36 protein-coding genes (2 of these 36 running past the window's edge) are annotated in these 57,671 nt (G+C 42.0%); 16 read left to right on the top strand and 20 right to left on the bottom strand.

Annotated features, from left to right (window positions below):
• The 11 genes from FNH22_RS08885 to FNH22_RS08835 all read right to left on the bottom strand — a co-directional run.
• Positions 1-1,357, bottom strand: partial view of a GH92 family glycosyl hydrolase gene (locus FNH22_RS08885; RefSeq protein ID WP_143398002.1) — the 5' portion only. The gene continues 914 nt to the left of window position 1, outside the view; only the first 1,357 of its 2,271 coding nucleotides appear in the window; it begins with the start codon at positions 1,355-1,357; the stop codon falls past the left edge of the window.
• Entirely contained in the window at positions 1,350-2,765 is a 1,416-nt protein-coding gene (locus tag FNH22_RS08880) for a sulfatase (protein WP_143398001.1), read from the bottom strand. The genes FNH22_RS08885 and FNH22_RS08880 overlap by 8 nt, the downstream gene beginning before the upstream one ends.
• An 87-nt stretch (positions 2,766-2,852) precedes the next feature.
• The gene (locus FNH22_RS08875; RefSeq protein ID WP_185154138.1) at positions 2,853-4,907 is read right to left on the bottom strand and encodes an RICIN domain-containing protein; all 2,055 of its coding nucleotides are present in this window, start codon (positions 4,905-4,907) and stop codon (positions 2,853-2,855) included.
• 112 nt (positions 4,908-5,019) lie between these two features.
• Positions 5,020-12,144 (bottom strand): DNRLRE domain-containing protein, encoded by a 7,125-nt coding sequence (locus tag FNH22_RS08870; RefSeq protein ID WP_185154137.1) that lies wholly within the window; start codon positions 12,142-12,144, stop codon positions 5,020-5,022.
• A gap of 199 nt (positions 12,145-12,343) precedes the next feature.
• On the bottom strand, positions 12,344-13,864 hold the full coding sequence (locus tag FNH22_RS08865) for a RagB/SusD family nutrient uptake outer membrane protein (protein ID WP_185154136.1): 1,521 nt from the start codon (positions 13,862-13,864) through the stop codon (positions 12,344-12,346).
• A 10-nt stretch (positions 13,865-13,874) separates the two neighbouring features.
• Positions 13,875-17,318 carry a TonB-dependent receptor gene (locus FNH22_RS08860; RefSeq protein WP_143397997.1) on the bottom strand — a complete coding sequence of 1,148 codons (3,444 nt, stop codon included), beginning with the start codon at positions 17,316-17,318 and terminating at the stop codon, positions 13,875-13,877.
• A 160-nt stretch (positions 17,319-17,478) separates the two neighbouring features.
• Positions 17,479-18,501 (bottom strand): FecR family protein, encoded by a 1,023-nt coding sequence (locus FNH22_RS08855; protein ID WP_143397996.1) that lies wholly within the window; start codon positions 18,499-18,501, stop codon positions 17,479-17,481.
• A 279-nt stretch (positions 18,502-18,780) separates the two neighbouring features.
• Positions 18,781-19,431, bottom strand: coding sequence for an RNA polymerase sigma factor (locus FNH22_RS08850; RefSeq protein WP_143397995.1), 651 nt, complete (start codon positions 19,429-19,431; stop codon positions 18,781-18,783).
• Positions 19,432-19,656: 225 nt separating this feature from the next.
• Positions 19,657-20,640, bottom strand: coding sequence for a glycosyltransferase family 2 protein (locus FNH22_RS08845; protein WP_143397994.1), 984 nt, complete (start codon positions 20,638-20,640; stop codon positions 19,657-19,659).
• A 32-nt stretch (positions 20,641-20,672) separates the two neighbouring features.
• On the bottom strand, positions 20,673-21,482 hold the full coding sequence (locus tag FNH22_RS08840) for a DUF3307 domain-containing protein (protein ID WP_143397993.1): 810 nt from the start codon (positions 21,480-21,482) through the stop codon (positions 20,673-20,675).
• Positions 21,464-22,129, bottom strand: a complete 666-nt coding sequence (locus FNH22_RS08835; RefSeq protein ID WP_143397992.1) for a hypothetical protein — start codon at positions 22,127-22,129, stop codon at positions 21,464-21,466. Before FNH22_RS08835 ends, FNH22_RS08840 begins: the two co-directional genes overlap by 19 nt.
• 479 nt (positions 22,130-22,608) lie before the next feature.
• Between FNH22_RS08835 and FNH22_RS08830 the strand changes: the two genes are divergently transcribed.
• Entirely contained in the window at positions 22,609-22,950 is a 342-nt protein-coding gene (locus FNH22_RS08830) for an AraC family ligand binding domain-containing protein (RefSeq protein ID WP_143397991.1), read from the top strand.
• A 26-nt stretch (positions 22,951-22,976) separates the two neighbouring features.
• On the opposite strand, the gene FNH22_RS08825 is transcribed toward FNH22_RS08830, so the two are convergent.
• A complete protein-coding gene (locus tag FNH22_RS08825; protein WP_143397990.1) occupies positions 22,977-23,831 on the bottom strand; it encodes an AraC family transcriptional regulator in 855 nt (284 codons plus the stop codon).
• A gap of 151 nt (positions 23,832-23,982) precedes the next feature.
• On the opposite strand from FNH22_RS08825, the gene FNH22_RS08820 reads away from it, so the two are divergent.
• The 4 genes from FNH22_RS08820 to FNH22_RS08805 all read left to right on the top strand — a co-directional run bounded on the left by FNH22_RS08820 (position 23,983) and on the right by FNH22_RS08805 (position 29,009).
• Complete coding sequence (locus tag FNH22_RS08820) at positions 23,983-24,900, top strand: carbohydrate kinase family protein (protein ID WP_143397989.1); 918 nt, start codon at positions 23,983-23,985, stop codon at positions 24,898-24,900.
• On the top strand, positions 24,891-26,408 hold the full coding sequence (locus FNH22_RS08815; protein WP_143397988.1) for an L-fucose/L-arabinose isomerase family protein: 1,518 nt from the start codon (positions 24,891-24,893) through the stop codon (positions 26,406-26,408). Before FNH22_RS08820 ends, FNH22_RS08815 begins: the two co-directional genes overlap by 10 nt.
• A 20-nt stretch (positions 26,409-26,428) precedes the next feature.
• Entirely contained in the window at positions 26,429-27,268 is an 840-nt protein-coding gene (locus FNH22_RS08810; protein ID WP_143397987.1) for a class II fructose-bisphosphate aldolase, read from the top strand.
• 277 nt (positions 27,269-27,545) lie between these two features.
• Positions 27,546-29,009 carry a T9SS type A sorting domain-containing protein gene (locus FNH22_RS08805; RefSeq protein ID WP_143397986.1) on the top strand — a complete coding sequence of 488 codons (1,464 nt, stop codon included), beginning with the start codon at positions 27,546-27,548 and terminating at the stop codon, positions 29,007-29,009.
• A 156-nt stretch (positions 29,010-29,165) separates the two neighbouring features.
• Here the strand turns inward: FNH22_RS08805 and FNH22_RS08800 are convergent, their stop codons facing one another.
• From FNH22_RS08800 to FNH22_RS08785, 4 genes are all read right to left on the bottom strand, one after another.
• A complete protein-coding gene (locus FNH22_RS08800; protein ID WP_143397985.1) occupies positions 29,166-29,354 on the bottom strand; it encodes a hypothetical protein in 189 nt (62 codons plus the stop codon).
• Position 29,355: 1 nt separating this feature from the next.
• The gene (locus tag FNH22_RS08795; protein ID WP_143397984.1) at positions 29,356-30,054 is read right to left on the bottom strand and encodes a NapC/NirT family cytochrome c; all 699 of its coding nucleotides are present in this window, start codon (positions 30,052-30,054) and stop codon (positions 29,356-29,358) included.
• A gap of 4 nt (positions 30,055-30,058) precedes the next feature.
• The gene (locus FNH22_RS08790; RefSeq protein ID WP_143397983.1) at positions 30,059-32,332 is read right to left on the bottom strand and encodes a molybdopterin oxidoreductase family protein; all 2,274 of its coding nucleotides are present in this window, start codon (positions 32,330-32,332) and stop codon (positions 30,059-30,061) included.
• Between the two features lie 277 nt (positions 32,333-32,609).
• A complete protein-coding gene (locus tag FNH22_RS08785) occupies positions 32,610-35,477 on the bottom strand; it encodes a CHAT domain-containing protein (protein WP_143397982.1) in 2,868 nt (955 codons plus the stop codon).
• A 1,019-nt stretch (positions 35,478-36,496) separates the two neighbouring features.
• On the opposite strand from FNH22_RS08785, the gene FNH22_RS08780 reads away from it, so the two are divergent.
• The 10 genes from FNH22_RS08780 to FNH22_RS08735 all read left to right on the top strand — a co-directional run bounded on the left by FNH22_RS08780 (position 36,497) and on the right by FNH22_RS08735 (position 51,010).
• A complete protein-coding gene (locus tag FNH22_RS08780; protein ID WP_143397981.1) occupies positions 36,497-36,892 on the top strand; it encodes a PleD family two-component system response regulator in 396 nt (131 codons plus the stop codon).
• Between the two features lie 4 nt (positions 36,893-36,896).
• Positions 36,897-38,048 carry a sugar transferase gene (locus FNH22_RS08775; protein WP_255518012.1) on the top strand — a complete coding sequence of 384 codons (1,152 nt, stop codon included), beginning with the start codon at positions 36,897-36,899 and terminating at the stop codon, positions 38,046-38,048.
• Positions 38,049-38,079: 31 nt separating this feature from the next.
• Complete coding sequence (locus FNH22_RS08770) at positions 38,080-39,255, top strand: glycosyltransferase family 2 protein (protein ID WP_185154135.1); 1,176 nt, start codon at positions 38,080-38,082, stop codon at positions 39,253-39,255.
• Positions 39,256-39,281: 26 nt separating this feature from the next.
• A complete protein-coding gene (locus FNH22_RS08765) occupies positions 39,282-40,184 on the top strand; it encodes a glycosyltransferase family 2 protein (RefSeq protein ID WP_143397979.1) in 903 nt (300 codons plus the stop codon).
• Between the two features lie 11 nt (positions 40,185-40,195).
• A complete protein-coding gene (locus FNH22_RS08760) occupies positions 40,196-41,182 on the top strand; it encodes an NAD(P)-dependent oxidoreductase (protein ID WP_143397978.1) in 987 nt (328 codons plus the stop codon).
• A gap of 13 nt (positions 41,183-41,195) precedes the next feature.
• A complete protein-coding gene (locus FNH22_RS08755; protein ID WP_143397977.1) occupies positions 41,196-42,329 on the top strand; it encodes a glycosyltransferase family 1 protein in 1,134 nt (377 codons plus the stop codon).
• 17 nt (positions 42,330-42,346) lie between these two features.
• Positions 42,347-43,120 carry a bifunctional 2-polyprenyl-6-hydroxyphenol methylase/3-demethylubiquinol 3-O-methyltransferase UbiG gene (locus tag FNH22_RS08750; protein ID WP_143397976.1) on the top strand — a complete coding sequence of 258 codons (774 nt, stop codon included), beginning with the start codon at positions 42,347-42,349 and terminating at the stop codon, positions 43,118-43,120.
• 46 nt (positions 43,121-43,166) lie between these two features.
• The gene (locus FNH22_RS08745; protein ID WP_143397975.1) at positions 43,167-44,009 is read left to right on the top strand and encodes a hypothetical protein; all 843 of its coding nucleotides are present in this window, start codon (positions 43,167-43,169) and stop codon (positions 44,007-44,009) included.
• A 240-nt stretch (positions 44,010-44,249) separates the two neighbouring features.
• Positions 44,250-49,574 (top strand): Ig-like domain-containing protein, encoded by a 5,325-nt coding sequence (locus tag FNH22_RS08740; protein WP_143397974.1) that lies wholly within the window; start codon positions 44,250-44,252, stop codon positions 49,572-49,574.
• Positions 49,575-49,579: 5 nt separating this feature from the next.
• Positions 49,580-51,010 carry a PorP/SprF family type IX secretion system membrane protein gene (locus FNH22_RS08735; protein ID WP_143397973.1) on the top strand — a complete coding sequence of 477 codons (1,431 nt, stop codon included), beginning with the start codon at positions 49,580-49,582 and terminating at the stop codon, positions 51,008-51,010.
• A gap of 4 nt (positions 51,011-51,014) precedes the next feature.
• On the opposite strand, the gene FNH22_RS08730 is transcribed toward FNH22_RS08735, so the two are convergent.
• From FNH22_RS08730 to FNH22_RS08715, 4 genes are read right to left on the bottom strand one after another with little or no spacing between them, the layout of a single operon-like run.
• On the bottom strand, positions 51,015-52,724 hold the full coding sequence (locus tag FNH22_RS08730) for a GMC oxidoreductase (RefSeq protein WP_143397972.1): 1,710 nt from the start codon (positions 52,722-52,724) through the stop codon (positions 51,015-51,017).
• A 33-nt stretch (positions 52,725-52,757) separates the two neighbouring features.
• Entirely contained in the window at positions 52,758-53,330 is a 573-nt protein-coding gene (locus tag FNH22_RS08725) for a gluconate 2-dehydrogenase subunit 3 family protein (RefSeq protein WP_185154134.1), read from the bottom strand.
• 2 nt (positions 53,331-53,332) lie between these two features.
• A complete protein-coding gene (locus FNH22_RS08720; protein ID WP_221420242.1) occupies positions 53,333-53,725 on the bottom strand; it encodes a c-type cytochrome in 393 nt (130 codons plus the stop codon).
• Positions 53,726-53,754: 29 nt separating this feature from the next.
• Positions 53,755-54,969, bottom strand: coding sequence for a glycosyltransferase (locus FNH22_RS08715; protein WP_143397969.1), 1,215 nt, complete (start codon positions 54,967-54,969; stop codon positions 53,755-53,757).
• Positions 54,970-55,235: 266 nt separating this feature from the next.
• Between FNH22_RS08715 and FNH22_RS08710 the strand changes: the two genes are divergently transcribed.
• Positions 55,236-57,671, top strand: partial view of a fibronectin type III domain-containing protein gene (locus FNH22_RS08710; protein WP_143397968.1) — the 5' portion only. 1,314 nt of this gene lie beyond the right edge of the window; only the first 2,436 of its 3,750 coding nucleotides appear in the window; the start codon lies at positions 55,236-55,238; its stop codon lies beyond the right edge, outside the window.

Below are 57,671 nucleotides of genomic sequence, written 5' to 3'. Positions count from 1 at the left end.
TGGCTTCATACGCTTTTTCAACCTCAAAATCCCGGATCCCTTTAAAGTAAGCATCTACAATTACAGGGACCGAGTGATAACCTATCATACAGTTGGTTTCACTGGCATGAAGAGACCATACGGGCAATAGTCCGTACTCTTCGTAGTGTGCCAACATCGCGTTGATAAAATCATTGACCCTTTCCGGTTCGATCAGTGTAAAAAGAGGATGTGAAGCTCTGAACGTATCCCAAAGAGAAAATACGGTGTAGTTATCAAACCCTCCGGCTTGTTGGACCTCTTTATCCGACCCACGATATCGTCCGTCTACGTCTGCATAGAGGTAAGGTGCGAGTTGAGCATGATACATGGCAGTATAGAATACCTCTTTTTGCTCAGGCCCGCCTTCCACGACGATAGCCTTCAAGTGTCTTTCCCATAGCTCCTCAGCTTCCTGTTTCACCCGGTCAAAGTTCCAATGTGGGATCTCAGCGTTCAGATTGTTGATGGCTCCTTCAATGCTCACTGCCGAAATAGCCACTTTCACCAAAATCACTTCTTTTTCCGTCGTGTTGAACCTCACAAATGCCTTTATCTTGTCTCCATCCCGAGTTGTACTTCTTTCGATAATTTGTTCGCTCTGTACTGTTCCCCAATCCTGGAAAGGTTTTGAGAAAGCAGCGGCAAAATAGACTTCCTGCTCAGCCCAATACTTCTCACCAGGTTCTCCCCATCCCTTAGATTTTCTCAGACCGGTGATCAGCGTGTCATTCACAATGTTTACCTGGGTAGTGATAACGGAATCCCCCTTACGGCCATGAAAAAGATCAATGAGTATATTGGCATTCTCAGATTGTGGAAAGGTGTACTTATGAAAGCCTACCCGCTTACTGGCCGTGAGCTCAGCTTCAATGTTGTAATCCTCCAAATGCACCGAATAGTACCCTGGCGAAGCGGATTCGTTCTCGTGGGTAAAACGTGAGCGATAACCGCTATCCGGATCTTTCTTAGTGCCAGGTTCCGTTTGTATTGCCCCTGTGGAAGGCATGAGTAAAATATCCAACAGGTCTCCTCTACCTGTACCGCTTAAATGGGTATGGCTAAACCCCATAATAGAGCTGTCTGAATAATGATAGCCTGAGCACCAGTCCCACCCCTCAATACCTGTATCCGGACTTAGCTGAACCATACTGAACGGTACAGCAGCACCGGGAAATGTATGGCCATGAGCTCCAGTGCCAATAAATGGGTTTACGTAGGAAGTCAAAAGCGCCTGTTCCAATGCCGCATGCTCTTCAACAGGCTCTTTCCTACCACAGGCCACGACCAAAACAGCCAATATGACCGTCACCGGTTTTATGATCTTTGCTTTATTCATTGGACGCATAAGTCTTTTTGAAGGTCTGGTACATTTTGGTTAGTTTCTTTACTATTCCGGGATTTTCACCGGCTACATTATGCTGTTCCCCCGGATCAGTTTCCAGGTTAAAAAGCATATTATCGTGTGGGCCATCACCCGAAAGAAGGCCGGGATAATCTGCAGGACGAGACTGCTCATATGGCCCCAAGATAGTGACCCCGTCAGGGCCGCGAGGATCAACCCAATCTTCCTCCATGTAGTCCGGAGTATCTGTTCGAGCTTTCATATGCAATTTCCACGGACCACTCCTTACCACATATACCTCTTTACCGAACATGCCATACAAGGCTTCATGCGGGGTTTTAGCCGATTCGGTAAGCACCGGCATCATGTCCTTGCCGTCCAACCTGATTTGATCGGAAACATTTATGCCGGCCACTTTCAGGAGTGTGGGGAAAATATCAATGGATCCCATTGGCTCATTGATCACTTGTGCGGATTTTATTTTACCAGACCAACGCACCATAAATGGGACCCGCAAGCCTCCTTCCCAGGTAAGCGCTTTCATACCCCGAAGCCCACCGGCGCTTCCTCCGAACCAGGGGCCGTTATCAGACATAAAGATCACTAGCGTGTTCTTTTCAAGGTCAAGCTCCTTAATTTTGTCCAGTATGCTTCCCACTGAAGTATCCAACTCACGAATTACGTCTGCGTACAGGTCTTCTTTTGTATCAGGTGTATAGAAATCCGTTGAAGGAGCCAGGGGTTTATGTGGCATGGCATGGGGTAGATATAGAAAAAATCGCTGGTCTTTATGCTTTTCAATAAACTTCAGCGCCCGTTCGGTGTAACGTTTGGTCAGCGTAGATTGTACTACCGGATATTCTACTACCTCTTCATTTTCCAGCATATGGACCGGACGCATGTCATTGGAATATGGAATACCATAATAACTGTCAAACCCTCTTTTTGTAGGTAAGAATTGAGGCTGATGCCCAAGATGCCATTTACCAATGCAGGTAGTGGCATACCCCTCTTTTTTAAGCAGCTGACTGATCAAAATTTCATTGAGGGGCAGGCCTGCGGTATCAAGGTGTCTCGTTGCATCCGGCGCCGGATTATCCATTAAGCCATGATTGAATGGATATTTACCTGTGAGTAATGTAGCCCTGGAAGGTGCACAATAAGGAGTAGGTACATAAAAGTTGATAAAGCGTGCTCCTTCGGATGCCAGTTCATCGATCCTGGGAGTATTCCATTTTTCCTGGTGGTAACATGACAGGTCACCATACCCCATGTCATCCGCCAAAATTAAAACGATGTTAGGTGGATCATTTACCCCCTTACCCAAAGCGCAATTCAGTGTAGTGAAACTATAAATTAAAATATTTAAAATACTGATTTTTAATATTTTATATATATTCATATAAAGTAATACTTATTTTTAAAATCTTTAAAAACAACGTTTGATCATGGTTTCAGATAGTCTCATATGTTGGCATTGGGCGGGTTATTACTTTGAAATAATGAACTTTTTTGTGTGCACTCCCTGGCTGGTCTCTACTGTAACCAAGTAAGATCCGATCGTTAGTGTGTTCGTATTCACCTCGAACTCGTTCATTCCCTGCACCAGTTTATCTGAAATTTGTGATTGGTCTTTTCCTGACAGATCTGAAACCCGGATCTTTATCACCCCTTCCATGTCAGATGAATAGTTTATCCAAAGGCTTGCAGATGCAGGATTCGGATAAATCTGCCACTTGTCTAAAGCTTCATTTTCAAGCGGCTCTACGGTGGTATTCAACGCTTGTTCAGCGCTCTTTCTGGCGTTGTCAGAAGACAAGCTGGTCAGTTTCCATTTTTGAGAGTTCCAGTTATTCCAGGAACGTTGTGCGATAGTAGCATTATTCCCTCCACTTAGATTTGCCTGGATGCATTTGCCATTGGCTTTATTCTCAATTCTGTAATATCCATCACCCACAAAAATCAGTTTCCATTTTTGCGGATTCCAATTGTTCCAGGTGCGCTGTGTTATTGGTGCACCATCCACGTTACTGTCATTAGCCTGCAATACCCTGTTATTCTGCTTGTTTTGGATTTTGTAATAGCTACCGCCTAAATGAATAAATGCCCACTTTTGACTGTCCCAACCTTTCCAATCGTACTGAAGTACAGCAGATCCGTTTGATCCGTTCACGTCAATTTTGATCACTTTTTTATTCGACTTGTTCTCGATTTTGCGATACCCCTGGCTGATCGGTACGGTAAGGCGGATCACTACTACGTTATCCGGCACATTGACATTTATGGCACCATTATTTATCGCCAATTCATTTTCCACAAAATTGAAATCAGCATCATAGCGAAACTGGGTAGCTGAGGCGAGGTTGCCATTTACTTTCACAGTGACTGCATCATTTCCAATGGTTTTATCTGTGCCATCGTCATTGCTGCGGTCCACATTTTGCCACAGCAACAGGAAGTAGCTTCCATTACTCTTTTGTAACAACAATTTATGCGTAGAGCCCTTAGCATTAAGCACTTCAAAATCCAGGCTTTTTGTAGTAAAATCAGGATAATTCCACTTCTTATTGACTTTATCGAATTTAGCCTCTCCCAGCAGGCTGATCAGATTCTTTAGTCCGTTAAATGCCGGCTTACGCACTCCACCTGTCCTAAGCAGCCCCCAACTGTTTTCTATCAATTCATGAATGTAAGACACCTTTATTCCGCGGTTGAAATATTCACAAAAGCCTGTCAGGATATTCTTAGCCTGTGTCCTCTCCGTGACCGAATTAGAGCCGCTTGTTTTCCATCCGAACTCGGACAAAAGCAAAGGTTTGGGCGTACCTCCCTGAGCGTAACCATGTGTCTGGTTGATGGTATTATTCAGATTAGTGGTGATCGTACTCCTATGTGTATAATGATGGAAAGATTCCAGGTCATGCGCAATAGGGACAATTTTTGATACATTGTTGCCAAAGGCCATGGGAGTAGTGGCGACAGGCAGATCTTTAGTGGCGGGGTCACTTTTCAAGTAATGGATCATGTCCTGATGCCAGGCCCTGCTCGCCCGATAGTCCGTGCTGGTATTCAAATGGTTATTGCCATTTCTATCCGTGTATTGCTGATAAGGCCAGCCGAACCCTTCCACCAGAAAAATATCCGGTTCATTTTGTCCTTCTACGGCATAAATGTAATCTGCTGCGGCCTTACTATGTCGACGTACATCTTGCGGGGTTTGGCCTCCTTCATAGGAACCGGTGACAAAAAGGGCGCGTGTTCCGTAATTCTCCCAAAGCTGCCTGTTTTGGGGACCGTAGGTGGAATGGGCAAAATGAGAGCTTCTTACATGACGAATACCTAAATCCTGAAGCGCTGGTTTTACCTTGGTATTAAAGCCATTATCACGTTTATACCTGTCTCGATCGAGTTTGATATTGATCCCTATAGACCCAACAAAGGCATCCGCCTTTTTAGCAGTGACCTGTGCAACGAGGGGAATGGATTGCAGCCATAACACTATTACAAACAAGACCGCTATTGATCTTTTTTTATTGGTTTTCATATTATGTTGGTTTAGCATTCTATAAAATAATTTGGAGTGAAGGGCTTTAGGTGTAACCGGAAGCAGATCTTGAAAAGACCCCCTTCCGGCAAACCAAATTTTACACCCGTGTTTACTTATCAATAAGCAGTTTTTGGATGCACCTATGAGCACCCTGCGATAGGTTGAATAAATACATTCCCGATTTCAGGTCCTTGATATCAATTTCAAGTGTCACGTTGCCTTTCTCCACCTGCCATACCTGTTCCTTTACCACTCTGGACTTCAGGTCAGTGATGGCTATTCTAACCTCTCCTGCCAACGCTGCCACATAGGTCATAGAAAATGAATTTGAGGCCGGGTTAGGATAAATGTGACCTGTCTTTTCAAATACATCTGTGGAATCCGTATCTGACGCTATCCTCGCATTTGCATGACAGGTGGCACCACCTGAAGCTTTTACTTTCGAACGTAATTGGCCTGAGGCATCATACCAATAGATCTTAGTAGTATTGGCCCCGCCCACGGTAGCTGTGGTGAAGAATACGTCCCCCGGTAGCGCTTCAACAACTCCGTTCTGAGAAGTACCGTATACCTCCCAGGTCACAGGTATTGAAAAGTTATTTGGATTTCTAACTCTCCATCGTCGGTCTATGGAAGGATCCTGGCTACACATAGATGTTAGATTTAATGGCGCCACATCAGGCAGTGAATCAAATACGAAAAGTGTTTCAGAGAAAGCATTGTTATTCTCGTCAGACTCGAATATTCTATTCTCTTCATCGGCCAGGGCGTCTACTCTTATCTGCCCGGAAGTCATCGCTTGCCAGAAAGGGGTTCCCTGTATACCTGATGTAGCTTCTATTTGAACAGATTCTCCGGGAAGTAAAATGCCGGAAAATACATTGCTCCAGGTCACCACTTCCTGTTCTACCTTAAACCTCACGGAAAGTATCGTAGCATCCGGACTCTTCGACACTCCCTGGTTTGCAACTACTGCTTTGAATCGTATACTATCATTGACCACCACATAATTTTGCTCCCAAAGAATATCTGTTATTACAAGGTCCGGATCACCGGCGGCTATCGTTACCGGCACTACCTCAGATTGCAATACGAAGCCTGATGCGGTAACAGCCTGGGCTGCCAGGGTATAGGTACCCGCTGTGGCCCCTGACCAGGTAAAGACATAAGGCGCTGATGAAAGAGCACTCAACGTTTCTCCATTCAATAATAGTACAACCCGGGTAACGTCAGGTCTGGAAACAGCTATTTCCACTGTAATGTCCTCCCCTTCATTAAAAATGCTGCCCGTACCAGGTTGTGTTATAGTGACCGCCTCAGATACTGCGGTGGACGGACGTAAAAAATCCAATTGTAAATTGCTCACAGTATCCGAAGTGACCCTGATCGTATTCACCCCTTTGTTCAGTACAAGAGGTATATCCTTTATCAACCATTCTGAAGTTCCGGTCGGGCCAAAAGTAAAGTCGGCTGCCACCACCAATCCATTAAGAAGGAGTTGGGTCACCACGGGACCTCCAGAGCTATTATTGTACCGGAAGGCTACTTCATAATCTGCCGAATCGGCTACATCAATATTCCACTCGACAAAACCTCCCTGAGACGAATACGCTGCATAGCCATTTCCCGAAAAACCTGTTGTCGTATTTTCGGCTGTCACGTCAGATAGCAGCGCATCTTCAGCTTCATAGACTGTTCCTGGGCTAGAGAAAAATGCAGCCTTACGGAATCTGTTATTACTACGGGATTGCTCATTGACACCGGATTGACCGTAGCGATTAATATCATCTACAAAAGCCAATAGTTCCACTACCTCATTTGCCTGCGAGATCCAGGGTGCACTTACCTGGGTAATATTTACTGTTTCCCCGGGCTGTATGACCGAATTAAAATTATCTGAAAAACCGACCACACCACCATTTACTCTGAAGGATACTCCTGTAATCACACCGGCGGGAGTTGGGAGCGTACCAATGTTCTTCACTTTAGCAACAAACCTGACGGCGTCACCACCTCTTGCATTTGCAGGTTCCGTCGTGATATCTTCCACGATCACATCAGGCCCCGGAGGTACCAGTATGTCCTTAATACCCAGGTATTGTAACTTTGTAACGGTGATGGTTGCGGAGCTAAGGCTTACGATTTTAATGGTATGCAGTTTGTCTTCCAGTCCCACCTCTTCAAAAACCAGCTTATCAGGTCCTTCAAAAGCAGCCGAAGGAATGTCCACCGTGTCAACGGCAACATCGTCTATAACAATTGCCGCCTCTCCATAATCAGCTACTACATTAGAGTACCATCGAATGCCGGTACCTTCAAATGTAAAAGTGGCACTCTCGCCTGAACTGCTGGCAGTGTGAAGGGTTCCATCCTGCTGAAAATTACTTGAGTAGAGTATCACTGCATTGTCATGATTAACCGTTTTCCATTCAGGAACAGGAGCAGGTAACGTCCCTGGCTCTACTATAAAGTAATCATACTCTACTTCCTGGTCCTGTCCAAAACGAGTGTAGATGGTGATGATGTTTTTCTCACCAGGTACCAGCTTGATCTGTTGTTGTACATCTTTAAAAACATTACCAGTCTTCGGTAAAGACACAGAAGTGTTAAACTTGGCTATGTTAAGTTCCTCATTGATACGAAAATCCCTGGCAGCATCTTTATTACGGGATTTGTAGCGCATGGTAATGATGTAATTTTCCTGCTGAGCTACCACACCAAAAATTTTACACTTTGTCTGGAAGAAATTTCTAAAGACTTTTTTACCTCCTGAAGCCGTTGCATCATTTTCAACGACAGGAAAATCAGCGCCGGGCGGAATACAGTCTTCAGCTTCATATTTCGGCCCTCCCGGTGTAGTAGGTATGGTATCCGAAGTGGCAATAGCCTGGTTACTCAATACGGAGTGATTTCCAGCGTCATCAAAAGCCTCCACTTCATATACATAGGTGGTATTTTCATCCACGCTGAGATCTGCAAAAAATGTGACACTGGAGGGAACTACATTCAGCAGGGCATCATCCCGATAGATGTTGTATCCTGACACACTTACATTATCTGTCGAGGGTTCCCAATCCAGGTCAATACGCTTAAAATCCTTCGTTAAGGCCATAAGCTGTGAAGGGGCTGTGGGAGGCTGGGATTCATTGACATTAAGAATGTATTGAACCGATTCTCCCGGACCTATTGTTTCCGTCAATACAATACTGTTGTCACCATCGGTACTGTAATCCACACGTGTATGTGAAGTTTCATAGGTCCTGCCTGCTCCAAAGCGATCACCAACGTATTGAGCTCCCTGAGGCATGACTACTTTGACACTCATGGTTAGGATCTCATTACCGAAATTGGTGAAGTTGAGCAACACTTTATCAGATTGGGCTCCTGTAGTCAGCCTGCCCAAAGCAGCTGTATTAACTGCTCTGAAATAGCCCTTCTTACCCGCTAGCTCTTCCCGGTTGATATATTCAAAAGACAATGGGCTGCCATGGGTTGCATAAGCCAGCGCCAGTCTTCTGTAGGTCTTGAGACGAGGGTTTTGCGGCTCGTTGTTATTGGGATGAGCAATAGCGTTTAACGGATTAAACTTATTGATATCTCCCGGGTAATTAAACAAAGCAAAACTGCCCGGGCTATAATCGGCATGGTATATTATATCATCCACATAACCAATATTACCTCGCATTTCCCTGTCAAAAACAGCGGCAAATCTATTTTCAGAGGTGCCATAAGCGTCGTTATCGGCTGCATTGTCATTCCCTCCCGTTTCACTCATCACCATCGGCTTCGGAAAAGCATCGCCATTGTAGCTATCGTATACTCTGAGCGTTTCGGCAAGGGACCCTCCTATTCCCTGTGTCCCGGATGTGGTATAACTATGTCCATTGGTATAGTCTGAGAGCAATTCTATAGGTCTTCTTTGCTCAGGGCTACGTGCCCAACCATTTGGTGTGCCATTAGTAGGCCAGTAGGCCCAGCCCGGGGCAACTATTTTAAGGTGTGGCCCATAGGTCGGAAGTAGTTCTGCGGCCAGTTGAGTTAAGGCCAGATTTCCTGATTGAGGTGTGTTAAAAAGGCCCGGTTCATTGGAAATTTCAATGGCGGTCAATAAGTCGCTGAAGTTGCTCAAATACTTTTCGAACTGTTTTCGACCCGAAGTGGTGACCACACCCTGTCCGGCTTGTTTATTAATAAAATTAGTGGTGAACAATAAAGGCATCACATTAAAATTCATTTGCTTTAGCGCTTCCAGGTAGGCCCTGCGATCTTCTTCCAGGCCACTTTCCTCAATAGTGATCCCAACCCTCATCCAATTTCCACTGTAGGTGATGCCACACCATTTGGCCAGTAAAAATGCTGTTCGTGCTTTGATGGCCTCACTTTTGGCCCTAAAATCATTGCCTATGGTCACATACCGTCCATGAATGGGCTCATTGGCAGGGGCTCCAAGGGCCTCAAGGGCCAGGTAATCCCATACGAAGCGGTGAAACCTATCTCCCTGATCCGTGGCAAACAGACCGTTATCCAATGATAGCCGAAGCACATTCTCACCTTCTTGCAAAAATTCCTTAGGAATATACAGTCGATAAGTCTCTTTGAATTTGAGGTCTACATTGCTCCCTTCCAGTCCGGCAATTTGAATCAGACCGGCCAATGTTTCATTTGAGAAGACATTTAACTGCGGGATTACCCGATGCGCATCCAGTATTCTCAAGCGTAACTCAACACCATGTTCGGGCACCTGGCTTAGCGAATAGTTCACTACCAATGTGCCATTTTGATCTAATTTCAGGCCTTTTCTCAAAACGCTCCAGTCATTCCGGGTGGCCCAATCTTCGGGAACGAGCAGTGAATCAGAAGAAACCGCAGCGCCATAGTCAGGGTTAAACTCGCTGGCCGTCTGGTCGTCCTTACCCAGTCTCCAAATCAGGGAACCAGGCACTACCGAAAGAGATGAAACATCAATGCTGTAGGCTTTATCAGATAGTAAAGGAAAGCCTGCAGGGCGCCCCGTCAGAGGATCAGATTTTACCCGTACCTGGACCTGCCCTACGGCATAGATCATATCTCCGACCGGCTGAGGATTAGACGTCACGTCTTGCCAGCTCGACCCTCTATCTAATGAATATTCGTATAACGTAGTATCCTGGTAGTTACCCGCAAAATTCCAGCCGAAGCTGTCATTAACATCGTCTACCATCGGGGTATTGGGAATCTCATCACTACCCTTCTCCAAAACAAAAAAGTCATAATCTCCTCCTTGCGTATCTCCGTCGTCGGTAAGCAGTTTCAAGCTATTGAAGAGGTCGGGATCGAGCTGTAAGAAAAACTGGGTGGCAGCAAATTGGTTATTGCTGTTAGGCAGCGTGATGAATTGCTTGTCACCATTTACCACCAGAGTTTTACGCTGGTCCTCGGTATTCCGGTATCCTACTCTCAGTACAAAAGCGCCATCATCAAATCCATAGATATCCGGAAAGTCTATAAAGGTGGACGTAAAATTGTTCGCCACTACTTTTCCCCCTGATGCATTGGTGTTATTAAATATTTTTGGGAATTCAGAGGCTGCATCCACCAGGCTTTCTGCTTCCAGCAAGGGACCTGGCGCCTGATCAGGGGTGGTGATGAACCGGACAATATTACTGATGTCAGACTTGTTCCCATCCCCATCCAATGCTCTCACTCCTATATCATTATACACCTGCCCTGGTTCCAGGTTAGCTATAGTCAATGTAGTATCAGCGGCAGGTGTAGTATTAAGCCCCGTAGCCTCTAAAAGCATCAAATACGGCCTCATATCTATACTGGAAGACTCTTTACTTACATAAGAGATGAACCGGGAGCCCCGGCTCTGGATCTGCACGGAAAACAGCTTGTCTTCTGTCATTTCATTTCTGACCAACTCTGTGAGATCTACGAATACTATATTACCGATCCCCGGCGTGATCCACGAAGCGATGACTTCACCATTAGTAGAAGGCTGGTTATTCCATTTAATCCCATTTTCAGTCCAGCTGTTACTGGGTACCAAGCGCATATCGTGTGTATCCACCCCGGAACCTAATACATGGAGTCGTAGAATTGCCTTATCTACGGGAGTGGAAATATTTGAGAGGTTAAATTTCATATAAGTCCTGCGGGTGAGGTTCTGGTTATTGTCTTTTTTTACCGTAAGCTTAGCGTCCTGTCCGAAATTCTTGTTGGCATCATTTCCTCCTTTGACAAATGCATCTGCCTGAGGAAGTAAGGAATCAACGGCACTGAGTCTTACTGCTTCATATCCGGTTACCGCCACATTATCCGTGGAAGCGTTCCATACCAGGTCTGCCGTGGTTTCCGTTACACTTGTTACTGTAAGGTTGGTGGGTGCCGATGGCTCTTCTACGGGAATAAGAGTAGTCACTGAAACAAGGTTGCTTAATTCAGATCGGTTACCATCTCCGTCCATCGCTTTGACAGCAACGTCATAGGTCTGACCCGGTGTCAGGTTGGCTACGGTGAGTGTAGTATCGCCAGGTGTAGTTCCAAGCGTGGCACTTTCATTAAAAAGTATCAGGTTCGGACGTAAAGAAGTATTGCCGGATTCTTTGCTGACATAGGAAATAAACCGATTCCCCTGACTTCTGATTTGCAGAGAAAATAGTTTATCTTCCGCCATCTCTGTCTTCACGAGGTCTGTAAGGTCAATATCTACCATATTTCCTACACCAGGTGTAATCCAGGAAGCAATGACCGGCGCATTAGCAGAAGGTTGGTTGTTCCATTTAATTCCGTTTTCCGTCCAACTGTTGTCCGGTACCAAACGCATGTCATGTTTATTCACACCTGAACCGATGACATGCAGCCTCAGGATTGCCTTTCCGAAAGATACGGGAAGGGTGGAGATATCAAATTTGAGGTAGGTTCTACGGATAAAGCTTAGATTACCGTCTTTTTTTACGGTAAGCAACTCATCTTGTCCGTAGTTCTTACCAGCATCACTCCCTCCTCTGACAAATGCATCTGCTTGTGGCAGTATGGAAGTAATTACACCTAGTTGTACTGCTTCATATCCTGTGACGGCAATATCATCCGTCGCAGCCTTCCAGGTCAGGTCGACCGAGGTTTCAGTGATGTTGGCAGAACTCAAATGCGTTGGAGCTGTTGGAGTTTGCCCGTAGCCATGTACGCCGCCTGCCAGCAAGACAAAAGTGACGACATAAGTCTTGACAAGTTTTTTATATCTGTGATACATGTTTTTCATGAGGTGTCATTATTTATTAGATGGGCATATTGCTTGAGACAAGCAGTTTGTCCGTCTGATTTACAAATTGAAATAGGAAGTGTACTTACACTTACAGGGAATGATTATGACGTAATGCGGTATTTCAATAAATGGGGACAGTAGCTGCTTTTTCTTAATGAAAGAAAAAGCAGCTACTCCCGTCTGTTACTTAATATCCATCATTCTGTCTGATCACAGTGTTCAGTTGAATTTCGTCAATTGGAATAGGCATAGCTTCATGGGTACCCGTAATGAAACCTCTGCTACCTAAAACGTCGTCAGCCAATTCCCATCGTAGCAAGTCGAACCATCTGTGACATTCTCCAAAAAGTTCGATATACCGCTCCTCTTGAATTGCGGTAAGCAAAGGTGCACCTCCGGCAACGGCTATATCGGCTATCACTGACGGAACATCAATGGGCTCACCGTAAGCGCGACGTCTCACTTTATTTACATATTCAAGCGCTACCGTTGTGCCGCCATTTTCATTCTGGGCCTCCGCATACATTAAATACACATCTGCCAGTCTCATTATGGGCATATTGATGAACCCATTAAAGGTCTGACCGAAAGTAGTATTCTGCTGACTTGAATTTATATCGACAAATTTTCTCGGCCGATAATCCTCAGCGCCTGTACCTACATATACTGCATCAATGAAAGGGATGAAGTCACCAGGCCTGATAAGAGTGGCACCTACCCTGGGGTCGTCTTTTAACCTATCGAAAGACGACAAGGGCACGGATACATTACCGAAACCTTCGAGATCAGATGGGGCATGACGTGTAGCATATACATGCCCGGGTCCTCCATTAAACGCACCCAATGGCGATTCCTTAGAAAATTGTAGCTCGAAGATAGATTCACTTCCATTTTCAGCTTCACCATTGAAGTTATCTGCAAAATTGTCCAAAAGCCGGTAAGAAGCATTGTTAATGATCTTCTCAAAGTACTCGATAGCCTTAGGCCATTCCTCCTGATAAAGGTAAACTTTACCCAGGTAAGCTGAAGCGGCACCTTTTGTGGCCCGTCCCAGATCATTTCCTGTCCAGGATTCAGGAAGCAAGGTTTCTGCCACCTCAAAATCCAGTATGATCTGTTGATAGACTGAATCGACGGAAGCTCTTGAAACAAGTGTAGCTTCACGGTTACTCGGCACAGAAGTTATCAAAGGAAAACCTCTCACTGAACCATCTACTGAAACAGGCTGTTCGCCAAACATACGCACCCCCAGAAAGAATGCAAACCCCCTTAGAAAATATGCCTGTCCTACCAATTCATTTTTTTGTTCTTCTGTAAAATCTCCTGAAGTTTCCAGGCCTTCCAATCCTTCGATTACGCTGTTTGATCGTAATATTATTTTACCCAGGCCATTCCAGGCCGCATCTAATGTCTGGTTGATCGGCGTAAGCGCAAAAGTTTTCATTTGGTTCCAACCGTCATCTCCCTGAAAAAGCAGGTCATATTCATGTGTGATCTGATGGAAGAAAAAGTGAATTTGATCTCCGTACAGGTCCACTTCTTTTAAAGGTGTGTAAGCAGCATTGATCGCTTCGACTGATGTTCCATAATTTTCAAACACAGATACCGTTACCAGGCTGTTTTCATCGGTTACCTCTAAAAAATCATCGCCACAGCCAGACACTAAAAACAAGCATGAACTTAGTATGATTAGTAGTATATTTTTCATGATACGCATGTTAAAAGTCTAATTGTAATCCCAATGTGTATATCCTGGATTGAGGGTACCCTCCCCTGTCAATCCCTTTGTCAGCGTTTCCGCCTCTGTCAAACTCAGGGTCAAACCCTTCGTATCCTGTGATCGTCAAAAGGTTCTGAATACTTCCGTATAATCGCAGGCTGGTCAGTCCCTGGACCAACGTGTTAGGAAGTGTATAGCCCAGCTGCACATTTTTCAACCTGAGGTAGGAGCCGTCTTCTACGTAATAAGAAGATACCCGCGCACGGTTTCCGTTAGGATCATTCAGAATGATCCTGGGTTGCTCATTGTTTGGACTTTCTGCTGTCCATCTGTTTAATGCATCTGTAGTCATGCTATAATCTGACTCAAGGTTATGTGTGATAGATTTGAAGCTATTAAAACGATCCACTCCCTGAACTCCCTGAAAAAAGAGCGCCAGATCAAAGTTTTTGAATTTTGCACCTGCATTAAGTCCATATACCCATTTCGGCCAGGGGTTTCCGATAAAAGTTCTATCCGCACCGGTAATCTCTCCATCCGGTTCGGCAACAAAATCGCCGTTCTCATCAAATCGACCAATATCCCGATATCTAAAGTCTCCAGGCCCTGTATTACGATTGATATAAGCCCCGTCAGGAGCTCCATTGTTTAAAGCTGCCAGTTCTGCATCACTTTGAATGATACCATCTACGATAAAGCCATAAAACGATCCAAGGGGCCTGCCCACTTCCGTGACCGAAACATTACCGTTTCCGCCATCCCAGCGCCCACTTACTATTCTTTCGTCTTCATTTAATTTTGTTACCTCATTCTCGTTATAAGAAGCGTTGGCCGAAACATTAAAAGAGAAATTATCATTGACACGTTCTCTGAATGACAGCGCCATTTCTAAACCTTTATTTTGGATCTGGCCTACATTAACAATGGGGTTTAATGGTCGGTTGTACCATGCCTGCTGTAAGTATCCTGCCGACGGTGGCAGGCCAACACTGAGTAGGAGATCATTGGTGTTTTTAACATAATAATCAACCGTAAAATTAAGTTTGCTTTCCAGTAATGCTATGTCAAGCCCCAGATTATATGTTTCGATCTCTTCCCATTTTATCGCCTGATTTGCAAATCGGGAAGGCCTTAAACCCGTCGCAATGTTTTGACCATCTCCGAAAGTATAGAGTGTCCCGCTGTTCGTGTAGGATGCCTCATAGAGGTACCTGTCCAGCCCTGAACTGTTGCCTAAAATACCATAGCTTGCACGTAACTTCAGGTCTGATAAAAAGGCGAACTGATCCATAAAGGATTCATTGATAATCCTCCAACCTACTGATGCGGAAGGAAATACACCATATCGTTCTTCTTCACCAAAAAAACTGCTTCCATCTCTTCTGATATTTACGGTGAAAAGGTATGTATCATTATAACTATAGTTAATGCGTCCAAATTGGGATAAGATCCTGTCTGTAAAGTTTCTGCCTGTGGCATTTCTGGAATCAGGATCCGAACCGTCGATTACGTCCAGCCCTCCGGTAAAGTTGGCCCCGGAAGCCGAATATCTTTCTATATTGGTTTTGATGGCTTCGTATCCGGCCAGAATTTTGAATTGATGTTTGTTAATTTGCTTATCATAACTGATGACTGAATTACCCAAAAGCCGGATATTCTCGTCATATTCCTGTAAAACGGACGCAGAAGTTATTAATACCCCGCCACCTCCCAAATAGGTATTGGTAAAGGTCCTGTCATTCTTAAAGCTAAAATTGGCCCCTAAATTTGTCCGGACACTTAAACCATCAATAATCTCGATGTCCAGGTATACATTCCCACCCACGCGATAATTCTTGTTACTTTCTTCCGTTCTGAGTTCACTGGCTAATGGGTTACCTCCTTCATATTGGTATTCCAGACGGTCTACCGTACCAAAGCCGCCAAATCGATTATCCGGATTAAATACAGGAAGCGCAGGAGTAGCCCGGATCCAATCCCGACTACTACTATTCATAGGATCTCTATCGGAATAGTTTAAAAACAGAGACTCTCCGACTTTTATTCGTTTCCCTATCTTAAAATCAGAATTGGCCCGTAAAGAATAGCGTTCGAAATCAGTCCCCACGTACGTACCTTCTTCTTTAAAATAGCTTCCCGAAATAAAGAAATTGGAAGTGACGCTTCCACCGGTAACGGACAGGTCGTAATTCTGTATAGTACCATTTCCATACAGTTCGTCTATCCAATCGGTCGAAACCGTCGGTAAGTTATCAGGATCGGCGTAGGCCGGAATACGTGGCTCTCCTGCAAGGTCATATGCCTCATTCTTTATTTCAGCATATTGTTCTGTGTTCAATGGGTCAGGAAGACCTAATGGTGAAGAGACACCTGCGTACGAATTAAAGCTTACTTTTGTCGTACCTTCCTCTCCTCTTTTCGTGGTAACGATAATGACCCCGTTTGCAGCGGCAGAGCCATAAATAGCGGCAGCAGAGGCATCCTTAAGTATCTCAATGGTCTTAACATCATTCATATTAAAATTGACGCCAGGCGCAGTACGTACACCGTCAATGATCCAAAGTGGGTCTGTTCCCTGAATGGAACCCGCCCCTCTGATAAATATTTCTGCTCCCGAACCCGGCGCTCCGTTATTGCGGCTTACGAAAACACCTGCAGCTCTTCCCTGTATTGCCTGATCAAGCGATGGCACTGCCAGGTCTTGTATTTCTTCCGGTTTTACTGAGGAAACAGACCCGGTAAGATCTGATTTTTTTTGTGTTCCATAGCCCACAACCACAATTTCCTGGAGAGAGGCTATGTCCGGCACCATGCTTATATTGATCCTGGACCTACCGCTAACCGCTACTTCCTTTTCTTCATATCCTACAAAAGAAATGAACAGTGTAGCATTCTCATTGGAAACTGATAGTATAAAGTTACCTCCGGAGTCTGTGACCGTTCCATTCGTTGTGCCTTTTTCCAGTACTGTCGCTCCCGGAAGTCCATCACCATTTTCATCCAAAATCTGACCGGACACCTCAAATTCCAGCGCACGTTTTATGCGCTCTTCCACAGGCTTTTCTTCACCCGTCTTTTTATAAACATGTATATTTTCGTCGACGCGCTTGAATTTCAGATTGGATTGCCTGGAAATATCTTCAAGTAATTTCCCCAGATTGGTTTTGCCTCCAACAAAGATCTTTTGATCTTTATTTACAATTTCGGAGTTATAAGAAAAGTTAAATCCTGTAATCACTTCTATTTGATTGAAAGTCTCAGGTATAGAAGCTCTCACCAAACTTATGTCAACGTCGATCTCATAGAGGCTTTTAGCCTGCGCTTTGGATTCCGCAGCTATCAGTAACGATGCCGTAAACGTTTGCATAAAAATGACACAAAAAAGGATACGTGACATTTTGATTACCTCCCTTAAAAGTCCATTAGGTAGATGATTTTTCATTAATTTTGAGTGTTTTATTAAACATTTTCTAATTACAGAATCATTCAGATGGAGTCGCCAAACTTATTTTGAATGATTCTGACGAAATACCAGGATCCTTGTCCTGGTATTTTTTTAGCTGGTATCGAAGGGCATTTTAACAGTCATTATGGCCTTATTTTTAGTAGATGGTTACTTCTTTTTCTTGTAAAGAGAATTCGAACCCTGTAGTGTAGCTGACACCTTTCATCACTTTTTCCAATGAAGCATTCTTGTAGGTCCCTGTATATTTACCGAAAAGGAGCGAACGGTCCTTAACAATAAAACTGACCCCATACCATCGCTCCAGTGTAGCAATGACCTGCGGTAGCGGAGTGTCTTCGAAATGGATCACACCATCCTTCCACCCTATTTCCTTATTAACCGAGAACGGCTCTATCAACAGTTGATTATCTTCCAGAGTAAATACACCACGCACATTGGGGACCAGGAGAGCCTGATTGCCTTGCTTATCGGAAACCTCAACCTTACCAGTGACGACGGCAATTGAGTTTTCAGTGTCTTCGGGATAGGACCTTACGTTGAAGGAGGTACCTAACACTTTCGTCATTATATCTCCTGAATGAACTGTGAACGGGCTGTTTTTATCTTTTGTGACCTCAAAAAAAGCTTCTCCTTTCAATGTAACTGATCTTTTGGTCTTGAAATGAGTTGAATAGGTCAGTTCGCTTTCAGCATTGAGCATTACTTTTGATCCGTCAGGCAATTGGACTACCATCTTTTGCCCTTTTAAGGTGGTCTTTGTAATCATCTCCGAAGACGCAACTTCATGCCGGATGTTTTTACTGACATTAAAACGCATAGCCATAAAACCTGCCAAAAGCACTAATACCACCGCAGCGGCAATACCGGCCATTTTCCAGTAGTTTGGGTTCCACTGAATTTCTTTGTTGCCTTTTTTCTGGCTGTAGTTCACAATATTTTCCAACACCAGGTTATAATCTTCTTCAGGCATTTTGTAATCCTTACTATACTGGGCAGAAAGAATTATCTGACGCGCTATTTCTACGTCCTTTTTTCTATCCGGGTGTGTTAGCATCCATTTAGACCAGTAGTGTGTCGATTCTTCCGAAGGGGTTACGATCCACTGGACGAAATGCTCGTTTTTAATTAATTCCAGAATTTGATGATTGGCTTTTTGCATTAGTGGTCGAATTAATACGGACTACCTGGTTATATAGAGACACTAACCGCCAAAATGTACATAGCCAAATATGATTTTTTTTAAAAACCATGAAAAATGGCAGCAATTAATACCATTTTAATACTAACCGGATGATATTATGGAAGATCATCAAAAAAATGACTGAAGACTTTCATACATAAGCAGGTATGGTGTTCTGCTTTTCATACCTTCAAATTACCAGCAATCATCGAGATATGTTTGTAAAAGCAACAGGACAAAGAGACGATGGGTTGAAGGTCAGTATTGGGCAAAATGAATGAGTAGCATGAACAACGAACCTTTAAAGGGAGACAGTTCTTTTTCCAGAGAATCTAATGCACGATAGGTCAACGCACGCGCAGACCTGACTTTTATATTCATAATATCGGCAATTTCAGCATAACTCAAGCCTTCATAAAAGTGGAGTAATATTACCTCACGCTGACTTACTGGAAGTCCATTTAGTTTTTTTTGTATAATAGCATAGTCGGCTATATCCAGCCCCGGATTAATAGAAAGGCTGCTTTCTACCAATGAGAAGCTAAAGCCGTCTTCTTCAAACTGTAATCGTTCTTCCTTTTTTATATCCCTGAGTATCATCCTTTTAAGTGCGGCAAAAAGATACCCTTTGATCGAACGTGCTGAGGAGAGCTTAGACCTTCGGTCTATAAGATCATAAAATAGCTCCTGGATACAATCACGAATAAATTCAGACCTCCCGGTGAATTGGCGTCCATATCGATAAAGTATATCTGCATACTTTCTATAGATGTAAATAAGACTCTGGTTGTCTCCTTTAATGAAACGCTCCCAAACATAGTGCTCATCTTTCTCGGAAAACTGGTCAAACCCGACTGGTTCCAGTTTTTTGATCTTGGGAGAATTATGTATGACTTTTTGAGATTTCATTCTGTCTTACAGAAGTGATGACCCATGAATATAGAAAATTATAGGAAATTGAACCGGATAACTCGGGAAATCATGAGTTTAAAGTTCCATTGGTTCTTGAAATTGAGATTTTTTCAATTTATTACATGTAAATACGAATACTACAGGTTAAGCCAGGTCTTGTTCTATTCAACTCTTGCTAAACAATAAATAGTGGCCAATATCATTGAATACTAACTATTTCGATCAGGCAAAAAACCAATAATCGATGACAGGTTGCTTATCCCAGGATTGAAGCAATTGGCTTATTGCCAACCTGCCATCAGGTGAGGTAACCACAATCATGATCTGAGGATTATCAAGGTCTTTAATGTCCTTGAAGTGCTGCATTTGTATGCCGTAGATGTCCTTACCGATCTTTTTTTGATTATCACATACCCAATGAAAGGTTGCTTCATAACCCAGTAAGAGCTTAGCCATATCCTTCCCATTTCTACCTGCGCCCCAAAGTACCAAAGGTCTGGACCTATCCCGGTCGATCTCATAAAAAAATCTGAGCTTAAGATCGAAATAACGATTGTCCTTATATTCCTTCCATGTACGTGAAATGCGATTGGACCGGTCTCTCCAATAATGGAGTATTTTATCCACTCCCACTACGTTGAGGCCCTGCCGGTAAAAGCGGAAAGTCAGATCGTAGTCTTCCGGGTATACTAGCGGGTCAAATGCACGTACGGCATCAAAATCGTCTTTATGAATGATCCAGCAATGGGACGGTATAACACACTCTTTATATATCTGCTGATAATGCGTACTGGTACGCGCCACTTCATTAAGCCATTCTTCATATTTGACAAATCCATCTCCCACCTCCCCCTCGTCTACAAAGTGCCTGGTCCCTCCTGCTATTATGGTTCCTTTTCCATGTTTATTCCACTCCTCCACCAATACCTGTAATTTGTAATCGGGCATTTTGTCATCCGAATCCATTCTATTGATCAGCATGCCCCTGGCCTGGGCATAGCCTACTTGTAATGTTGGTATAAGTCTTGGTTGCTCACTGTTGAAAAACCTAACCCTTGGATATCGACCGGCATATTCGCGTAATATGTCCGGGCTGCGGTCGGAAGAATGGTCGTTGACAGCCATCAGTTCCCAGTGTTGATACGTTTGAGCCAGTATAGAATCCAGGCATTGTTCCAGATAGGGCTCAGTATCTTTTACCGCCATAATTATTGATACGAGAGGGTCGGAACTATCCACTAGAATTTCAGAATTAAGAATTGAGTAAGTACACCGATCAGGATGGACAGAATAAAGCTGATCAACGTACCAATAAGGATGTATTCGGTACGCTTTCGTTGACCGGACTCTTTTAGATCACCAAACCGGAATACAGATTTAGCAGCTATTAAAAATCCGATCGCTTGATATTGCTGCATAAGTACAAAGGTCAAAACCAACGATCTTTCGATCATACCGATGGTTTTGCCGGCATCTTTCAAACTTTCTTGTTCCGGAAAGTCGCCATCCGGATCTTTCTCTCTCTTTTCACGGTCATCCTCCGCTATTTCATCCTGCCATTTTTTGGTTATGAATCCAATCAAAATTCCTACCGGCATAGTGATCACCAGGTAAGCGATCGTTACTATCAAAACATCTGTATTGTTAAACAACCGGGTATTTAATGTTTGTTGAAAGATTGACCAGTCTTTAATGGCTTTGGTGTAAATGATCCAATAAATGAGCAAGGTGAGTACATGAAGAAATTGATCTATGATAAAGAGCCATTTCCCTCTGTCTGCTTTCCACCAGTGTTTTGATTCAATACGGGCTTTTATTGCATCAATAGCACCATGTATGACCATGATAATCAAAGGCCCCTGCCAATTGGTCCATTTTCCAAGCAACAAATAAGTGGTAACGCCCACCGTAAGGACATGCAGATAATAATATCCGGATGCAGGGCCGTTCTTCTTTTCGACCGCCATCCTGTTACTTTGAAACATAAAATCTGCCAGCAAGTGAGCAATCAGAAGTCGAAAAAATATATCTACTTGCGAAATGTCCATTTTATTTGTTCTTCAAATCTCTTCAAATAAGGTTTGATGGCCTCAATCTTACTCACATCCAAACGCTTGCTGACGGCCCTTTGTGATTTACCTATTCTTTTACCAATAGCATCTTGAGTAATAGTATTAAAAAGAAGTAATGGATAGACCGCATCCGCCTGGGCGGTACTCCACTTATCTGTAATCACCTCTATCATGGGTAGTACTGAGGCTATTTCCGCATCTAATTGTTCTTCACCAGTAGTGACTTGGATCAAACGTCCTTTTTCTTTCATTTGATCTAATGAACGTCCCGATCTGGTAAATGGACCTCCTGTGAGTTCTGTTAAGTCATTGGTATGAGGGTATTCTTCCAAAAAACCTATGCCCAGAGACATTCGCGCATCCCATTGCAGCTCTTCGCTTCTTATTTTACTGCTATGTCTTTTTAAACCTGCTTTAATAAGCAATAAAATTAATAATCCTTTTCCCGGTCTATTGGAAATGCATTGAAAGCTGTCCCCTCTGTATATGTCTATGATAAATCTATCATCCTGATGCTGCTTAATATCATCACCTATCTTGTGAAGTACGTCTTTGTAGCCGCCCGGAATCCTTGTAGACCCAATTATATCGCCTGTGATCACTGCTCCCGTTATACCTTTCATAGCCTCTAATTTAGAACCTTCTGGCGTTCTAAACAATGATTAGAACCTTAGAAGGTTCTAATTAGCTAAGGTGGCCATTCTATATGACATTTCAAGTATCTGTGACGCGGCAATTTCAGGCTTAATCTATTTAGAACCCTCTAAGGTTCTAAACGCACTTTAGTACCTCCAAAGGTTCTAATGCAAGATGCCCGGCCTCCTTCCGGAAATCAAGCTTACCTGTAACTGGCTTACCGGTTTCTCACATTTTGATACCCCTTTATTTTTTATACAGGCTTTGACTACAAAAAATAAGTTAAGAAAAAGATAGAAAAGTATTTACGGGATACTGCAAAATGATCAGTCTGATCATTTCAATATACCCATATGCCAATACGTAATGATATGATCCAAATCATAAGGGTGAACGAATAAAAGATATAGTTTTGAATTATTCTAAATAATATTCAGCCTTAATAGTGCTCCAAACCTAAATCAATATGAAAACAGCAGCTATTTATGAAAACTTAACCTACAAGGAAAACATCCCTTCCATAACGGTACTCCTTGAAACCCAATTCACCAAAGAAATTAGAATAGCCATGAAACAAGGGCAAGTGATGAAGGAACATAAAACTCCTCATCCTATCGTTATAGAGATAGTAGAAGGGGCCATAGATTTTGGAGTTGAAGGTACTATTCATTCCCTGGAAAAAGGAGGGTTAATTACACTGAATGGAGGCATTCCTCATGATCTTAAAGCTGTAAAAGACAGTATCATTCGCCTGACATTATCCTTGTCAGATAATGCGGACAGAGTAAAAGCCGTAGCTAAGGACTGAAAATAAATATCCCTGTTACAACCTTATCATTGTACCGTGTCAAAATGCTTTCTGTATTCCGCCGGTGATCTACGGGTGATGGCCTTAAACTGCCGGTGGAAAAATGAAAGGTTCTGATAACCCGATTGATAAGCAATGGATTCTACGGAGATGTCACTCCTTTTCAATAGTTCACAAGCTTTACTGACGCGATACTCATTCAGATAGACTGTAAAGGTCTTGTTAAATGTCCTCTTGAAAAACTTTGAAAAGGACACAGGCGTTAAAAACACCAATTCTGCCAATTGATCTGAAGTGATCTTAGTTCTGTAATGCTCAGCAACAAATGAAATAATTGATCCGATCCGTTTTGAAACCACCTCATTTGTATCGAAATGCGCTCCCAGACTCAGCAACTCGTACTTTGTTACAGATAATTCATACAAGAGCTCTACTACCTTAAGCAGCCGGTGCATTGGCGTTAGCAACTTCATACCTTCCAGCACCGAACCTGCCCTACGAGCAGTATCCCGGTCAAATAGCAGGCCATATTTACTCTCCAGCAACATTTGGCGGATGGTCGAAAATTCTTCTTTTTGCATCCAATGATCTCCTAATAATTGTTCATCGAATTGGATAAAAATGGACCTGGCCCTTTCATTCTCCGATTCATTGCTCTTCCAGCAATGTGGCAGCTTCTGACCTAACAATACCAATTCCCCAGTCTGATAGGATCGTATTGAATTACCTACACTTCGAATACCACTACTATTGACAATATAGGTCAACTCCCATTGAGGGTGGAAATGCCATGGGGACTCAAAACTACTTTCGTCATAGATACCAAAGTGAAATGATTGATTAGGATCATGGGATACAGGTTCTAAAACTGCCTTTATCATATATCAATTTTCCTTAAAAAAATTAACATTTAATACTTTAGGGCAAAATAGTATACTTTTTAACAAAACTTGTGCTTAACAAATGGTTTATGCGAACCTTATTTTTACATCCATAACCGTTCGTATTTGAAAGTTACAAAAGTGTTTGATCATGAAGTATGATGTGCTGGTTTCAGGGATGATGGTAGTAGATCTGCTCATCGAGCTGCCCGCCCAATATACAAAAGGTTCTAAACAGGAAGTCAGGCAAATCAGTGTACAGGGAGGCGCTCCGGCCGGTAATGCAGCTTGCGTAATTGCATCATCAGGAATAAGTACGGCCTTTCTCGGTTACAAAAGTGACACAGTGTTGAGCCACATTGCCATTCAGGAATTTGAAAGGTGTAATGTAGATACTTCACTCCTTTTAGAAAAGGACAAATTCCAACCCGCTATCGCTGCTGTAGAGGTTGACCCTGTTAATGGCGAACGGACTGTTTTCTATTCACTGAATGGCTATATGCCTCTGGCTCCTGAGGACATTTATGAAGTTTCGGTAAAGAACTGTCGTTTGATATTGGTAGATGGATACGACGTAGCCGGGAACCTGGCTTTGTTGAAACTGGCTAAAAAACACAAGATAACATCTGTATTAGACCTTGAAGCTGGAAATAGTACAGACCTGCTTCAAATGATACAGCTTGGCGGGCATATCATACTACCACTGGAAGGCGCTCAGTTCATTTCAGGGCAACAGACAGTGGAAGACTGTTTGTTTGCTCTTGCTAAAGAAACCAAAGGTCAGTTGGTCGTTACGGACGGCGTCAACGGTAGCTGGGCGCTTGAGAACGGAAACATCATACATCAACCCGCATTTCCAACCAACGCTATAGATACAACCGGTTGTGGTGATGCATTTCACGGGGCATATGCCATAGCTCTGCTTTCCGGCAAAACACTACGCCAACGACTGCAGTATGCCACAGCTTATGCCTCCATCATCGCTACATTTTTTGGAGGCCGAAGTTATTATCCCTCTCAAAGTGAAGTAGAAAGCTTAATCATAAAATACCAGGAATTATGCCAGTAGATTATTTGACAAGGATTGGAATTGCGGAGCAGGAAATGAGGAAATTGATCACGCCTTCCCCGAAACCTAAAAATGTGTCTATTGCATTGATCGGTATTGGGCTTGAGCAACATTTTGATTGGGAATTGGCCAAAAAATCTTATACGGCGGCACTTCAACAAACAAAAGACGTGTTTTCCGATGAAAACATTTTATTGGCCCATCCCACCCCCGTACAAACAAAAAAGGAGCTGCTGGAGATGCTCAATGATTATTTTGCACAGGGCATGAGTGGATTAATAGTTTACCAGGCTTCATTCATATCAGGCGATCTGGCGCTGACACTGGCCAACTGGCTCCGTGACCAGAACATGCCTATTTTGAGTTGGTCTCATGCTGAAGTAATGGGCGGCAGGCTTACTGCCAACAGGCTGTGCGGGCAGAACTTTTTACTTAACAGCTTGAATTCAATGGGTGTAAAATACTCATGGGTATTTGATGAGCCTGAATCATCAGAATTAACCCTGGTCCTGGACCGGTTCGTACGTGTGGTAACTACCAAAGCCAGGCTTAAACATGCAGAACTACTTATGATCGGTGGTATGCGTGTACCTGGTTTTTTTGATTGCGAACTCAACGAAATATCTATTGCCAAACACTTCGAACTGGGAATAGAACGAGTAGATATCGAAACGGTCTGGAAGCACGGAGAAAAATTCAATAGAGAAGATATACACCATATTGTCGACCAGCTTGTATCCGACAGCCGATGTAACATGCAAAATGTATCCGCACAAGAACTATTCTTATCCGTAAGATTTAGTCTAGCCATTGCCGATTATGTCAACGCAGGGGGGTATTTAGGGGTTGCTTTGAAAAACTGGCCGGAACTATTCGACAACTACCAAATTGCAGGTGACGGGGCCGGCGCGCTGGTACAGGACCTGGGTATACCTGTAGCAGATGAATCTGACATGGGAGGATTGCTGACCATGGTTACCATGAATGGGTTAAGTAACGGAAAGGCGCTACCGACACTAATGGACCTATCCGTACTGAATACAAAAGAGGATAAAATAGGCGCCTGGCATTGTGGGGGCTCTCCTACCCGACTTTTACGTGACGGCACAAGCTATCAAATAAGAAATCACAGTATCCTGGACAATTTCGATAAAGAGAAATCATACGGTATGCTACTGGAATTTTTACAGGAAACCGGCCCGGTGACCATAGCCAAATACCAATACCCTCATGCTTCATACATGCTTTCTTTTGAAGGGAACATTGTTGATTCTCCCTTACGGTTCAGAGGAAGTTACGGAGAGATCCACCCTACTACGGCATCGGCAACCGACATTATAGGATCAATACTTAGTCAAGGGTTAGATCACCATTGGATCATTGGCAGAGGACATATCCGGGAAGACCTGCATGAGTTTAATCATTGGATAGATGTAAAAGAATTACCCTTTACTTCGAGTGGCATATCGGGCAGAAGTCAACAGAAAGAAATGAATTATCAATCCTAATAACATCAACCATTAGAATTATGGACCGAAGTGAACTTCAGCAATTGGTAACATCTTATCATGAACAACATAGATGTCTGATCGGCTTTAATATCAATGATGTATATGACCTTCATGCCGTTTCGCTGGCTGCAAATGAAATAGATAAGCCCGTAATGGTCATGACTTACCCTCCTGTGGTAGAGCTAAATACAAGCTATCTCTGTCGTAAAATGGTTGATGGTTTTTTACCACTGTCACAAAACCCGATCTACCTTCACCTGGACCATAGTACTTCTGTCGATATGTGCAAACAAGCTATTGATGACGGATATGATTCGGTCATGATTGATGGCTCCCAAAAAAGTCTAACAGAGAATATTACTATGACCAGGGAAGTGGTAAAATATGCTGCGCCCGCCGGTGTATTGGTAGAGGCCGAAATCGGTAAAATTAAAGGAAGGGACGTGGTGGTAAAATCCGAAGATGATTACCTGGCCAGTGTTTCTGATGCCAAAGCCATCTACGAAGAGGCCGGACCTGATATTTTAGCGGTCGGGATAGGCACCGCACATGGCTTTACACCTACAACACCTAAGATCCACTTTAACCGACTGGAAGAGATTGCCGCTGCTATCCGTATTCCATTGGTCCTGCATGGTGGTACCGGCATTCCGGACGCTGATATACTGCGAGCTATCCAAACCGGTGTGGTAAAACTCAATGTCGGAACCATAGTCCACACCACTTACATGAAAGAACTTTATACCGAAATTGGTAAGGACGTTGACACCGCATATCCACCCTTTTTGATGAAAGAGGTTATCCCACGAATAAAAGACGTGGTATTAGATCGATTGAAAGCGGTACAAGCAACTTGAAAGACCATTCTTTGAGATTGGATATGACACACCTACATATTTGGCAACGGGGATAATCATTATCAGGCTGGTGTGTCATTAACAAATTCCTGTGATATTGATCTTATGATCTTGCCACAATAATAAAACAGATCGTTCCAACACTAACTGCCCTAGAGGTGTCTTTATGTCTGAAGGTTAACAAAACCTTATTTACATTTTCGGAGTAATGACGTCCAATCGAGTGAGGTGTGATGTTAGTCTCTGATGCTTTCTATAATAATAACAGGCACCGATCATGATCAAAAATAGTCTTTTCCCAATAGCAATTTTACTCTTTCTTTCATGGCAGGACTCCAGCGCTCAATCCGGCATTTGTAACCCTGATATAATCATCCCCGATGAGTTTGAAAGTAATGAATTTGATCATGATGGAGTGACCATTCCATATCGCCTGTTAACACCTGAAATACCAGATAGCAACCAGAAACTGCCTTTGATCGTTGCCCTACATGGCGCTGAGAATTTTGGATCTCCAAGAGACCGATTTCTGATGTGTGCCGGTTCATACGCATTAGGATGGTTGGCTCCATCGCTCCAGAAGAAGTACCCAAGTTACGTAATTGCTCCACACCTCTATGACGATTTGTTTTTTGATGGCTATGATGGTTGGGATGAAGAAAAGCCTTTGGATTTTCTAAAACGACTCATTGATCAATTATTAGCTACAGAAAAAATTGACCCTAACCGAATTTATCTGACAGGACATTCCATGGGAGGCATCGGTACCTTTACGGTACCCGTGAAACTAAAAGATTACTTTGCTGCATTAATGCCCATGAATACTGCCGGGGGTTGTCCTGAGGTTTGTGAGATAATTAACAACAAAGTATACGATAACTTATCCATTTGGGCCATACATCATCGGAATGATGCCGCCAATTCAAATGTCAGAGATGTTTTTGACCAACTCAAATCCCAGGGTAAAGAGGTATATTCCACACATTCTTTTGGCGATGAGATCATTAATCTGAAAACGTCAAGGATCGAGGAATTGATTGAGGAGCATCAACGGTATTTCCACACTGAATATCGTTACTCTTGCCATAGCAACGGCATATTTTTTTGTCATACGAGTTCTATGGATACCATACTCCGGGATCCTTTATTTCAAAAATGGGTATTCCGGCAACATAAAGTTGATGCCGATGCTATTCAGATCACATCCGCCGATAGCACGAACAATTACGCTATTCACTGGAAAGCTAAAAACCCTTTGGATAGCCTGGAAGTATGGTTTAGAACGAGCGCTGCTACGAAATGGTCAATGCTCGATAAGATCCCAGCGGGAAAAGGATCGTTTGAACTCGTTCCGGCAGTAATGGAAAGTGATATAGGCCAGGACTCAAAAGTCAAACTTGTCCTGTTAAATGATACTGGTTTTACGTATGGTTTTGCCGAATCCGATATTAAAAAGGTCGTCACGGGAATACCGGAAAAGCATAAAAAGCGCAAGATATTCTTCTATCCCAACCCTGCCAGCAAAGTCATTCACTTTAAACTACCCGATGACATTTCAGGGACAGGCTTAAAATATAAGTATAAGGTTATGTCAACCGGGGGAGCTATTATGCAACAAGGTGAAGTCCAAGAAAACAGGTTGGATGTCACTGAATTGCCCATTGGAATTTACCTATTGGTTTTGGAGTCAAATACACAACTCTTTAAACAAAGGTTAGTGCTGGTGGATCCGGCAGAGTAAAAGCCTAAACTCTTTTTACAACATAAAAAGTGTAAGACGAATCTATATAAATCTCACGGCACTACAAACTTCAAAGAATTGCCAATGAAAAGATGTTGCTATCTAAACACTCCAATTATTCACAGAACAACATGTGCTCTTAAACCAGGTTGCTATTTATAGCACTTTTTTCCTTTTCAGATCTTTATAGATCATCCATAGTCCGCTGGCTATGGCAAAGAGGAAAAGAGGTTGAGCAATGAAAGCAAAAGCAAACATCAATCCCGGAGTAGGGCTAAAAATAAACAGTATGCTGATGATCGTACCTAGCAAAACAAATATTCCTTCAACTAAAAAGTGTCTCATATTATTTAGTGTTAGTCAGCCAAGCTTTTATAGAAGATACATCTTCATCTGTGATCTGTTCAAATTCGGCCCCTTCTCCCATTAGCTGATCATAATCCGAATGGCCGGGAGTACGTTGGGCCCTTGTTGGGTGCGCTTTTCCATGGCAATTAGTACAACTAATCGTACTTGTTTCCTTTTCCAAATTCAATACAACAGGTTCATGAGCTTTCAGGTTTTCAAAGGACGGTGTACCCTGATGACAATTCAAACAATTTTGACTGTCAAACTCACCTCTGAAGACAATAGGTTCTGAATAGGTACCTGTTACATAGCGCATAAGGTGCCTATAACCATCGGTTTTTGCTTTCAATGTACCATTAAGGCCATAATCCTTATGACAACCATAGCATTGGTCTTCTTTGATCCAGTTATTGGTCATATGCCGCGCCGCCAGGGTCTGACTTTCGTGATTCAGCATATCATTTCCCATAGGCTTCATAACATGACAACTCATACAAGCCTGTACGGTTTTACTTGTCTCAAAAACATGATAATTCGCCGTAAAGATAGTGATGATCGGAATGGTGATGATGGCAAAAAATGCCAGCCATTTAGACCGGGCCTTAATAGTACCTTTATTACTTAGTAGTTTGAAAAGTAGGATGAGCTCTATGAGCACCAATATCAGCCCTACGATTTTAATGATTTCTATATTCATGACTTTATAAAGCTGTTGGTTGATGCCTTTTTATTGAAACCGCTGTAACCTTGTAATCAGGCTCCTTAGAAACGGGGTCATATTGATCAGAAACCACCGCATTCACCAGGAACTTGGGATCAAAAAATGAAGCAAAAATTACTCCGGGGCTTTCATTTTCTGATATTTCCACTTTACCGACCATTTTACCATACCTGCTTTCTACTTCAATTTCATCCCCATTATTCAGATTAGCCTCGAACGCATCTTGCGGATTAATGAAAAACCTACCTCTTCCGGAACTTGTATTAAGCTCAGAAACTTTATCGGTCATAGTACCCGTATGCCATTGATCAATAACACGACCTGTGGTCAAATACAACGGATATGCCTCAGTCGTCTTTTCTTTTGAAGGAATGTAAGGCCTTAAAAAAACCACTGCCTTATTATCTGGTTTTCCATAGAATTGGACTTTTCTTCCTTCCTGAACAAATGGGTCTCCGGTGGAATACCTACGAACAGTTCCCGGATGATCTTCCGTAGGACAGGGCCATTGCAAGCCTCTTTCTTTTTCTAATCTTTCATAGGTAATGCCTTCAAAGTTATATACGCTATGCGCTGATACTTTTCGCCACTCATCCCATACATCTTTAGGAGTTTTACTACTAATAAAATCTCCATGCCCAAGTCTTTCGGCCAGATCAACCAGGATATCAAGGTCACTGCGTGCCTCTCCGGGAGGGTCAACAAGCTTTTCTATGAGTTGATATCTGCGTTCGGTTTGTCCATAAACCCCTGTCTTTTCTATATAGAAAGCAGCGGGTAAGATTACATCTGCATATTGGGCCGTTTCCGTATCTTCAAATATATCAGCCATCACCAGGAAACATTTCTCCATCGCCTCTCTATACCTGCTGGCATTAGGCAGGGACTGAGCGGGATTCGTACACATCACCAGACAGGCTTTCACTTTCTCTTCTCCCATAGCCCTGAATAAATTCACCGCATCATACCCGGGCTTTGGAGCTATGGTACCTTCGGGCACACCCCATATCTTTTCCATTTCCCTACGATGTTCCGGCTTTTTCACTAATCTTCCTCCAGGCAGGATATGGGCGAGTGACCCCGTATCCCTTACGCCTCCACAGGCATTGGATTGGCCTGTGAGTGATAAAGGAGTTGCCCCGGGTCTACAGATCTGTGCAGTAATGAGATGCAGGGAACTGATACAATTATTCAGGAATACACCTTGTACACGCTGATTGATGCCCATGGTCCATAGCGACATGGTGGCTTTGGATGCTCCAAAAAGAAAAGCCGCTTCTTCAATTTGTGTTGGGGTCAAACCTAGTTCAGAGGCAACTTTTTCAGGTGCATAGTCCTGAAGAAAGGCTACATAATCCTCCCATGAAACGGTGTTACCGCCGTCGTTAAAATTGACATGTTCTTCTATAAAACCTGGATCATAAAGACCCTTCGCTACGATCACCTGTGCCATTGCATTGAGTAACATCAGGTCAGTGCCAGGCACCACAGGTAAATACATATCTGCACGTTGGGCAGTCTCAGTTTTCCTGGGATCCACAACGATGATCTTTACATTTGGATTTGACTTTTTACGTATCATTATTCGTTCCCAGAGCGGTGGATGACTCTCGTACGTATTGGAACCAATAATAAAGAAACAGGTGGCGTGGTCCAGATCGTCATAAGCCCCTGCAGGCTCGTCTTTGCCAAAGGTCTGGGCATAACCTACCGCCGCAGATGCCATACATAACCTTGGATTACCGTCTACGTTGTTAGTACCTATACCTGCTTTAAAAAGTTTATTTGCCGTATAAGACTCCTCTGTTAATAATTGACCCGAGCCATAAAATGCTACACTATCTGGTCCGTTAGTTTTAATTGACTCAGAGAATTTCTCGGCAACTAAGGCCATGGCTTCGTCCCATGAAGCCGCTTTCAGCTGTCCGTTTACTCTGATTTTAGGAGTGGTAGCTCTTCCTTCCAGTTGCGACACTTCTGCCAACATGGATCCTTTAACACAGATCACTCCTCTGTTATGAGCTTCTTTATCGCCTCGAACCCGCACAATTTTTCCTGCTTTCTTTCCAAGCATCACACCACAGCCCGTGCCGCAAAAACGACACGCTGATTTGTGCCAGCTATCAACAGGCCCCTCATCCACAAGCAGTTCAGTAACACCCCAGCCGCCGAAAGCCATTGAACTTACGGCCACTACTCCGGAAGACAATTTTACAAAATGCCGACGGGTAAGTTTTTCGGAAGTTTCTTTCATAGATTATATAGCTAAGAGGTTGAAAATGACTTATAAGGTGCAAAAGACCTTATACAATTGTAAATAAATAGTTGATATGCGCAACCTAAATATCCATTACAATAGTCAGGTGTCAGGATGAGTTTTGTCATTTTCATTCGGATAAGATCGGCTCAAACTTGTCACAGGCAACACCCTTTGAGTATATTCAATGATCTTATCTATGATATAGTCAGATACCTCACACGGATACTACAAGTGCAGTCGATAAGATCAGTGGCACACCTGGGTATTGATTCTAAACAGCCCTACTGTAATAGAACACACCAATTAATAAAGCTGTAATACCTATCGACAAAATAATGATAAGCCGTGCGTTCCAGGTCCATGAAGTGTCCGATGGATGCTCTCCTATCAATACAAAACCTGCCCAGTAATAAGGAGATGAAGTATTTGCATCTGCCTGAGCTAAATAATCGAGCTTGGCACTTTTCAAAGCTTCCGCCTTGTCAGCTCCATTGTCCAGGTGGTGATAAAAGCGCTGCATAATTATCGAAGTAGATTCGTCCGGAACCGACCAAAGACTTGTCATAACCGTTGATGCGCCGGAATACATAAATGCCCGCGCCAGACTCATTACTCCCTCTCCTTCATAATATTGCCCTATTCCAGTGTTACATGCGCTAAGACCTACCAGATCTGCGTTGATCTTCAAATTATAAAGTTCATGGGCATGTAATGAACCGTCATGGAGCGTATCTTTCGCTGAGGATAAAATTAACTTAGAAAATTCCGGATCTTTATCATCGATAATCGCATGTGTAGCCAGGTGAATAATATTGGCATTCATCGCCTTACTTCTGAATTGAGATTCCGTAGCCCTGTCTCTCAAATAAGGCTTTGTATTATATATATCAGCCACTGTTTTCGCCTCTTGCTCCGCATAAGGCAGAGCAGCTAAAGACCTACCTTCTCCGGACCTGGTAGCCAACTGTTCGAATGTTGCTGAAAAACCAGGAGCAAAGACTGAAGCATATACATCCGTCTCTTTCCTGGGCCGGTCAGTTTCAAAAAAATGGATGGATGGACTATAGGTTATGGAATAGTTTTGAATGAGGTAAGATGGCCGATCAATCGTTGAAGATAATGCTTCAAAAGATAGATAATTCAGTTTTCTATCGGGTATTATTATCAATTGATCAGGTAGCTCTGCCTGTAATTTATTCTCTAATAAAAGCTGATAAAGAGCATGTCCCTTTGCAATATGGTCACTTGTTCTTTGCTGAAGACTTGTATTAAAATCTTCTAATAATTGTGGAAGCAACTCGGTTTTGGCTATTTGATCAAAACTCACACTACTACCACTTACGGAAATCAGGTAAGTACTATCCTGTCCCATAAAAAAGGATAATATTCCTGCCTCATAAGAAAGTAATTTACGTTGCAATTGATCCAGGATGATTTCCTTACCCCCATATTTGGCATTGTAGTATTCCGGATGCTTTGCTTTTAGCCGATTAATGGTTTTTTCTAATGCCCGTCTTTTAGTTAAGAGTCGTTCGGCATTGATATCATTACTGGCAGGATCATCGCTCTTCGTCGTTCTCTCCAAAAAAGAAATTTCAGCTCTTAACCTTGATTCAAGGTCAAACAATGAATCCTGTTTGGCTGTCTGAAGTGTTGAAAGTGTCACTGCCAGATAGAGTTCATTCCCTCGACTATTTTCCATCCAGTTTAGTGCCTGTTCAAGATATACAGGGTCCTGATCTATGCTATACAGACGATAAGCGATGGTTATAGCATTAGAAATAACCATGTTAAAACCCGGGCCAAAGAGTCTTCTTGAATTGACCTCATTTAAATTCGCTCTAAACTTTTTGATCAGTTCTGTGGCTAAGGCACATACTTCATAGGCTCTTTTCAATTGTTGTTCCTGGTTTTTAGTTGCCTTTGCCAGTACCGATGCAAAATGACTCAACAGGTCTATTCCTTCCCTGGCGTTGATGCATTTGGCATCAGCACCCGGCATATCATAAAGAGAAGTACTCTTATATCCGGTAAAAACATGTTCAAGTGCGCGTTGGTAGAAGAATAGTATACTATCCGGTTGGTCTGTTTTCATTCTGGCAATGGTTTCCAGTGCAGATGAGGAATAGATATTCAGATTACCTCTGTATTTATCATTTTCTCTAACAGATCTCCTAAGGTTTTTTTCAGACTCGGAATAATCGCCCAATGCATATTGTATACGCCCCATATCCAGCAAAAATTCACTCGTAAAGGCGTGTCCTTCCGGGTAAATATCATTAACAACTTTCAGTGCTTTTTTAATATAAGCTAATGCACTGTCATAATCTTCCGATGCCTTGTAACCCTTGGCCAGGTCACTGTAGAGTATTGCTTCAGGCAAATCCGGAGGTCCTTTTTGAAGCTGTAGCAGGCTTAACGCCTCTTTGAGATGTATTTTCGCCTGATCAGGTCGTTTGGATTCCAGGTAACAGGCTCCAATATTGGTTTTAGCCGCTCTTAATAACGCCAGGTCCCCGGAGGCAATTTCATAAGCACGTTCGAAATAAGCGATAGCCAGGTCGTACTCTCCTTTAAACTGAAAGGCGTTACCACCATTCATTAAAAATTTAAATATGGAAAAGGGTATTTTAGTGGCCCTGGCTAATGAAAGACCTTCTTCGTTAATACCAATGGCTTTATTAATTTGTTCAGTACTTGAATACAAATGACTCAGAATGATCTTTCGCTTCATACGACTTAAAGTATCTTCAGGATTAACCCGGTCGGTTACTTCATTGGCTTTTTCGCAGTAAGGCAGCGCAAGAACGTAGTCCCCGGCATTCGTATGGGCCAAACCCAGGTAGTAGCTGACTTGACCATAAGCTGTTTCTGACAAAGTATCCGGTAAATCAGTATAGACCGATCCTATATATTTGATCACCAGGTCTCCACGGTTTTTAGCTATGGCCAACCCTGACCATTTGCTCAGATCAGGCAGTATCGATTGCCAATCTGTATGGGATCTATTAGATGTAATATTTTCAACGCAAGTTACGAGCTCTTTTTCAATGAAATCTTCTGTAACAACATCCTGCGCAAATACTCTTCCCATAAAAAGTACCGAACCAAACATCAATACTAAACCTAACTTGTTCATAGTTGATTTTCAGACATTTACAAACCTTAAATTTAATATAAAAGTTTTTATAGTCTCGTGAGATCGGAAAGCATTTATAGAGATCCGGAACACAGGGGTTGAAGAAATGCAGCAGTTATGCTAAGAAAATATTGCCAAATCCATTGGCCGGTTGAAATAAAGCGAGGTCTTATCACCGTACATTTTTTTATTTTTAAAACATATTCCAGCCATCTCTATAAAGATCTAACCTGGCAATACACAATTTTCCGCAAAAAGAATATGTCTTTAATTAAGAGGTTATAAATATCTTTTAATGCTTGTGTATTAAAATAATATTTTTTTAATTTTTTTTATCATTTCATTCCAACCTTTTATTTCTTTTAAATAACTCGCCATACCACTCAGGGATGTAGGTTAATTTCCAATATAAAATCTATTCACAACAAGTCATTATATCAAGCTCCTGAGCTTTCATCTTTATAATCTTAGCCACTCACATATTTGCTAAGATTTTGATTTACTGCATTATAAAATATAGTACTCTTCGTTTCTTTATGAAACATTTTTATGATACAATTTCAATGATGATATCTTTTTAAGGTCTCCTACTGATCGCTCTATTACTAACATTTCAATGTAAGCATTCCAGCCTCATTTGCCTCACTTCAGTTGTATCTTATTAAGAATCAAAAGTTTTTAGTCTTTAACATGGTTACCTTTTGTTTCCCTGCCGTACAAATGACATGTAAGAATGTTGACTATTTTTGTAGATAAATACTTGGACAACGGTTACCTTACAAGGTGATTAACCTAGGATTAACTATAATTTAACATAGTTCAGTTTAAAATATTTTTACATTGGTTAATTTCACATACGCGAACAAACTTCGTATCTTTAATATAAATATGTAAGTTTATCGCTTTTTGTGAAGTATTTGTGGTTGGTTTTGAAGGTTGAGAAGATTCATCGTGTGTTGCTTTAATGATTGTCTCATCAACTTTACAGACCTTCTCTCATTTTTAATTGAAAGATAATAATGAAAAAGAGAGTTGTTGTCATTGATGACGATTACCCGATCAGACTTCTTTTACAGAAAGTACTGGAAAGCAGTTATAGTGTTCATGCATTCAGGAATGTGGCCCAGGCCGTTGAATATATGACTCACGAAGGGAATCCGGACGTAATCATTACAGATATAAAATTACCTGTGATAGATGGAAAAGACTTTTTGAGAAACATGAAAACCAATGCCAGGTTTAGTTCAATACCGGTGGTAGTTGTTTCATCATGGACAGATGAAGAGACCAAGAATGAATGTTTAACCAATGGGGCAGATGCCTATATTAAAAAGCCCTTTGATCCACAGGTTGTGGTTAAAATAATTAATGAAGTAGTTAATAGAACAGATAAACGCGAATTTTTAGTTGGCTAAATTTATGGAGATTTATCAAACAGATTATAACTCGGTGTTACAGTTCAATACTTCTTTACCTAAAGACCTTCGATTTACAACATTAGGTCACACTTCACCGGATTATAAGGTGTTATTTATAGGGAGCAGTCCTTGTTCATTTAATGAGGAGTTCCGGAACTCCGTTCCGAGTGTAAGAATGGAAGATTTTGAAGAAGCTGTTACATGGCTTGTTTCTATGCAGCACAGCGGGAGAGAAATACCCGGGGTGATCATTTGTGATTCCAAAATAAACGAAAAATCGACTTTAACCGAAATTCGACAATTAAAAGAATTAAACGCTTGTTCGCAGTCTAAAATAATATTTTTGACGAAACAATATGATGAGGCTGAAATGCACGAAGCGATAAAAGCAGGGGCAAATGACTATTTCTCATCAGACTTGAACTGTTCCGACCTGTTGATGCGGGTTAATTTTCTTATAAAATTAGGCGAATTAAGTAACAGCGAAGTAGAAGAAGATGAAATTATCAACGAAAACCTTAAACCTAAGTTTTGGAGGTTAAAAAGGACTGTTGATATCGTTATATCCTCCATTTCACTTCTAATGCTCTCCCCTGTCTTAATTTTGATCGCCATCGCAATAAAACTGGATTCCAAGGGTGCTGTTTTTTATATCTCAAAAAGAGCAGGTAAAGGTTATCAGATCTTCAACTTTTATAAGTTTCGCACCATGAGAGAAGATGCTGACACTTTGGTTCAAAATATGAAGCATCTTAATCAATATGGCGGAGACGATGAAAATACAGATTCTGTCTTTTTCAAAGTGAAGGATGACCCAAGGATCACAAAATTAGGAAGCTTTCTCAGAAAGACGAGTCTGGATGAAATACCACAATTATTCAACGTACTGAAAGGTGATATGTCTCTTGTGGGGAACCGACCTCTACCATTATATGAAGCTGAAAAATTGACACAGGACCAGTGGGCCATGCGCTTTCTAGCACCTGCCGGAATTACAGGCCTTTGGCAAGTTTCTAAGCGTGGCAAAGACGAAATGTCAGAAGAAGAGCGGGTGTCACTTGATATGGAATATGCAGAAAAAAGTTCTTTCTGGTACGATATGAAGATAATGCTCAAAACTCCTACTGCTTTATTGCAGAAAGAGCAGGTTTAAGTATTATCATTGCATAAATATCCTTGATTTCGTGTTTCTTATAATTTCAATATTAGAAATTTTATTCATTTCCTACTTTGGATACCTGGTGGTGTACAACCTGACCTTGTCAGTTTCTGGTCATTTCTATAGATCAAAGCTCAAAGGATCATCTCAGCCATCAAAATTTCATAAAATACTGGTATTAATACCGGCTTACAAAGAGGATTCTGTGATACTTGAGGTAGCAAAAAAAGCACTCGATCAGATATATCCAAGTCAGCATTATGAAGTAGCTGTTATAGCGGACCAACTTAAACCGGAAACTGTCAAGCGTCTTAAAGAGCTACCCATTCTCACAGAAGAAGTACATTTTGAGAAAAGCACCAAAGTAAGGTCCCTGAAAAGTGTATTGAATAAATATAATGAATACGATATTGCCGTCGTATTAGACGCTGATAATATCATGGATAAAGATTTTCTCACGCTGATCAATGCCGGTTTCAATTTGGATATGAAGGTAATCCAGGGTCGAAGGGTTGCTAAAAATGATAATAACTCAGTGGCAATTTTGGATGGCCTTAGTGAAATAATTAACAATTTTATTTTCAGACAAGGCTCTGCGGCGCTGGGCCTGTCCAGTCCGGTTATTGGCTCCGGGATGGCTTTCGAATATCGACTGCTTAGAGATAAGCTTAACAACATCGATTCTATTGGTGGTTTTGACAAGGAACTACAAGCCAGTATTATATCTGATGGTTTTAAGATAGAATACTGTAATGAAGCCATAGTATATGATGAAAAAGTAGATGATCCTCAGGTATTTGAAAATCAAAGAAAGAGATGGGTCTCCAGCCAGTATATTTATTTCAAAAGACATTTCATTTCATCATTAAAGTCTGTATTTAAGGGCAATCTATCTCTCTTTAATATTTCAGTTTTAATGCATGCTCAACTACCCAGGTTAATCAGCCTGGTTTGTCTTTTGGGATTAACAGTGACCTACTTGTTTATTGAAGATTATTTATTTCTTAGTTATTACCATTGGCTGTCAGCATTTTTGATATACATAACCAGTATTTTTCTTGCCATTCCAGCCCGTTTCTACACGAAAGACTTTTTTATTGCACTGCTCAAAGTGCCTCAGTTGTTCAAGAAAATGGTTATGATCCATTTTAAGCTTAAAGGCGCAAATAAGAGTTTCATCCATACTCCTCATAAACATTAACATATAACCTATTATTCATATTAATCATGGCTGCCGGCAAACCTCTTATTTCAATTATTATACTCAACTATAATCAAATTGATGTCACCTGCGAATTCTTAGATTCCACTAAGTCGCTGACTTATCCCAACTATGAGATAATAATGGTAGATAACGCCTCAAAGGCTGACCCAACGGAAAGGATCAATAATGAATACCCTGAAGTTCGCCTGATAAAAAGTGATGTAAACTTAGGTTTTACGGGAGGTAATAATCTGGGGATAGAAAAGGCCAATGGCGAATATTTCTTTATAGTGAATAATGATACGGAAGTCACTCCTGATCTTCTCGAAGCCTTGCTGGAGCCGTTTGAGGTAGACGAGACGGTTGGAATGGTAAGTCCAAAAATCAAATTTCACGCCCATCCGGATACGATCCAGTATGCAGGTTTCACTAAGATCAACCCATTTACCGGCAGAAATCGGGCGATAGGGAACAAGGAAAAAGATGAGGGACAGCATGATAGTCCTTGCTATACAAATTACGCCCATGGTGCGGCTATGTTAGTAAAAAAAGAAGTGATCGAAAAAGTGGGAATGTTTCCTGACAACTTTTTCATTTATTATGAAGAGCTGGATTGGTCAGCCCATACTAAAAGGGCCGGCTTTGAAATATATTACCAACCCAAGGGTGTGATATATCACAAGGAATCCATCACCATGGGGAAAGAAAGTGCTATCAAAGCATATTATCATAATAGAAATAGAATACTTTTCATGCGGCGCAATACCCATGGATTACATTTCTTTGTATTCTCTTTGTTCCTGACTTTTTTCATCATCCCAAAAAGCATTTTAAAATATATCATTAAAGGGCAAGGGCAACACTTAAAAAACTTCTTAAGGGCCATTGCCTGGAATCTTAAGACACCAAAGTATATTACAAATTAAATCATTAAATAATGGCAAATTCTTTAGTTACCGGAGGAGCAGGTTTTATAGGTTCTCATGTCACAAAACACTGTTTGAATATGGGGCATCAAGTGGTTGTTTTGGACGATCTTAGCGGAGGCTTCGAGGATCACATTCCATCCGGCGCTATTTTTGTTAAAGGTTCCATCACTGATCACGTTTTGCTAAAAGAGCTTTTTGACAAATATCAATTCGATTATGTGTATCATCTGGCAGCTTATGCAGCAGAAGGTTTATCTCACTTCATCAGAAGGTTCAACTATACAAACAACTTAATTGGCAGTGTCAACCTGATCAATGAATCTGTCAAGAATAAAGTTAAATGCTTTGTTTTCACCTCTTCCATAGCTGTATATGGTCCTGGCCAGCTTCCTATGACAGAGGATATGACTCCAACACCTGAGGACCCATATGGTGTAGCCAAATATTCTGTCGAATTGGATTTAAAGGCGGCCCACGAAATGTTTGGGCTCAACTATACCATATTCCGACCACATAATGTATATGGTGAAAACCAAAACATTGGTGATAAATACAGGAATGTGATTGGGATATTTATGAATCAGATCATGCAAAACAAGCCGCTTACTGTCTTTGGTGACGGTGAACAAACAAGGGCTTTTAGCTACATAGACGATGTAGCCATACCTATCAGTGATTGTGTCAATCGACCTAATACCTATAATGAAGTTTTCAATATAGGGGCTGATAAACCTTACACAGTCAATGAACTTGTAAAAGTAGTATGTGAGCACTTCGAGGTCGAGCCAAATGTCAACTATTTACAGGCACGAAAAGAGGTAGTCCATGCCTATTCAGACCATTCAAAGGCACATAAATTTTTCGGAACGGACAGCGCTGTTGATCTGCATGCAGGAATTGGAAAAATGGTGGAATGGGCAAAGGCCGTGGGCTCAAGAAAAAGTAAAGAATTTGAAAATATTGAAATAAGGGAAAACCTGCCTGAAGGTTGGTAGCTCCTTAATCAAAATGAGAGTAGGAATAGAGGCACAAAGACTATTTCGTGTTAAAAAACATGGAATGGAGGTAGTAGCTCTGGAAATGATCAAGGCTCTTCAGAAGCTGGATAAATCAAATGAGTATGTGGTTTTTGTTAAAGAAGATGAGGATAACCTCTGCTTGAAAGAGACCTCAAATTTTGAGATTAAAGTACTCAAGAGTCAGCCCTATCCTATTTGGGAGCAAATTTCACTTCCTAAAGAAGCAAAAAAACACGGCATCGATTTTCTACATTGCACTGCTAATACAGGTCCCATTTATTTTAATGGGCCTGTTATTTTAACATTGCACGACATCATTTATTTAGAGTCCATATCATTTTCGGGGTCATCTTATCAGAACTTCGGTAATTTATACAGGAGATTTGTTGTGCCTAAATTGGTTAAGAAGTCTAAATACATCATTACTGTATCTCAATTTGAGCAACAAAGAATTTCTGAACACCTGAAGTTGGATAAAAATAAAACCACCGCGGTCTATAACGGGAAAAGTGAGGTGTTTCGAGTTTGCGAGGACAACGCCAAAAAAAATGAGATAAAAGCCAAATATAATTTACCTGATAATTTCATTTTGTTCTTCGGAAACACAGCGCCTAAGAAGAATACATCAGGCGTGCTGGCTGCTTATATTGAATATTGCAGCAAAATGTCAGATCCGCTCGAGCTGGTCATTACCGATTGTACTCCTCAGCTTATAGAAACTCTGGTAAAGAAGGTTGATCCAAAAAGTGCTAATGTATTACACAAAATCAGGATATTGGATTACGTGAATTTCACTGATGTTCCCATTCTGTACAATTTGTCTGACTTATTCCTTTACCCTTCATTCAGAGAAAGTTTCGGTTTACCTATTATCGAAGCGATGGCTTGCGGAACACCCGTCATCACCTCAGATACATCTTCAATGCCGGAAGTTTCGGGAGAAGCAGCAGTGCTGGTTGACCCTAAAAAACCGTCTGAAATAGCGAAGTCTATGGTCGATGTTCTCAGTAATAGTAACTTGCGCAATGAATTGGTGGAAAAGGGATTAGATCGAGCTAAAGCATTCAACTGGGAAAGCACCGCACAACAGACGCAAGAACTTTATAAATCAATGATCAATTAATTGTTATACTTCAATAGATGAAAACTGAAACGCCCAATTTCACAAGATATACCCGTATCGTTGATATCAAAAGACTTAAGTTCATTACAGAAAACCTGAAATGGATCCAACCTGAAAATGCCAAAATACTGGATGTAGGTTGTGGAAACGGTAATATGAGTATTCAACTGGGTATGCTTGGATACAATGTACTGGGAGTAGATATCAGCGAAAAAGCCATCAAAAAGGCGAAGGAAACCAATACACAACCTAATGTTGATTTTAAAGTAATCAGCGCTGAAGACCTGGTAGCAGAAGGGACAAAATACGATGCGATAATCTGTAGTGAGGTATTAGAGCACCTGGACAATCCCTCTGCCCTGCTGCATACTATCAATGAGATATTAAAAGACAACGGCAGTTTGGTGGTAACCGTACCGAATGGTAACGGGCCAAGAGAAACACTGATGACAAAGCCTATGCAGTGGATGCAAAGAAATGACAATTGGTTATGGAAATTTACCAAGTCATTCAAGCGGGCCTTAGGGTATGATGGTAAAACAATTCAATCAGATGCCGATGATCTGGAACACGTACAATTCTTTACCAAAGCACAATTAACCGACCTTAGTAAGAACACCAAATTTCGTATAGAGGTCTTCGAAAATGCTGATTTTCTTGAAGATGTATTTCCAGTTTCCCTGTTGACTAAAAAAATAGTTTTTCTACAAAGGCTGGACTGTAAAATTGCAGATCTTTTGCCACACCAACTGACCGGCGGGTTTCATACTATTTGGAAAAAAGCTTCTTAGAATGTTGAAGGCACCGATCATAGTTTGCATCCATTTACTATGTAGTGTGAATTTTCTACAAGCTCAGCATGCTGGTTTAGAACTGAGAGCTGCGCTTCCAAAGAGCCTAAAAGAAAGTTCCGGGTTAGCTGTAACCGGTATAAATAGTTTATGGACACATAATGATGACTCCTACCCTATTCTTTACAATTTTGATACTCTGGGGAAAGTAACCGGCACTGTCCACTTAAATCATCCAAACATAGGCTGGGAAGATCTTGCGAGAGATAAAGAGGGTAATGTTTACATCGGGGCTTTCGGCAATAATAAAAATAATCGTAACAACCTTAAGATTTACAAACTGGGAACACCTGATAGCATAACTCAAAAGGTGGTAAATGCTGAGGTAATCAGATATACTTATCAAGACCAGAAGAGTTATCCTCCGGAAAAAGACAGGCTGAACTATGACATGGATGCTATGACCATCATTGATGATTCGTTGTACCTGTTTAGTAAAAATCGAACCGTGCCATTTGACGGTTATACAAAGATCTATAAGTTACCTCTAACTCCCGGAGATCACACAGCCATGCTTGTAGATAGTGTTTATCTCTGTTCGGATTCTATGCTTACTTGTTGGGTAACGTCAGCAGATGTTACTCCGGACCAAAATCACCTGGTGCTGTTGGGACATGATAAGATCTGGTTATTTGCCTTGCATGAAAAAAATCAATTCTCAAAAAGCAAGTTTGTTCAAATTGAGTTAAATCATTTTAGCCACAAAGCTGCCATTTGTTTTTTTAACGACACCGAGGTTTATATCACAGATGAACTCGAAATGGGCATTTTAGGTGGTAAACTTTACAGTTTTAATTTATCCGACTGGATAAATTCCGGATGGGAGTAAATCAGAAGAATAGGTCAACCGTATTTTACGCCTATTCATTTATAGTGACCTATGAGATTAGTTTATGGGACTACAGATATTAGGTGGAAGTTATGATGCAAGTGTTAGTAGCTAAAAGAAAACTAAATCTGCTTTTTTAGTCAGGTAACTATATTCATTAATAAGCTTTTAGGTTCGAAATTCATTATAATTTCAAAAAAAAAGCTTTAAATTTGATTCTTAAATCAAATTTCTTCATCCGTGAATTCCTTACTGATTAAACAGTTGTTGGTCACCCCGAGATCCACTGCTGTCATATCTTGTCTTGTCCTGGCTTTTCTTTTTAATTTCTCACCACTGTTGGCACAGTTACAACAAACCGAAACGGCCACTTCCGGAGGAACGGGTTACCTGGAGTGGCTTCCGGTAGATTACAACACTACCACAAAGAAATATCCTCTGATCATTTGTCTCCATGGAACAGGTGAACGAGGCACCAATCTAAGCAGGGTAAAAAACACAGGAATAAGCAAACGGATAGAAGAACAAATAAGAGCAAATAATCCGAGCCCTATGACTTTCAAAGCCGGGGGTACAGGTCCTGAGTTCAGTTTTATAGTCATGACACCTCAAATCACAGGTAGTTGGAATGCAGGTATAACAAATGGTCTTATCAACCACGCTATCAACACCTACCGGGTAGATGAAACCAGGATCTACTTAACAGGCTTCAGTCTTGGGGGAAATGGAACGTGGATCTATGCAGTCAACGCCCGGAACGACCCTGCCCGGGTAGCAGCTATTGCACCTATTGCCGGATGGGGACCTTCTCACCTGGTTTGCTCAAATGGCAACTATAAAGATTATACCGTATGGGGTTTCCATGGTGATGCCGATCCTACGATCAGAATAAACCGTGGACAGGCCATCATCGATGCATATAATGCTTGTTCTCCTACACCAGCCCCCGAGGCATTATTTACCATTTATCCTGGTGTACGTCACAATTCGTGGGACAGATCTTATGCGACAGATAATTCCGTCAATACTCCGAATTTATATGAATGGTTCCTGACCCAACGATTGGGAGGAAACCCCACTGCCGATGCCGGAAACGACATAACCATCACGTTACCAACAAACTCCGTAGTACTAAATGGTTCAGGCAGTGATTCAGATGGCTCAATAACGTCCTACGCATGGTCAAGAACAGGTGGTCCATCGTCAGCTACCCTTAATAATATTAGTACACCAAACCTCACGGCAAGCGACTTAGTCGAAGGAGTTTATCAATTTGAGTTGACTGTCACTGATAACGACGGAAATACAGGACAGGACCAGGTTCAGGTAATTGTCAACCCGCAGGTGGTAAATCAGCCTCCAACACTTGAACTGGGAAGTAATATCAGCATTACATTACCGGTTAACAGTACAAATATTGTCGCTAATCCCAGTGATCCGGATGGCTCTGTTACAACTTATTTATGGAGTCAACAGAGTGGCCCGTCATCAGCCATGCTCAGCGGTACCAACACAAATACATTGACTTCTTCCAACCTGCTGGAAGGTACTTATACGTTCAGGCTGAGCGTTACTGACAATGACGGTGCCTCCGTCTTTGATGAAATCCAGGTTATTGTGAATTCTGCAGCGGCAAATGTACCGCCAAATGCCAATGCCGGTAGTAATCAAAATATTACGCTCCCCACTAATTCTACTACAGTCACTGGTAGCGGGGCTGATAGTGACGGTACCATTGCATCCTATTTATGGGAAAGAGTGAATGGACCGGCGGCAGTACTCACCAATGAAAACACACCTACCTTGTCCATCTCGTCACTGGTTGAAGGAGTGTATACCTTACGATTAACCGTGACAGATGATGACGGAGATTCAGATACCGACGAAATGCTTATTACTGTGGTGGCCGCTAACCAAAACCCTACGGCCAATGCCGGCAACAATATTACCATTACGTTACCCACCAATTCTACTAACCTCAATGGAACAGGAAATGATCCTGATGGTTCTATTGTTGGATATGCCTGGTCCCAGATAACCGGACCTTCTTCGGCATCAATAGGCAGCCCTGCCAACGCATCGACCAGCGTCTCAGGTTTGTCAGAAGGTACTTATGTATTTCAGCTCACCGTAACAGACAACGACGGTGCAGAGGACATTGATCGCATTGATGTAACGGTTTTAGCTGCCGCTGTAAATAATCCTCCCGTAGCTGATGCGGGAGAAGATATTTTTATCACATTGCCCACTAATTCGGTCACCATTATGGGAAGTGGAACAGACAGCGATGGCGTGATAGCAAGTTATCTCTGGGTCAAAACTTCCGGCCCATCCTCTTTTAGTCTGACTAACGAAACTACGGCTTCAGTGACTGTGAGTGACCTGGTGGCAGGCAGGTATGCTTTTAGGCTGAGAGTAAGAGATGACGATGGTGCACAGGATACTAATCTGGTATTCGTAGATGTTGCTCCTGCTACGGTCAACCAATCGCCCACAGCAGATGCCGGCGTGGATCAGACGATCACGTTGCCAACTAATAGTGTCGTGTTAAATGGCATGGGGTCAGATAATGATGGTACTATTGCGTCATATAGTTGGTCTAAACTATCGGGTCCTGCGGCTACGTTAAGCGGACAGTCTTCAACTACCCTGACAGCATCCGATTTATTGGAAGGAATGTATGAGTTCGAGCTTGAAGTTACAGACGACAACGGAGCGATCGGCACCGACCAGGTTAGAGTAATCGTAAGCGCCCAAAATCAACCCCCCACCGTGTCAGCCGGCCCTGACATAACCTTAACGCTACCTAATGATGCTGTTACTATAGATGGTATTTTTTCTGACTCGGACGGAACGGTAACATCAACGGTATGGACTCAGATATCCGGTACTACGGTTCCATTTACACCCAATGACAATACACTCAACCTGACCAACATACCACAAGGCAGTTATACTTTCCGCTTTTCGGCTACAGATAACAACGGAGATTCTTCCTTTGATGATGTAAATATCTTTGTCATTTTATCAAACCAGTTCCCAACGGTGGATGCCGGTTCAGATATTACTTTGAGATTACCTGTTAATAGTGTAAATATCACCGCGAATGCTAATGATCCCGATGGTTCTGTAACCACTTTCCTATGGGAAAAAGTATCCGGATCCACAGCTAATTTGGCCAATACCAATACCCGGACCGTTACTGTAAGCAACCTGGTAGAAGATATATATGAGTTCAGAATAACAGTAACAGATAATGATGGCGCATCTAATAACGATATTGTAAGAGTCACGGTCCAGCCAGCTGCTGTGAACATTCCTCCCGTTGCCAATGCCGGTAATAATATTAGCATAACCCTACCTACTAACAGTGTAAATATTACCGGCTCAGGAAGTGATAGTGATGGCAGTATAGCGAGTTATGTATGGACTAAACAAAGCGGCCCCACAGCAACGTTGAGCAATGCCAATAACCCTACATTAACAGTTAATAACCTGATTCAAGGCTCCTACCTGTTCAGGCTGACCGTTACGGACAATAATGGTGCAGCAGATTTTGATGACGTTCAGGTAACCGTTAACCCTGAAATCGTTAACCAGGTGCCAATAGCCAATGCAGGAGTTGATATCCAACTGACCTTACCCACCAATAGCACCAATATTAATGGAGGAGCAAGTGACCCGGATGGTACTGTAGTGAGTTATTTATGGTCACAAGTAAGTGGTCCGAACACAGCAACGCTTTCCTCCTTGAGTCTACCGACCATTACTGCCGGTAATCTCATAGAAGGGGTCTATGGATTCAATTTGGAAGTAACGGACGATGATGGCGCCGTGGATAACGATGAGATGATAATTACGGTGCTACCGGCAGCGGTTAACGTCCCTCCTGTAGCAAATGCCGGCTCTGACGTTACTATACGTCTACCTACAAACTCAGTTAATCTGATGGGGTCCGGGAGTGATCCGGACGGCTCAATAGCAAATTACCTTTGGACCAAGACCTCAGGGCCCTCAGCTACATTGGCGAATGCCAATACCACGACGCTATCTTTGAGTGGTTTAACAGAGGGTAACTACACCTTTGAATTACTAGTAACGGATAATGATGGCGCCAGTGGTACTGATGAAATGCGTCTGACCGTCCTGGCCGAATCGATAAATGCGGCGCCAATAGCAGATGCCGGTGAAGATGTTACACTCATACTGCCGGAGGACAACGTTGAAATAATCGGAAACGGGACAGATGGTGACGGCACCATTGTATCATATCGATGGACACAGGTCAGCGGAACTGTAGCCTCTGCATCCAATACGGACCAGGTAAACCTTCAATTAATAGACCTGACGGAAGGTATTTACAGATTTAGACTTACTGTGGAAGATGATGATGGAGCCACTGGCTCAGATGACGTAATTATTAATGTGCTGGCTCAGGACACCAATGCACCACCGGTCGCAAATGCAGGCAACGACGTTACTGTCAACCTCCCTTCAAATAGTCTGTTAATAACCGGCATGGGCACAGACTCTGACGGCACCATCAGTACCTATTTGTGGGAGAAAATTAGTGGTCCCACAGTGACCATGTTAAATACAGACCAACCTGGGGTACAACTCAATGATTTAACCGAAGGTAGCTATACCTTTAGACTGACCGTAACCGACGATGACGGAGAGAGTGATTTTGATGAGGTATCTGTCACCGTCCTGCCCGAAAGCATAAATCAAAGTCCGGTGGCTAACGCAGGTCCTGACATTATCATTCAAGAGCCGGAAACAAGCATTGTCGCCAATGGTTCGGGACAAGATGCCGATGGTACTGTAGAAACCTATTTATGGGTTCAGGTAAGCGGCCCGAATACAGCAAGTTTATCAGGGGCTGATTCTCCTGACCTAACCGCTGCGGGTTTAATTCCCGGCATATACATATTTCGCCTGACCGTAACGGATAATGACGGAGAAACTGCCGCTGACCAGGTAAGAGTTACCGTTGAACCGGAAGACCTTATAAGCACCGACCTTCCACCTACCGTGGACTTGGGTAATGATATTCGTTTGATTTTACCTGAGAATAGCGTAACCATTAATGCAGTAGCAGAAGACGACGGAATTATTACTTCATATTTATGGGAACAGCTATCAGGCCCTCCGGCCAGCTTATCACGTCAGGACAGTACGGTTCTTGAAGTAACGGACCTGCAAGAGGGAAACTACATACTTGCCTTAACCGTAACGGATGACTCCGGGTTCAGCACGTCAGATCAGGTGGCTCTGGAAATATTTGCGGAAGGTTCGATGTCATTCCCTATGCCTCTTTTTAGTCCCAACGGTGATTCTCAAAATGATAACTGGATCCTGGACCCGGACTTAACCAAGTTTGAGGGGTGCAGATTAATGGTGTATAACAGGTCGGGATTGATTGTGTATGAAGCACAACCTTATACGAATGACTGGGATGGTACTACAAACGGAGATGGCCTCCCTCAGGGTGTATACTACTATCGATTATCCTGCGAAGATAACAGCAATGTTAAATCTGGTAGTATCACTTTGATAAGATAATATCTATGAGAAAGTCTTTCATACTACTTACTGTAATCACTATGTCTTTCTCTTCTTTGTTAGCTCAAAGATCCATAGTTTATAATCAATTTTTTAACAACCCGGTTGTCTACAACCCTTCCTTCATAGGAAATTCAGGCTTTACAGAACTATATATTAATCATAGACAGCAATGGTTAGACGTTGACGGTGCGCCGGTTATGACTCATTTGAGCTTTCAACTTCCTTTAAACCGTAAACTTTCAGTTGGAGCCATTTTATCGAGTGACAAGAGAGGCTTAATCACTACGTATGAAGGACAAATCGGAGCGAGTTATTCAGTGAATTTTAATGATCAAACTAGTTTGACTTTTGGGTTGACTGCAGGTACAGGCAGAAACTCTATTGAATCTTCCATTAACGATCAGGCACTTAACAATAATAATAACAGTCTGTTCCCGGTCGGGCAATTTGGCATGAATTTCAAATTAAAAGCGCTTACTGTAAGCTTCGCCTTACCGCAACTTTTTGAAACGGAACTGTTTGCTGAAGAAATTTTTGAAGATGTGGGTATTGATATAACACAAACTACTTTCTCAAATATTTCCTATCGCTTTACCATAAGTCCTCAGTTTGATTTTGAACCAAACGTATTTTTCCAGACTTTCCGGTCTGAATTAAGTCAATATGGTGGCTTAGGCACATTATATTACAAGGATCTTTTCTGGATAGGCGGTGGTTACATGCAGGATGTTGGCCCTAGTGCTCATCTGGGTATGAATGTAAGTGATTTCCTTCGCTTTGGATATGCCTATGACTTTGCTCCGGATCTGGCGGCAAGTTTTGGCCAGGGTTCTCACGAATTCCAGATAGTACTGAGATTAGATAAGAAGAACAAAAGAAAAACCCAACCCATAACTGAACCAGCGATCATTGAAAATGAGACACTGATAATCACAGAAAAAGAAGAAAAGAAAGAAGAAACTCCGGAGCAGCCAGGCATCGAAGTTATTGACAAAACGGACACGAAAAAAACAGAAAAAAAGACCGCTCCGGTTGACAAACAAAGTCAGGTTGAGGTTCCGGAACAAGAAATTGAAGAGGAGGAAACCTATGAAGAAGCAGACCCTGCTGAATCAGAGACAGAACCGGAAGAATCCTCCGAAAGGATGGATAACATAGTCAAGGTGGATCTTCACCCTCAAAATGAAGGAATATCAAAAGGTTATTATATAGTGGTAGGAGCATTCGCTAAAAAAGAAAATGCCAGAAATCATTTGAGCAACATTAGTAATGCAGGTTATGAAGGGGCAATAGGTTATAGTCCTATAACGGGCTATAATTACGTATACCTGAGAAGAGCTGAAAAACTTGAGGACATCGTTAGCATAAGAGGTGAAATACGAAGTTTAGACATCTTTGACTTTAAGAATGCCTGGATCCTTCATATTGAATAGGCCACTATAAATTACGTTGTTTCATTTCTCTTGCAGCATAGTCGCAAGCACGTGCTGTAAGTGCCATATACGTAAGAGAAGGGTTTTGACACGCAGATGAAGTCATGCAACTCCCGTCCGTTATAAAGATGTTTTTAACATCGTGCATTTGATTAAAACCGTTCAATACTGAAGTTTTAGGGTCTCTCCCCATTCTCGCCGTACCCATCTCGTGAACAGCAGACCCCCCTGGCCTTTCATGATCAAACACCTCGATGTTTTTAAAACCCGTTTTCTCCAACATTTCATACGCACTGGATTTGATGTCATTGCGCATGTTTTCTTCATTAGAATGGTATTGGAAATCTATCTTAACCAATGGTAATCCCCATTTGTCTTTTTGAGTAGTGGACAGTGCGACTTTATTGTCATAATACGGTAAAGTCTCACCCCATGCTCCTATCCACAACCTCCACGGACCTGGAGTCATCAACTCTTTTTTATATTCTTCTCCAAAACCATCAAGAGTTTTGTATTTGTCTCTCCAGGACATTCGTTCCCCATAACCCTGAAAAGCATACCCTCTCGTAAAATCATTTCCCTTATCCGTATCATCAAGGTTCCTGAATCTGGGAATATAAATACATCCGGGATTTCTTCCATAATAGTATTGGTCTTCAAAACCATGGAATTCTCCTTCGGCACCTGCTATTACGAAATGGTCCATCAGGTTATGTCCTAATTGACCACTTGAATTTCCCAGGCCTTCAGGGAACTGATCAGTAGCTGAATTCAATAAAATTGCAGCAGTAGCAATGGTACTTGCATTCAAAAATATAATATCCGCATAATACACGGATTCTTCATTGGTGACCGCATCAATCACTCTTACCCCTTCAGCCCTGTTTTTATCTTTATCATATAACACTTCCATCACAATTGAATCAGTCTGAAGTGTGAGATTCCCGGTTTTAAGCGCTGCAGGTAAAGTGGCCGAGTTACTACTAAAATATCCACTAAACGGACAGCCACGGTCACACAAGTTCCTGAACTGGCAAGGTCCCCGCCCTTCGATGGATTCCGTGAGATTGGCAGACCGCCCCGGTGTAACGACCCTTCCCGGAAATTCTTTCCTTATCTCTTTTGAAAAATAGTCTTCCACACAATTCATTTCTATAGGGGGCTGAAACTTACCATCAGGTAAATAACTCAAGCCCTCATTTCTTCCGGCGATTCCGACAAATCTTTCTACATAATCATACCAGGGGGCCAGGTCTTTGTAGCGTATAGGCCAATCTACAGCGATATCTTCTTTTAAATTGGCTTCAAAATCAAGGTCACTCAGGCGATAGCATTGCCTGCCCCAGGTCAAAGACCTGCCTCCTAATTGATAGCCCCGTATCCAGTTAAAGGGCTTTTCCTGTATATAGGGGTGCTCTTTATCATTGACATAAAAATGTTTACTACCTTCATCATAAGCCTGACACTGAATGGGGTTCTCCTCTTGATCTTCGAGAGATTCAAGGAGACGGTTTTTAAAGTCCCATGGTTTTTTAAATGCGGTGTGATAGTCTTTGATGTGCTCAACATTCCGACCGCGCTCCAGCAACAATGTCTTAAGGCCTTTCTCACATAACTCCTTTGCCGCCCAACCACCGCTAATACCGGAACCCACTACAATAGCATCATAAGATGTATTCGGTTTGGAGCTAATATTGACATTCAATTGGCTCATATAAATGACGTAAACTTGATTCTTAAGTAATTTCTATTCAGTTGTCCAGGAGGGTTGGTCTTTTTCTAACGGTATACATCCCATATACTTGCCAGGAACAAGAACATAATTAAGTGATTTACTCGCACCAAGTTCGGACGTACAAAAAGCTATAGACGTATAGTCTCTCAAAGTACGAAAAAAAGATTTGCCGAACATTTTTTTAGAAGCTTTTCCTATAAAACCATCGAGTTTCATGTCATGATTTTCGACCTCTGTCAGAAGACCGTGCTTTTCCTCATTACTACACTCCGGAAAGTTTTTTCCATGTAGCGCAAGCGCCTTCTTTTCAAGGTCAATTAATCCATTCATAAATCTGTTTTGAGTTTTCCTATCCGCACAGGAAGTGATCAAATCAACTACTACCTTGCCCACCTGTGCTTCAATAGCTCCCGGAGTATCTGTGCCTGGTATGATAAGTTCAGCTAATTCGTTAATCATCTCTTGTTTACCTTGAAGTTGCTCCAGGTTTGGTTTCCGGTTCCAGTCATACCATTTGTAACCTGAAAAGAACACCAGGCCTAATCCGCCAGATGTAATTCCAACCAGCGCCTTTCTCCGATTCATCTTCATTCAATCGTTCGTAAATCAAGGATATACTCAACCATTTTTTCCACATCTTCACCTTTTAAGGATGGGTGTGCGGTCATCATAACTTCTCCCCATACACCTTTACCTCCTTTAATGATAGTCTCGGCCAGGGTAGTTATGACCTTGTCAGATTTATCATATTTATTGGCTATATCAATATAAGAAGGACCAACCAGTTTGATGTCTTTCTTATGGCAAACATTACAGTCACTGCCATTAATAAGTTTCAGGCCCTCAGGAAGTTCACTAACCTCTTCTTCAGAATCCGGGATTGCTTTTTTAACAGGCATACGATCCGTTTCAGCCTTGAGATCCTGATTGGAAGACTGGGTTGATTCATTGCCGTTACATGCCATGATGAATACTGACATCAATGACAACAGTAAATGCTTCAAATATTTCATATTGCTTTACCCTTTTCTTTCATAATTTTTTCAATGACTTTACCCATATTTTCAACATGATTCCCCCAAGTATGACCTTCTGCACATTTAATTCTCTTCACGGCCAGTTCTTTGTTATCTTCATCCAATGCGAGATCAATTTTACTAGCATAATCCTCGGCATCTTCCGCTAAATAAACCGTATCTTCAAAATATTGCATAGCCGGAGTAGCTGTCGCAACAGTGGGTTTGCCAAGAGCCAAATATTCGTCAATTTTCCTCGGATAATTTCCTATTGTCATACCATTGACTGTCTGAGGGTTAATGGCGACGTCAAAATGACCTATATAATCGCTTAAAACGTTGGATTCCTTGCTACCCAAAAAATGAACATTGGCCATGTTATGCAATTCAGAATCTTTAAACGCTGTATCTTCCGGACCGACAAGTACAAAGCTATAATCTGGCCTTGATTTAGCCAATTCAACGATCAACTCAATGCTCAGTCTTAGGGTAGTAAGGTAGCCAAGATATCCAATAATCGGTCTTGGAATAGGTTTTAAGTCCAACGGAGCGTCTTTCGACACATTATCCGGTTTAAATGCATCCAGGTCACACCCTTGCCCTACCATGTAGGAATGTGGATTATATTTTCCAAGATACTCGGAAAGGAAATTCGAGTTAGCCATTACCACATCATATTTGGCGGCTAATTCCGGTTCCATCGTTTTACCATGCTTGCCAAAATAATATTGTGAAACGAGATTATCCCTGATATAATAGAGCGACAAGGAAGGGTCCAGCATTTCAGTAGCATGATAACCCAGAAACATGGAGCAATCATTGAAAAGCACGTAGTTCTCGAATGACAGGTCTTTTAAAACTCTTTTTACTTCATTAAAAAACAGTTTGGCATTTCTTTTATTGAGCAGACGATAAATAGAACCATGAGGGAGCCAATTAATGCTCTCAATCATTTTTTTAGGATAAAAGGTATGCAGATTTGAGTTGATCTTTTCTAGATCGGGAGCTTCACCCTTTATGATTGATTTTCGTTTTTTAACACCTTCAGAATGCCTTTCAATGAATGCTGTTTTCCTGTCCAACGGAGCATTCACATAGAGGACCCTGTTATTTTTACTCAATTCAAGGGCTATATTCTTACAATTGCTGCCAATTTTAATGTCCCAGGGTTGAATCCCTATAAAAACTACATCTCTACCGCTGACCAATTCCTTTTATTAGTTTAATAAGGAACAAAAGTACCCCTATCGTTTGTTAGACAACATAAATATTTTAAAAAACTTAAAAATCAGTTGATTATATTGACTCGCGAATTTAACGGTTACTAATAAAAATCCAATTCAATAGAATAAAATATTATAAATAACGTACATTTACCGTTAAATTATGGAAAAAAACTTACATCATCTTTGGTTACCTTTTGTAAGGTCATTTGATTAACACCTAATTAAAACCATCAAACAAACGGCTCAAAATGAGGAACATATATCTACCTATTTGCATTTTACTACTATTTGCCTCAAGTAGTTATGCGCAAAATACCAGGAATTATTCATTACAGCCCGGTACCAAAAGCTGGAGGACTAATCCTGACGATGAGACGGTTGACCCTTCCGGCACAGGCGACTATACAGACACTTACTATGGCGCTCCTTCAGGTGCAATGACCAATTGGAATTCAGGTCAATACACTTTTAATTCAGGTCCACGTAATGGAACGACCATTACAGTTTTTGGTGAAGGTCACTTACAATACGATGTAGATGCCAGCACTAAGGATGGCGATCCGTCAACTCGTCCTGATAAGATGAATTACAGGTTAATGTTTCCCCTGGATTATGTCCATAGGGAACCCTCTGATCCGGATTTTTACGAATATCCTATGATCGTTATGCTCCACGGGGCTGGTGAGCGGGCCCATTGCTGGAGGAGTTGTTATGATGAAAATGATGATCCAAAATACAAGAATAATGATCACAATCTATCGCACGGCGGAAGACAACACCGAGATGCGGTTATACGAGCCGATGGTTTAAAAGCAGAAGACGCAGGATTACACCCTAGGGCTTTTCCCGGTTTCGTTTTTTTTCCGCAGGCCCAGTCAGGATGGATCGGTAATCAAAGAGATCATGCTATTAGAATTATTGAGTTATTAACGGACTCGTTAAATATTGATAAAAATAGGATTTATGTACATGGCCTTTCGAATGGTGGTTTTGGGTCATGGAAAATTCTAGACAGACGTCCTGACCTTTTCGCTGCAGCATTACCTATGTCTGCTACTATTCCTGCTCATGATATAAATTATGAAAAGGTGGCACATATTCCTATATGGACATTTCAGGGAGGTAGAGACGATAGCCCGTCACCAAATCAGACGCGTACCATAGTATCGAATTTTGAAGCCGAAGGAGGAATAATAAGGTATACAGAGTATCCTACTTTAAGACATGGTACCTGGAATACAGCTTATGGCGAAGATGAATTTTTCTCCTGGATGTTAAAACAGAACAAAGCCAATATCCATGTTTACTTCGGAGATTCTACTATTTGTACTACCAGCAACCAAGGTGTCAGACTAGGTGTATCAAGCGGATTTGATGCTTATGAATGGGAAAAAGACGGCATGATCATGACGGACAGTATCGATCATGATATATATGCTTTTGAATCCGGCACTTACAGGGTCAGGTACAGAAGAGAATCTACAGACGATTGGAATCGTTGGTCAGATCCTGTGACGCTGACAGAAAGAACACCTATTGTACCCACTATCACAGCTAACAGCAGCACGATCCTTCCCGATATAAATAATGCAGATACGGTAATACTGCAGGCTCCTTCAGGACATGCTGTCTATGACTGGTACAAAGATGGTGTTTCTCTTGGCGCAGCATATGCCGACAGCACCACCATTGAAGTGACGGAATCAGGCGTTTACTCAGTAGTTGTGAGTAATGTTGATGCCTGTCCCAGCTTACCATCCAATACACTGGATGTTGTTTTCAACGGTTCAGCGGTTATCAGTGCACCTACCACTCCAGTGGCCTTACCTGCTTCTTCCACCAGTATCAATGTTTTCTGGACAGACAACTCCGACAACGAAACTGGTTTTGAAATATACAGGTCTACCACAGCCGGCGGGCCTTATGTTCTATTGACCGTTGCATCAGCAGATGCAATCGGACATGTAGACTCAAATTTAATTCCAAATACTACATATTACTATGTCATCAGAGCGATCAATAATCAGGGCGGATCACCTTTTACGAGCGAAGTGAATACAGTTACCAACGCGGATTCAGACGCACCTGATGCTCCTGCTAATTTAGAGGTGACTTCTAATACGATTAACAGCATCAGCCTGCGATGGTCGCATACTACGGACAGATCCGGTATCAGTGGATATGAGATATTTGGCGGCCCCAACATAGAATCTGTATCGTACCCTGATTCTGTCATTACAATTACAGGTCTGACGATCAACACCTATTATAACTTTAATGTGGTTGCAATTGACTTGGCCGGTAACAGGTCTACTCCAAGTAGCCAGGTTACAGGTTCCACTTTCTTCGGTGGCCTAACTTACGAGCATAGCACTGATGCCTACGACGTGTTACCCAACTTTAACAATATTGAGCCTGAATTTACCGGTACTATCAATAACTTTAGTTTAGCACCTCGGACCCAGGACGATTTCTACAATTTTAGATTCGACGGCTTTATATTCGTGCCTACAAACGGGACCTATACGTTCTATACAACGTCAGACGATGGAAGTGCATTATATATAAACCCTAATGACGACTCAAATGCTTATGATCCTAATATTAACAACGCCTTAGTGGACAATGATGGGCTACATGGCATGGAAGAGCAAAGTGGTTCAATATTTTTGACTGCGGGTGGT

The sequence above is a fragment of the Fulvivirga sp. M361 genome (genome assembly GCF_007097395.1).
Classification (GTDB): domain Bacteria; phylum Bacteroidota; class Bacteroidia; order Cytophagales; family Cyclobacteriaceae; genus Fulvivirga.
The sequence above is the reverse complement of the archived record's forward strand: the minus strand, read 5'-3'. Positions and strand labels throughout refer to the sequence as shown.

What these genes read in the sequence shown, in the direction of transcription:
- FNH22_RS08835 (WP_143397992.1), bottom strand. Translation starts at nt 22,129, where the DNA reads ATGAAAGGTATAACGGGAGCAGTGATCACAGGCGATATAATTGGGTCT.
- FNH22_RS08780 (WP_143397981.1), top strand. Translation starts at nt 36,497, where the DNA reads ATGAAAAAGAGAGTTGTTGTCATTGATGACGATTACCCGATCAGACTT.
- FNH22_RS08880 (WP_143398001.1), bottom strand. Translation starts at nt 2,765, where the DNA reads ATGAATATATATAAAATATTAAAAATCAGTATTTTAAATATTTTAATT.
- FNH22_RS08760 (WP_143397978.1), top strand. Translation starts at nt 40,196, where the DNA reads ATGGCAAATTCTTTAGTTACCGGAGGAGCAGGTTTTATAGGTTCTCAT.
- FNH22_RS08845 (WP_143397994.1), bottom strand. Translation starts at nt 20,640, where the DNA reads ATGGCGGTAAAAGATACTGAGCCCTATCTGGAACAATGCCTGGATTCT.
- FNH22_RS08820 (WP_143397989.1), top strand. Translation starts at nt 23,983, where the DNA reads ATGAAGTATGATGTGCTGGTTTCAGGGATGATGGTAGTAGATCTGCTC.
- FNH22_RS08720 (WP_221420242.1), bottom strand. Translation starts at nt 53,725, where the DNA reads ATGTCAGTATTCATCATGGCATGTAACGGCAATGAATCAACCCAGTCT.
- FNH22_RS08840 (WP_143397993.1), bottom strand. Translation starts at nt 21,482, where the DNA reads ATGGACATTTCGCAAGTAGATATATTTTTTCGACTTCTGATTGCTCAC.
- FNH22_RS08865 (WP_185154136.1), bottom strand. Translation starts at nt 13,864, where the DNA reads ATGAAAAATATACTACTAATCATACTAAGTTCATGCTTGTTTTTAGTG.
- FNH22_RS08855 (WP_143397996.1), bottom strand. Translation starts at nt 18,501, where the DNA reads ATGCAAAAAGCCAATCATCAAATTCTGGAATTAATTAAAAACGAGCAT.
- FNH22_RS08815 (WP_143397988.1), top strand. Translation starts at nt 24,891, where the DNA reads ATGCCAGTAGATTATTTGACAAGGATTGGAATTGCGGAGCAGGAAATG.
- FNH22_RS08735 (WP_143397973.1), top strand. Translation starts at nt 49,580, where the DNA reads ATGAGAAAGTCTTTCATACTACTTACTGTAATCACTATGTCTTTCTCT.
- FNH22_RS08825 (WP_143397990.1), bottom strand. Translation starts at nt 23,831, where the DNA reads ATGATAAAGGCAGTTTTAGAACCTGTATCCCATGATCCTAATCAATCA.
- FNH22_RS08765 (WP_143397979.1), top strand. Translation starts at nt 39,282, where the DNA reads ATGGCTGCCGGCAAACCTCTTATTTCAATTATTATACTCAACTATAAT.
- FNH22_RS08750 (WP_143397976.1), top strand. Translation starts at nt 42,347, where the DNA reads ATGAAAACTGAAACGCCCAATTTCACAAGATATACCCGTATCGTTGAT.
- FNH22_RS08830 (WP_143397991.1), top strand. Translation starts at nt 22,609, where the DNA reads ATGAAAACAGCAGCTATTTATGAAAACTTAACCTACAAGGAAAACATC.
- FNH22_RS08790 (WP_143397983.1), bottom strand. Translation starts at nt 32,332, where the DNA reads ATGAAAGAAACTTCCGAAAAACTTACCCGTCGGCATTTTGTAAAATTG.
- FNH22_RS08730 (WP_143397972.1), bottom strand. Translation starts at nt 52,724, where the DNA reads ATGAGCCAATTGAATGTCAATATTAGCTCCAAACCGAATACATCTTAT.
- FNH22_RS08810 (WP_143397987.1), top strand. Translation starts at nt 26,429, where the DNA reads ATGGACCGAAGTGAACTTCAGCAATTGGTAACATCTTATCATGAACAA.
- FNH22_RS08860 (WP_143397997.1), bottom strand. Translation starts at nt 17,318, where the DNA reads ATGAAAAATCATCTACCTAATGGACTTTTAAGGGAGGTAATCAAAATG.
- FNH22_RS08785 (WP_143397982.1), bottom strand. Translation starts at nt 35,477, where the DNA reads ATGAACAAGTTAGGTTTAGTATTGATGTTTGGTTCGGTACTTTTTATG.
- FNH22_RS08870 (WP_185154137.1), bottom strand. Translation starts at nt 12,144, where the DNA reads ATGTATCACAGATATAAAAAACTTGTCAAGACTTATGTCGTCACTTTT.
- FNH22_RS08725 (WP_185154134.1), bottom strand. Translation starts at nt 53,330, where the DNA reads ATGAATCGGAGAAAGGCGCTGGTTGGAATTACATCTGGCGGATTAGGC.
- FNH22_RS08850 (WP_143397995.1), bottom strand. Translation starts at nt 19,431, where the DNA reads ATGAAATCTCAAAAAGTCATACATAATTCTCCCAAGATCAAAAAACTG.
- FNH22_RS08875 (WP_185154138.1), bottom strand. Translation starts at nt 4,907, where the DNA reads ATGAAAACCAATAAAAAAAGATCAATAGCGGTCTTGTTTGTAATAGTG.
- FNH22_RS08775 (WP_255518012.1), top strand. Translation starts at nt 36,897, where the DNA reads ATGGAGATTTATCAAACAGATTATAACTCGGTGTTACAGTTCAATACT.
- FNH22_RS08805 (WP_143397986.1), top strand. Translation starts at nt 27,546, where the DNA reads ATGATCAAAAATAGTCTTTTCCCAATAGCAATTTTACTCTTTCTTTCA.
- FNH22_RS08755 (WP_143397977.1), top strand. Translation starts at nt 41,196, where the DNA reads ATGAGAGTAGGAATAGAGGCACAAAGACTATTTCGTGTTAAAAAACAT.
- FNH22_RS08795 (WP_143397984.1), bottom strand. Translation starts at nt 30,054, where the DNA reads ATGAATATAGAAATCATTAAAATCGTAGGGCTGATATTGGTGCTCATA.
- FNH22_RS08800 (WP_143397985.1), bottom strand. Translation starts at nt 29,354, where the DNA reads ATGAGACACTTTTTAGTTGAAGGAATATTTGTTTTGCTAGGTACGATC.